Here is a 55368-nt window from a genome sequence, read left to right on the forward strand (position 1 = left end):
GGCATCCTGGCGGTCTATCTGGCGCAGATCGGCTTCAACTGGAACCCCCGACTGGACGGCAACGACGCTCTGGCGCTGGTGGTGTTCGCCTCGATCTGGAAACAGGTGTCCTATAACTTCCTGTTCTTCCTGGCCGGGCTGCAGTCCATTCCCCGCTCGTTGATCGAGGCCGCCGCCATCGACGGCGCGGGGCCTGTCCGGCGCTTCCGCACCATCGTCTTTCCGCTGCTCTCGCCCACGACGTTTTTCCTGCTGGTGATCAATTTCATCTATGCCTTCTTCGATACCTTCGCGGTCATCGACGTGGTCACGCAGGGCGGGCCGGGGCATGCCACCGACATCCTGGTCTACAAGGTCTACAACGCCGGCTTCAAGGGCCTGGACCTGGGCGCGTCTGCCGCCCAATCGGTGATCCTGATGCTGATCGTGATCGGCCTGACGGCCTTGCAGTTCCGCTACGTCGACCGCAAGGTGAACTACTGATGCCGACCGCTCCCCACCTTCCCGGAGACGCCCATGGTTGAACGCCGGCCGCTGCTGGACGTCGTCTCGCACCTGACCCTGATCCTGGGCGTGGCGGTGATCGCCTTCCCGCTGTACGTGGCCTTCGTCGCGTCCACCCAGACGGCCCAGGAAGTCGCCCGGGCGCCCATGTCCCTGATCCCCGGCGCTCATCTGCTGGAGAACTACTGGGCGGTGCTCAAGGGCGGCGCGATCAACACCCCGCCGGTGGGCCGCATGCTGTGGATCAGCACCTTCATGGCCCTGGCGATCGCCATCGGCAAGATCGCCATTTCCATGCTTTCGGCCTTTGCCGTGGTGTATTTCCGCTTTCCCCTGCGGATGCTGTGCTTCTGGATGATCTTCGTCACCCTGATGCTCCCGGTCGAAGTCCGCATCGCCCCGACCTACGCGGTCGTGGCCGACCTGGGCATGCTCAACAGCTACGCCGGCCTGACGCTGCCGCTGATCGCCTCGGCCACCGCCACCTTTCTGTTCCGGCAGTTTTTCCTGACCGTGCCCGACGAACTGGTCGAAGCCGCGCGCATCGACGGCGCCGGTCCCATGCGGTTCTTCAAGGACATTCTGCTGCCGCTGTCGCGCACCAGCATTGCCGCCCTGTTCGTGATCCAGTTCATCTACGGCTGGAACCAATACCTGTGGCCGCTCATCATCACCACGCACGAAGACATGTATCCCGTGGTGGTCGGCATCCGCCGCATGATCGCCGGGGGCGACAGCGTCACCGAATGGAACCTGGTCATGGCCACGGCCATGCTGGCCATGCTGCCGCCCGCCGCCGTCGTCATCCTGATGCAGAAATGGTTCGTCAAGGGCCTGGTCGACTCAGAAAAGTAGTTCATAAAAACAGGAAACCCCATCCCCCATGGCAACCCTCAGCTTTCGCGCCGTGCGCAAGACCTACCCCGGCGACGTGGCCGTCATCCATGGCATCGACATGGAAGTGCGCGACGGCGAATTCGTCGTCATCGTCGGTCCCTCGGGCTGCGGAAAATCGACGCTGATGCGCATGGTGGCGGGCCTGGAATCCGTCACCGGCGGCGAAATCGCCATCGGCGACCGGGTCGTCAATGACCTGGAGCCCGCCGAGCGCGACATCGCCATGGTGTTCCAGAACTACGCGCTCTATCCCCACATGAGCGTCTTCGACAATATGGCTTACGGCCTGAAGATCCGCCGCCTGAGCCGCGACGAAATTCGCCGCCGGGTCGAGGACGCCGCCCGCATCCTGGAGCTGGATCAGTTGCTGGAGCGCCGGCCGCGCCAGTTGTCCGGCGGCCAGCGCCAGCGCGTGGCCATGGGTCGGGCCATCGTGCGCGAACCGGCCGTGTTCCTGTTCGACGAGCCCCTGTCGAACCTGGACGCCAAGCTGCGCGTGCAGATGCGCCTGGAAATCCAGAAGCTGCACCAGCGCCTGGGCACCACCAGCCTGTACGTCACCCACGACCAGGTCGAGGCCATGACGCTGGCGCACCGCATGATCGTCATGAACAAAGGCGTGCCCGAGCAGATCGGCACGCCGTCCGAGGTCTTCGAACGTCCCGCCACCGTCTTCGTGGCCGGTTTCATCGGCTCGCCGCCCATGAACCTGCTGCGGGTGGACGCAGACGCGCAAGGCCGGGTCACCGGCCCCGATGGCAGCGCCCTGCCCCTGACGGCGCCCACGGGCGCCGCGCGGGCGCTGATCCTGGGGCTGCGCCCGGAACACCTGACGATCGGTGCGCCGGGCCTGCAGGCCCGGGTCGAGATGGTCGAAATCCTGGGCTCAGAACAACTGATCCACGCCCGCTGGGGCGAGCAGCCCCTGATCCTGCGCTGCGCCGTGCCCGAAACCGGCGACCGCCCCCCGGCCCCCGGCGACGCGATCACCCTGGGACCGGACGGCCGTCACCCGGCGCACTGGTTCGAGGCCGATACGGGAAAGCGCGTTCAGGAATGAGCGGACAAAACAAAACCGGCGCGCTCGTGAGAGTCGCGCCGGTTTTGTTTTGCCTAGGGACGCCGCAGAGCGTCCCGCAGCAGACTGGTTTACTTGAAGACGGTCTTGGAACCGTCGGCGTGCCAGGTGAAGACGTCGAACTTGAAGGACTTGAGGTCTCCCTGCTTGTTCCAGGAGATGTCGCCGATCGGGGTCTTGACCGAGTTGCTGTGCAGCCAGGCCGCGACCTTGGTCGGGTCGTCCTTGCCCACGCCCTTGATCCCGGCGGCGATGGCTTCGACGGCGGAATAAGCGGTGAGCTGGAAGGCGCCGCCCGCGTTGCGGTTCTTGTCCTTGAAGGCCTTGACCACGGAGGCGTTGGCCGGGTCGGAGGTGAAGTCGGCCGGCAGGGTCACCAGCATGCCTTCGACGGCCGGGCCGGCGATGGCGTTGATGTCCGGGTTGCCCACGCCTTCAGGACCCATGAACTTGGCCTGCAGGCCTTGTTCGGCGCCCTGGCGCAGCAGCAGGCCCATTTCGGGGTGGTAGCCGCCGTAGTAGACAAAGTCGGCGCCCGCGGACTTGAGCTTGGTGATCACGGCGGAGTAGTCGCTGTCGCCGGCGTTGATGCCTTCGAACAGCACGACCTTGATGCCGTCCTTTTCGAGATCGGCCTTGACGGCGGTGGCGATGCCCTGGCCGTACGACTGCTTGTCGTGCAGCACGGCCACGGCCTTGGGCTTGACCTTCTGGGCGATGAATTCCGCAGCGGCGGGACCTTGCTGGTCGTCACGACCGATAGTGCGGAAGATCATGTCGTAGTTCTTGCCGTCGGTCACCGCGGGCGAGGTGGCGGACGGGGTGACCATGACCACGCCTTCGTTGTTGTAGACAGGGGTTGCGGCAATGGTGGCGCCGGAACACACGTGACCCACGACGTAATGGATCTTTTCGTTGACGACGCGGTTGGCCACGACCGGACCTTGCTTGGGCTCGCAACCGTCATCGATGACGACTGCTTCCAGCTTGTTGCCCAGCACGCCGCCAGCGGCGTTGATGGTTTCGATCGCCGTGTCCACGCCTTCCTTGACCATATCGCCATACTGGGTCAAGGCCCCGGTGTAGGGCCCCGCAATCGCGATGCGGATGGTATCGGCATGCGCAACGGAAGAAAGCATCATGCCGGCGGCCAGGCCCAGTGCGGCTGCCATCGGCGTAAAGCGTACGTTCATAAAAACCTCCTGTGAAAGACCTTGAAAAGAATACACGAAACCCCTGCGAAACGGCCATTGCGCCGCACGGGGGTTTTCCCGATACAGCCGGCCTCAGTCCGCCTCGGCAGCCACCGGAACCGTGTCTTCGAGCATGGTCGCGCCCGGCATGCCGCAATGGCGCACGGCCCGGATCAGGGCCTCGATGGCGGCCTGGCGCGGAAAGCTCTTGCGCCAGACCAGCACCACGCGGCGGTCGGGCGCCGGCGGCTTGAACGGCACGAAGCGCAACAACCGGCTCTCGGCCCCCTGCATCCCCAGGGCGCTGGCCGGCAGAACCGTGATGCCGATGCCTGCGGCCACCATGTGGCGGATGGTTTCCAGGGAAGAGCCCTCGAAGGTGCGCTGGATGCCTTCGCTGGAAGCCGAGAAACGCGACAGTTCGGGACAGACTTCCAGGACCTGATCGCGGAAGCAGTGGCCGGCGCCCAGCAGCAGCATGTTTTCCTCTTTCAGGCGGCTGGAATCGATCTGCGTCTCTTGCGCCCAGGGATGGGTGTGCGGCAGCGCGACGTAAAAAGGCTCGTCGTACAGCGCGCATTGCGACAGGCCGGTGTCGGGCAGCGGCAGGGCGACGATGGCGCAATCGATCTCGCCCTGGCGCAGCAGTTCCAGCAGCCGCGCGGTGTAGTTTTCCTGCAGCAGCAGCGGCATCTGCGGCGTGCGGCGGATCTGCTCGGGCACCAGGTAGGGCAGCAGATACGGCCCCACGGTGTAGATCACGCCGACGCGCAGCGGGCCTTCCAGCGGATCGTGGCCCTGGCGGGCGATCTCGCGCAGATTGGCGCCCTCTTCCAGCACCTTCTGCGCCTGGGCGACGACACGCAAGCCGATCGGCGTGATGCCGACCTCGGCGCCGCCGCGCTCGAACAGCACCACGCCCAGTTCTTCTTCCAGTTTGCGGATGGCCACCGACAGCGTGGGCTGGCTGACGAAACAGGCTTCCGCAGCCCGCCCGAAATGGCGCTCCCGCGCCACGGCGACAATGTATTTCAGTTCGGTCAGCGTCATGAGGATTCCTCTCAAACCCGTTCGCACGATGCCAGGCGATCGTGCCGGTCGTCGTCAACTGCGTAGATATTGGTCGGCGCCCGCCATCCAGCGTTGCCGGTGAGCGCGGGCGTGTTCGGGAAAATCGGCCGACAGCCGGGCGGCCGCTTCGCGGGCCTGCTCCAGCAGGTCCTCGTCGGATTCCAGATCGGCGAAACGCAGCAGGGCCTGGCCCGACTGGCGTATCCCCAGCAACTCGCCCGGCCCGCGCTGGGCCAGGTCGCGCCGCGCGATCTCGAAGCCGTCGGTGGTCTCGTACATGGCGCGCAGGCGTTCGCGGGCGATGGCCGACAGCGGCGGCTGGTACAGCAGGACGCAGGTGGCTTCGCCGCCGCCCCGCCCCACCCGGCCGCGCAACTGATGCAACTGCGCCAGGCCGAAGCGCTCGGCATGTTCGATGACCATCAGGCCGGCATTGGGCACGTCCACGCCGACCTCGATGACGGTGGTGGCGACCAGCAGGTCGATCGCTCCGGCGCGAAAAGCGTCCATGACCTCGGATTTGTCGCGCGCCGGCAGGCGGCCATGCATCAGGCCGATGCGCAGGTCCGGCAGGGTCGAGCACAGCAATTCATAGGTATCGACGGCCGTCTGCAACTGCAGGGCTTCGCTTTCCTCGACCAGCGGGCAGACCCAGTACGCCTGGCGTCCGGCGCGCACGACCTCGCCCACGCGGGCCAGGACGTCGTCGCGGCGCCGGTCGTCGAACAGGCGCGTGCGCACCGGCACGCGGCCCGGCGGCAGTTCGTCGAGCACCGAGACGTCCATATCGGCGAAAAAAGCCATCGCCAGGGTGCGCGGGATGGGCGTGGCGCTCATGCTGAGCTGATGCGGGCGGTATTTGGCCTGATCGCCCTTGCGGTTCAGCGCCAGGCGCTGTCCCACGCCAAAGCGATGCTGCTCGTCGCTGATCACCAGGCCCAGCGATTCGAATTCCACCTTCTCCTGGATCAGGGCCTGGGTGCCGACCGCCAGCCGGGCCTCGCCGGAAGCCATGGCGCTGAGGGCCTTGCGGCGCTCGGCGGCCGGCAGGCCGCCCGTCAGCCAGACCGGCGCCACACCCAAGGGCGTCAGCCATTCGGACAGTTTGCGCCAGAGTTGTTCGGCCAGGATCTCCGTGGGCGCCATCACGGCGACCTGAGCGCCGGCCTCGATCGCCTGGGCCGCCGCCAGGGCCGCCACCAGGGTCTTGCCGCTGCCCACGTCGCCTTGCAGCAGGCGGTGCATGGGGTGCGTGCGCGCCAGATCCGCGCCGATCTGCGCCACGGCGCGCGATTGCGCGCCGGTGGGGGCGAACGGCAGGCCGGACAGCAGGCGGCCCGTCAGACGGCCGTCGCCCCGCAGGCTGTGCGCGGCCTGGGCGCGGCGCGCCGCGCGCGCGTCGGCCAGGGCCAGTTGCTGCGCCAGCAGTTCGTCGAATTTGATGCGCCGCCAGGCGGGGTGGCTATGCGCGGCCAGCGATTCCAGAGAAATGTCCGGTCCCGGGTGATGCAGCAGGCGCAGCGACGGCGCGAAATCGGCCAACTGATAGGTTTCGCGCACGGCGGCCGGCAGCGTGTCGTCCAGGACGGCCTCGTCCAGAGCGCGCGCGATGGCCTTGCGCAAAGCGGCCTGCGGCAGGCCCTGGGTCGTGGGGTAGACCGGCGTCAGGGTGTCGGGCAGCGGCGTGCCCGGCTCGGTCACCAATGGGTGCACGATCTCCAGGCCGTGGAAGCCCGCGCGGACTTCACCCCGCGCCCGGATCCGCCGTCCGGCGTGCAGGCGGGCCTGCTGGCCCGGATAGACGTGCAGCCAGCGCAGCCCCAAGCGTCCGGACTCGTCGGCCAGCGTGGCCTGCAGGGTCCGTCTGGGACCGAAGCGGATTTCACTGTCGACGATCTCGCCTTCGAACAAGGCGTGGACGCCGGGCTGTGCGTCGGCGATCGCCGTGATGCGGGTCTCGTCTTCGTAGCGCAGCGGCAGATGGGTGGCGAAGTCAGCAGGGGTGCGCAGCCCCAGCCGCTCGAACAAGCGAGCCTGGGACACCCCCGCCGTCTTGCGGGCGCCGGACGCCGCCCGGCGCGGCTTTTCAGCCGAATTCACGGCGCACGGTCCAGCAGGCGGCGGAAATCAGAGCGCCAGAATGGCTTCGACTTCGAACTGGGCGCCTTTGGGCAGGCTGGCGACGCCCAGGGTCGAACGCGCCGGATAGGGCTGGGGGATGATTTCCGCCATGATGGCGTTGGCGCTGGCGAACTTGCTGAGATCCGTCAGGAACAGGGTGAGCTTGACGACGTTGTCCAGCGTGCCGCCGGCCGCTTCGATGACGGCCTGCATATTGGCGAAGGACTGACGGACCTGGCCTTCGAAGTTTTCCGAGACCAGTTCGCCCGTGCCGGGCTCCAGCCCGATCTGGCCCGACAGAAAGACCAGCTTGCCGGCCGACGCGCTGACGGCCTGGGAATACGGGCCGACGGCGGCCGGGGCGGCATCGGTGTGGATGATTGCCTTGCTCATGGTGGAAGACTCGATGATGGTTAAAAGACTATCAGAGTGTACCGACCAATAGCAAAAAATAAAAGCTGCGGCGAACCGCCGCAGCCGCTATTTTTCAGCGAAGGCACGCTCGTAGACGTAATCGCCGGCCTCGCCCACCCCAGGCGACACGACGAAGCCACGCGCATCCAGCATGGCGCGGATGTCGGTCAGCATGGCCGGGCTGCCGCAGATCATGGCGCGATCGACGGCGGGATCCAGCGGCGGCAGGCCGATGTCGGTAAACAGTTGCCCGCTTTCGACCAGGCTCGTCAGCCGGCCCTGGTGCTCGTAAGGCTCGCGCGTCACCGTGGGGTAATAGATCAGCTTGTCGCGCACCATTTCGCCCAGGTATTCATCCTGGGGCAGTTCCTGGCGGATGTAGTCGGCGTAGGCCAGTTCGCTGACGAAGCGCACGCCGTGCATCAGGATGATCTTTTCGAAGCGGTCGTAGACCTCGGGGTCCTTGATGATGCTGAGAAACGGCGCCAACCCCGTGCCGGTGGCGAACAGGTACAGGTGGCGGCCCGGGCGCAGATCGTCGGCCACCAGGGTGCCGACCGGCTTGCGGCTGACCAGCACGGCATCACCCGGCTGCAAGTGCTGCAGGCGCGAGGTGAGCGGGCCGTTGGGGACCTTGATGCTGAAGAATTCCAGATTGTCTTCGTGGTTGGCGCTGGCGATGCTGTAGGCGCGCATCAGCGGCTTGCCCTCGACTTCCAGACCCAGCATCACGAAATGGCCGTTGTGAAAACGCAGGCCGGGATCGCGGGTGGTCTTGAAAGAAAACAGCGTGTCATTCCAGTGACGCACGCTGAGGACTTGCTCGGAATTGAAAGCGGCCATGACGAAGGACGAACTCCAGAATTCGGGGGGGATGTCTATGGATAGATGGTACGGCGCTGGCCGGGAAACGCAAGGCCAGACCCGGTGCGGTTCGAGGACTTTCTTGATTTCGCGCAAGATGACGCGCCAAATCGGGCGGATTTCCTGGATCGCGGGGCATTTTAGCGCGTTCAGCTTGCCTTAAGCTGAACGCGATGATAAATTCGCATTCCGTTTTGAGAATTGTTCTCATTTTTCATACGTTTATACGAGCCGCTGCCATGTCGATCCGCTTTCGTGCCCTGCCCTTCGCCCGACGTCTGTCCCTGCTGGCCGCGGCCCTGCCGCTGATGGCAGGCACCGCCCTGGCGGCGGAAGTCAATCTGTACACCACTCGCGAACCCAAGCTCATCGAGCCGCTGCTGGCCTCTTTCACCCAGGACACGGGCGTCAAGGTCAACACGGTCTTCGTCAAGGACGGCTTGCTGGAACGCGTGCGTGCCGAGGGCGCGCAATCGCCGGCCGACGTGCTGATGACCGTGGACATCGGCAATCTGCTGGATCTGGTGGACGGCGGCGTCGCCCAGCCGGTGGATTCCGCCGTGCTGAAGGCCGCCATTCCCGCCAATCTGCGTGCGGCTGACGGCCAGTGGTTCACCCTGTCGATGCGCGATCGGGTCGCCTACGTCGCCAAGGACCTGGACGTCCAGACCTTCCACTACGAAGACCTGGCCGACCCGCGCTGGAAGGGCAAGGTCTGCATCCGCTCAGGCCAGCACCCCTACAACACCGCGCTCATCGCCGCCCTGATCGCCCACAACGGCGTCGAGGCGACGGAACAGTGGCTGCGCGGCGTCAAGGCCAATCTGGGCCGCCCCGCCACCGGCGGCGACCGCGACGTGGCGCGTGACATTCTGGGCGGGATCTGCGACGTGGGCATCGCCAACGCCTACTATGCCGGCCGCATGAAGAATGCCGAAGCAGGCAGCGACGCGCGCCGCTGGGGCGACGCCATCCGCGTCATCCGGCCCACCTTCAAGAATGCCTCGGGCACGCACGTCAACATCTCCGGCGCCGCCGTGGCGCGCCACGCGCCGAACCGCGCCGAAGCCGTCCAGTTGCTGGAATACCTGGTGTCGGACAAGGCGCAAAGCCTCTACGCCCAGGCCAACTACGAATACCCGGTCAAGGCAGGCGTGACGCTGGATCCGACCGTGGCCAGCTTCGGCCCCCTGAACGTCGACACCCTGCCCCTGACCGAGATCGCCCGCCACCGCAAGCAGGCGAGCGAACTGGTCGACCGCGCCGGCCTGACCCAGTAAGCGAACACGATGGCGGCAAGCGGCCGTTTCCAGGCCTGGCCCTGGCATGCCGGGACCGCCCTGGCGGCGCTGGGAGTGCTGGCCCCGATCCTGGCCCTGATGATCCAGGCGGGCCAGGGCTCGGGCGGCCATTGGGGCCACCTGCTGCAATTCGTGCTGCCCGGCGTACTGACCCAGACTCTGGGCCTGCTCGCCGGCGTCGGCCTGCTGGCCGCCGCCCTGGGCGTGGGCGCCGCCTGGCTGGTGACGGCCTACGATTTTCCGGGCCGCCGAATCCTGTCCTGGGCGCTGCTGCTGCCGCTGGCCGTGCCCACCTACATCGTGGCCTACGCCTATCTGGACATCCTGCATCCCCTGGGCCCCGTCCAGGAAGCCGTCCGCGCCCTGCTGGGCTATTCCAGCCCGCGTGAATTCCGCCTGCCCGATCTGCGCAATCTGCCCGGCGCCATCGTGCTGCTGGCCTTTGTGCTGTACCCCTACGTCTACCTGACCACCCGCAGCATGTTCGCCAGCCAGGCGGCCCATCTGATGGAAGCCGCCCGGCTGCTGGGCCACGGCCCCTGGGGAGCCTTCCGGCGCGTGGCCCTGCCGCTGGCCCGGCCCGCCATCGCCGTCGGCCTGTGCCTGGTGCTGCTGGAAACCTTGAACGACATCGGCGCCTCCGAGTTTCTGGGCGTCCAGACGCTGACCGTTGCCATCTACACCACCTGGGTGACCCGTTCCGACCTGGCGGGCGCCGCCCAGATCGCCCTGGTCGCCCTGCTGCTGGTGACCATCCTGATCGCGATCGAACGCCACAGCCGCCGGCGCCTGCGCTACACCGGCACCCGCCGCGCCGCGCCGATCCGCCCGCACCGGCTGCACGGACCGGCCGGCTGGCTGGCGGCCCTGCTGGGCCTGACGCCCGTCCTGATCGGCTTCATCGCGCCGGCCGCCTATCTGCTGGCGCTGACCTGGGAACGCCTGGACGCGGGCCAGGGCCCCTCGCCCGCACTGCTGCGGGCCGCCGGACAGACGCTGATGGTCTCGGCCCTGGCCATGGGGATTGCCCTGGCCATCGGTCTGGTCGTGGCCTGGAGCCGCCGCATCCTGCCCCGGGCACGCGCCTGGGCGCGCGCCCTGCCCCGGCTGGCGACGCTGGGCTATGCCGTGCCCGGCACCGTGCTGGCCATCGGCCTGCTGTTCCCCTTGATGGCGGTCGAACGAGGTCTGTCGGCGCTGCGCGCGGCGACCGGAATGGACCCGGCGGGCCTGGTGCTGCTGGGCACGCCGGCCGCGCTGGCGCTGGCCTATGTGATCCGCTTCCTGACGATTCCTGTGGGCACGCTGGAAGCGGGCTTGGATCGGATTCCGCCATCCCTGGATCAGGCTGCGCGCCTGCTGGGCGAAAATGTCCATGGCATGCTGCGGCGCGTGCACCTGCCGCTGCTGCGCCCCGCCCTGGCCGCCTCGGCGCTGCTGGTGTTCGTGGATGCGATGAAGGAATTGCCCGCCACGCTGCTGCTGCGGCCCTTGAATTTTGACACCCTGGCGACCTGGCTGTACGCCGAGGCCGCGCGCGGCACCTACGAAGAAGGCGCCATCGCCGCCCTGGGCATCGTCGCTGCCGGCCTGCTGCCCGTGATCCTGCTGGCCCGCCTGATGGACCGCCCTGCCGCCTGAGACTCGATATGCTGGAACTGAACCGGATTTCCCTGAGCTACGCCGCCGACAAAGGCCGACGCGCCGTGCTGCGCGAGCTGAGCCTGAGCCTGGAAAGCGGCCAGATCGCCTGCCTGCTGGGGGCCTCCGGCTGCGGCAAGACCACCGTGCTGCGCGCCATCGCCGGTTTTGAACCGCTGGACGGCGGCTCGATCCGGCTGGACGGGCGGCTGCTGTCGGGCGACGGGGCCCGCGTCGAACCCGAACACCGGCGCGTGGGCATGATGTTCCAGGACTATGCGCTGTTTCCCCACCTGGACGTGGCGGCCAACGTCGGCTTCGGCCTGCGCCGCCTGGACGCCGCCGCACGCGGCAGGCGCGTGCGCGATCTGCTGGAGCTGGTGGGCCTGGCGGGCCAGGAAGCGCGCCGTCCCCATGAGTTGTCCGGCGGCCAGCAGCAACGCGTGGCGCTGGCCCGGGCGCTGGCGCCCGAACCCGACCTGCTGCTGCTCGACGAACCCTTTTCCAACCTGGACGTGGACGCCCGCGAACGGCTGGCCTTCGAACTGCGCGACCTGCTGAAAGCGGCGGGACGCACCGCGCTGCTGGTCACCCACAACCAGGCCGAGGCCTTTGCCGTGGCCGACCGGATCGGGATTTTGAAGGAAGGCCGGCTGGCTCAATGGGACACGCCCTACGGCATGCACCACCACCCGGCCACGCCGGAAATCGCGGCCTTCATCCACCGCGAGGCCCTGATGGCTCAACGCGCGCAGGCGGGGCTGCGCGGCGCGCCTTCAGCCGCGGCTTAAGGGGCCAGCCCTGAAGTTTCAGCCCTTGGGGAACTGATCCGTGTCCGGTTCCTGGATGGCCAATTCCTGGCATTTACGCGTCAAGGTGTTGCGGCCAATGCCCAGGCGCAGCGCGGCCTCGCCCCGGCGGCCGCCGGCCTGCTCCAGCCCGGCCCGCAACAACGTCCGCTCGAAATCCCGCAGCAATTCATCCATCACGCAGGGCTCGCGGCGCGCCAGGCGCGCCCGCGCTTCGACCGCCAACGCCGCGCGCCAGTCGGACCAGGGTTGAGATGCGGCTTCGTCCCGCACGATGGCCGGCTCGACCCCGCCCACGCTTCCAGCATCCAGGACTTCCGGCGGCAGATCTTCCACACCGACTTCCGCGCTGGGCGCCATGACCGTCAGCCACTGGCAGATGTTTTCCAGTTGGCGGATGTTGCCGGGATAGTCGAAGCGGCGCAGCGCCTGCAGCGCGGCGGCATCGGGCCGGCGCACCGGTACGCCCAGTTCGGCCGCGCTGCGCGCCAGGAAATGCCGCGCCAGGGATTCGATATCCTCGCGGCGCTCCCGCAGGGGCGGCAGGCGCAGGCGGATGACGTTCAGGCGGTGGAACAGATCGGCGCGGAACAGCCCCGCGCGCACGCGTTCTTCCAGCGGCTGGTGAGTCGCCGCCACGATGCGCACGTCCGCCTGGACGGGGCGCGCACCGCCCACCCGGTAGAAAGCGCCTTCGGCCAGCACCCGCAGCAAGCGGGTCTGCAGTTCGGCCGGCATGTCGCCGATCTCGTCCAGAAACAGCGTGCCGCCGTCGGCTTCCTCGAAACGCCCCCGGCGCGACTGGACTGCGCCGGTAAAGGCTCCGCGCTCGTGGCCGAACAGTTCCGCCTCCAGCAGGTCACGCGGAATCGCGGCCGCGTTGACCGCCACGAAGGGGCCGGCGGCGCGGCGGCTGTGCCGATGCAACGCGCGCGCCACCAGTTCCTTGCCGGTTCCGGACTCTCCGGTGATGAGCACGGTGGCGCCGGACTGGGACAGGCGGCCGATGGCGCGAAACACGTCCTGCATGGCCGGCGACTGCGAAGGCGCCATTTCCGCCTCGCCCAGCAAGGGCGCGGCTCCACCCTCGGCAGGCGCCGCCTGGGCCGGGTCGGCAACGGCGTGGGACGGCGCCGACTGGGCGGCGCGGCCGATCAGTTCGACGGCGGCCTGGATGTCGAAGGGCTTGGCCAGATAGTCGAAGGCGCCCTGCTCGAAGGCCGCCACGGTCGTGTCCAGGTCGGTGTAGGCCGTCATCATGATGACGGGCAGGCCCGGCAGGCGCGCGCGCACGGCCGCCAGCACGCTCAGGCCGTCGGGACCCGGCATGCGGATGTCGGACACCAGCACGGCCGGCCGGTTCGCATCCTCCGGCCCCGCCAGCGCGTCGAGCGCGGTCTTCAACGCCACGCCATCGGCAAAGCTGCGCACCGGCCAACCGGCCTTGTCCAGCGCCTTTTCCAGCACCCAGCGCATGCCGGGTTCGTCGTCCAGAATCCAGATCGTGTTCATGCGGCCTCCGGTGTCATGCCAGATCCAGCGGCAGCAGCAGGCGGAATTCGGTGCGCCCGGGCACGGAATCGAATTCCAGCAGGCCGCCCTGCCGCTGCAGACATTCCTGGGCCAGGCTCAGGCCCAGGCCGGTGCCCTGCGCCCGGCCGGTCACCAGGGGGTGGAACAGTTTGTCGCGCAGGGCCTCGGGCACGCCCGGCCCGTTATCGATGACCGTGATCCGCAAGCCCAGGCGGTGCTGCCCGTCCGCCAGCATGGGCTGATGCAGGATGCGGGTGTTCAGGTGCAGCGCGGGCGCGTCCAGGTCGGTCGCCTCGGCCAGCGCCTGGGCGCCATTGCGCACGACGTTCAGCAGCGCCTGCAGCACCTGATCGCGGTCGGCGCGCATGTCCGGCACCGAGGCGTCGTAGTCACGTTCCAGGCGGATGCGTTCGCCGAATTCCAGCCGGATCAGGGCCAGGACCCGCTCGCACAGCTCATGGACATTGAACACGCTGGGCACGGCGGCCGGCTGGCCGGACGAGGCCAGGCGGCTGACCAGCGCGGCCAGCCGATCGGCCTCGGCCACGATCACCTGGGTGTATTCGCGCAGATCGTCGCGCGGCAGTTCCATTTCCAGCAACTGGGCGGCGGCCCGCAGGCCGGCCAGGGGATTGCGGACCTCGTGCGCCAGATTGCGCAGGGTTTCGCGCTGCGCCGCCTGGCTGTCCCGGGCCTGCCGCAGATCGTCCAGGTGACCGCCTTGATGGACGGGGATTTCGATCAGCCAGACCCAGGGCTGGCCCCGCAGCGGCGTCTTCAGGACGCTGTCGCGGCCGTCCAGCCAGGGTTGTGCAGGCTGACCCGCCAGCTGGCGGCGGGACTGGCCCAGCAATTCTTCCGCCGCGCCGTTGGCGTGGCGGATCCGGTGGGACTCGTCCAGCAGCAGGACCGCCGTGCGCAGCAGGTCGAGGCCGGACGTGTCCACCGCGGCCCCCGGCTAGAGGGTGTAGTACATGTCGAATTCGACCGGGTGCGGGGTCACGCGCAGGCGGTCGAGTTCTTGGGCCTTCAGGTCCAGATAGGCGTCCAGCAGATCGTTGCTGAACACCCCGCCGCGTGTCAGGAAATCGCGGTCGCGGTCCAGCGCTTCCAGCGCCTGATCCAGCGACGAGCACACCGTCGGGATCTTGGCGTCTTCTTCCGGCGGCAGATCGTACAGGTTCTTGTCGGCCGGATCGCCTGGGTGGATCTTGTTCTGGACGCCGTCCAGGCCCGCCATCATCAGGGCCGAGAAGGCCAGGTACGGATTGGCCAGGGGATCCGGGAAGCGCGCTTCGACGCGACGCGCCTTGGGATTGCCGACGTAGGGGATGCGGATCGAAGCCGAGCGGTTGCGCGCCGAATACGCGAGCTTGACCGGAGCTTCGTAGTGCGGCACCAGGCGCTTGTAGGAGTTCGTGCCCGGATTGGTGATGGCGTTCAGGGCGCGGGCGTGATGGATGATGCCGCCGATGTAGTACAGGGCGAATTCCGACAGGCCGCCGTAGCCGTTGCCGGCGAACAGGTTCTGGCCGTCCTTCCAGATGGACTGGTGTACGTGCATGCCCGAACCGTTGTCGCCCACCACCGGCTTGGGCATGAAGGTCGCGGTCTTGCCATAGACGTGAGCCACGTTGCGGATCACGTATTTCATGGTCTGGGTCCAGTCGGCGCGCTCGACCAGCGTGCTGAAACGGGTGCCGATTTCCATCTGGCCGCAGTTGCCGACCTCGTGATGGTGGATTTCCACCGGCACGCCCATCTGTTCCATCAACAGGCACATTTCCGAACGCATGTCGGCGAAGGAGTCGACCGGCGGCACGGGCACGTAGCCGCCCTTGACGGCCGGGCGGTAGCCCAGGTTGTTGCCGTTGGAATCATGGGCGTTGGACCAGGCGGCCTCGTCGGACACGATCTTGACGAAGCTGCCGCTCATGTCCGCATTCCAGCTCACGCCGTCGAAGACGAAGAATTCGGGTTCCGGACCGAAATAGGCGGTGTCGCCCAGGCCGCTGGACTTCAGGTAGGCCTCGGCGCGGCGGGCCAGCGAGCGCGGGTCGCGGTCGTAGCCCTTCAGGTCGGACGGCTCGACCACGTCGCAGGTCAGGATGAGCGTGGTTTCCTCGCGGAAGGGGTCCAGGCGGGCCGTCCCGGCATCCGGGACCAGGATCATGTCGGAGGCCTCGATGCCCTTCCAGCCCGGCAGCGACGAGCCGTCGAAGGCGACGCCCGATTCCAGGCGATCCTCGTCCATCTGACTGGCGGGAACGGTCAGGTGGTGCTCCCGGCCCAAGGTGTCGGTAAAACGGCAATCCACGAACGCCACTTCGCGTTCGGCGATCATCTGCACAACGTTTTCAGGGGTGGACATAAAAGCTCCTGCGCCAAGTCATATCGTCAAAGGGTGAGGCTTGGAGCCTCGTGATGATCTATAAGCAATGATCGTGCCAGCTTTTTGGGCCGCGACCGTGGGCTGCGGCAGCCGAAATCACACTCAAAACGCACCATTCAAGTGCATATTTTAGTGCACTGCACGTGAATACGCACCGCTTTGGTGCGATCAGGATAAGAATTCCATCTGCAGTTCATTCAGGAATTGCCAGCCCCGGGGCGTGGCGCACACCCGGTCCAGTCCGGGCTCGAGCAGGCCGCGCTCGACGGCGCGGCGCATGGCCGGCAGGATGGACATCAGCGACAGGCCGGTGCGCTCGATGAACAGCCCGCCCTCGACGCCTTCGCGCAGACGCAGGGCATTGAGCATGAACTCGAAGCCCAGGTCCTCGTGGCTGAGTTCGCGGCGTTCGACCACGTGCCGGCCGGCGCCCTCGGTCGCGAGCCGCATCCAGGCGTCCGGCATCTTCGCCCGCGCCTGGCGCGTGATGCGGTCCTGAAAGGAAATCTTTGAATGCGCCCCGGGACCGATGCCCAGGTAGTCGCCAAAACGCCAGTAGTTCAGGTTGTGCTGGCACGCCTGGTGAGGCCGCGCATAGGCGGAGACCTCGTAGCGGTCGAAACCGGCCGTCTGGATCAATTCCGCCACCCGGTCCTGCATGGCCGCGCCCAGTTCGTCGTCCGGCACCTTGGGCGGATATTTGGCGAAGACCGTATTGGGTTCCAGCGTCAGGTGATACAGCGACAGGTGGCCCGTCTCGAAGGCCAGCGCCTCGCGCACGTCCCGCTCGCACTCGGCCAGAGTCTGCTCCGGCAACGCAAACATCACGTCCAGATTGACCCGATCCACGGCGCGCTGGGCCATTTCGATGGCCGCACGCGCCTGCGCGGCGTCGTGGATGCGGCCCAGGCGGCGCAGCTTGCCATCGTCAAAGCTCTGGATGCCCAGCGAGATCCGGTTCACCCCCGCCTGGGCATAGCCCTGGAAACGGGCGGCCTCGGCCGTGCCCGGATTGGCCTCCAGCGTGATCTCCACATCGGGAGGCAGGTTCAGATAGGCTCGGAACAGGCCGATGATCCGGTCGACCGCCTCGGCCGACAGCAGGCTGGGCGTGCCGCCGCCGAAGAACACCGTCGAAACCGGCCGCCCCCAGATGTCGGGCACCGCCTGCTCCAGATCGGCCTGCAACGCCTGCAGATAGGCTTCTTCGGGCAGTTCGCCGGACCGTTCATGCGAATTGAAGTCGCAGTACGGACATTTGTGCACGCACCAGGGCACGTGCACATACAGCGACAGCGGCGGCAGCGCCGCCAGGCCGGGTTTGCCGCGCACCCCCGGGCGGCCATCGCCCTCGCGCTCAGGCATTGGAACGGGAACCAGCCTCTTCATCGCATACCCCTATGCCTGGCCTCGATCCTGGCCAAATTCGCTGCGCAGCGCCTGCAACAGGCCGCGCAGGGCACGCGCACGATGACTGATCCGGTTTTTCTGTTCCATGGGCAGTTCTGCAGCCGTCATGCTCTGGTCAGGCAGGTAGAAATACGGGTCGTAGCCAAAGCCGTTGGTGCCCCGGGGAGCGTCCAGAACCTCGCCGTCCCAGGAACCCTCGACCACGATCGGGCGCGGGTCGTCGGCGCTGCGGACGTAGACCAGCACGGCCACATAGCTGCCGCGCCGGTCGGTGCGGTCCGTCATCTCGGCCACCAGCCGGGCGTTATTGGCCGCGTCCGAGCGCGTGCCGTCAGGCGCCTGGGCGTAGCGTGCCGATTGCACGCCCGGCGCGCCGGCCAGCGCAGGCACGCACAGGCCCGAATCATCCGCCAGCGCCGGAAGGCCCGTGGCGCGGCTGGCGTGACGCGCCTTGGCCAAGGCGTTTTCCACGAAGGTGTGGAAAGGCTCATCGGCCTCGGACACGCCCAGCGCGCTTTGCGGCACCATCTCGATGCCGGCCGCCGACAGGATGGCGGAAAACTCCCTCAGCTTGCCGGCGTTGCCGGATGCCAGGACGACCTTGATCATGCCGCCTCCAGCGTCGCCGCCTGGACGCGGATCAAGGCCTGGATGCCGCCGGTCGCCAGGTCCAGCAGACTGTTCAATTCGTCGCGGCGGAAGCTGCCGCCCTCGCCCGTGCCCTGGACCTCGACGAAGTCTCCGGCGCTGGTCATGACCACGTTCATGTCGGTATCGCAGGCAGAGTCTTCCGGGTAATCCAGGTCCAGCACCGGCCGGCCGTCCACGATGCCGACCGAAACGGCGGCCACCTGGCCGCGCAGCGGATCAGCCTTCAATTGGCCAGAGGCCATCAAGCCACGCACCGCCAGCGCCGCCGCCAGCCAGGCGCCGGTGATGCTGGCGCAGCGGGTGCCGCCGTCGGCCTGCAGCACGTCGCAGTCCAGGTGCAGGGTGCGCTCGCCCAGCGCCTCCAGATCGACCACCGCCCGCAGGCTGCGGCCGATCAGGCGCTGGATTTCCTGGGTGCGGCCGCTCTGCTTGCCCCGGGCCGCTTCGCGGTCGCCGCGGGTATGCGTGGCGCGCGGCAGCATGCCGTATTCCGCCGTCACCCAGCCCTGGCCCCGTCCTTTCAGAAAGGGCGGCACCTTGTCCAGCACGCTGGCGTTGCACAGCACGCGCGTGTCGCCCATGCAGGCCAGCACCGAGCCTTCGGCGTGGCGCGTGTAGCCGGTCAGCAGTTCGACGCGACGCAGTTCGTCCGGTCGACGGCCGGAGGGGCGTGACGAGGCGGAATGGGAATTCGAAGGGATGGTCATCAAGAAATTTCCTGCCATGCGGCCAGAGAGGGTCCGATGCGACCCAAGGGGGCCAGACTACAATAAGGCCACATTGTAAATAAACGCCGACGAGACCGCCCCATGATCCGCAGCATGACCGCCTTTGGCTCCGCCCGCCTGGACTCCGACGCCGGGTCGATCAGCGCCGAGATCCGCAGCGTCAACAACCGCTTCCTGGATCTCAGCCTGCGGATTCCCGAGGACCTGCGCTTCGCAGAATCCCGCGTGCGCGAGCTGGTCGGCCGCCAGGCCCTGCGCGGCAAGGTCGAACTCAAACTGTCCTACGCCGCCATCGACCGCGAGGCCCTGCGCCCCATCGACGCCGAGGCCATGCAGGCCCTGGCCGAACAACTGCAATGGGCGCGCCAGTTCATTCCCGACCTGCCCGCGCCGACCCTGGCCGAACTGCCGCGTGAAGGCACGGCCCGGGGCGGACTGGACGCCGACGTCTGGCTGCCGATGTGCGAACAGGCCTGCGCGCAAGCCCTGGAAGAATTCAGTGCGGCGCGTCAGCGTGAAGGCGCCCGCCTGGCGCAGGCCATGCTGGTCATGGCCGACGAGATCGACACCATCGTCGTGCGCGTGGACGCCGAACTGCCGGCCCTGGTGCAACAACATCAGGATCGCATCGCCCAGCGCCTGCGTGAGGCCCTGGAGGCCGCCAGCCCCGAAGGTTTCGCCGCCATCAGCGGCGCCGAACTGACCGCCCGCATCGCCCAGGAAGCCAGTCTGTTCGGCCTGCGCGTGGACGTGGCCGAAGAACTCACCCGGCTGCGCTCGCACTTGCAGGAATTGCGCGAAATCCTGTCCGGCAAGCACGCCTCGTCCGCGCGCGGCGGCAGCGGCAAGCGCCTGGATTTCCTGTTCCAGGAAATGAACCGCGAGGCCAACACCCTGGGCTCCAAAGCCGCCGCCCTGTCCGTCACCCAGGCCGCCATCGACCTGAAGCTGCTGATCGAGCAGATGCGGGAACAGGCGCAGAACATCGAGTGATCGATCAGGAGTGCCTTTCACAAGACGCGTCGACGCGCCAGGGGTAAATCCCCATTTCGACACCAACTTGATGCAAATTAAGGCGCAGAACCAAAAAATCGGAACCATCAGGCATGGCAACGCGGATTTCGTTCCGAGCCTTTGAAATCAATCAATTGAAGTAAATTATTAGAAATATCAAGCAATTTATTGATTAAAAACAAGAAATAAAAATACATAATTTCTTCACCTGGCCCTGCCAGCCATTCTTTCTTTCGCATCGCAACAAACAAAACCATCGTTTGATGCATCACTGACCAATTCCGCACCAGCCATATCCCTCATCAGGGATGATGGCTTCCGGCCCCTCGCCCGCCTCCGCTCCTAGACTGACCTTGCCATCCACAACCCGGAGGGAGGCAATCATGGCGCAACGCATCATCGATGGGGTGCTGTCGGCCCTGGCGGGCCTGGTCAGCGTGCTGCTGTCCTGGCCCTACTGGCGGGATTTCGAATATTGGCCGGAATCCCATGCCATGTGGTGGGTGTACATCGCCGTGGGCTACGTCCTGGCGGTCTACGTGTTCTACATCTTCCTGGGGTGCCTGCGCACCCTGTTCCTGCATGATGAACAGGCACGCCCGGCCACCGGGCGCGACGGCCTGGCGCGGGAGGAACGGCCATGAGCTGCCTGAACGGAACCGACTGCCACGAACCGGCCAAGCGCCGCGCCGCCCTGGCCGTGCTGGCGCTGATGCTGGCGATCTTCCTGCTGCTGTCCGCCTGGTCCTTCCTGCCTTCGCGCGTGCAGGCCGTCCCCGATGCGATCCAGTATGGCGGCGCCGACGCGGTAGAAGGCAAGCGGGTCTTCCAGGCCTACAACTGCATGGGCTGTCACACCATCGTCGGCAACGGCGCCTATTTCGGCCCCGACTTGACACGCATCCACGCCGATGCCGGAGCCGCCTGGCTGGCCGCCTTCCTGCCTTCGGCGGGCGGCTGGCCCACGTCTGCCGCCGTGCGGGTGCAGTTGCAAAACCCGGCCGCCCGGGAGGACGCAGGCACCGCCGACCTGCAGGCCTACCTGCAGCGCCACCCCGGCGCGGCCGAGCGCCTGGAACGACGCGGCGGGCAACATACCCTGATGCCCAACCTGCCGTTGGACGCCCGCGAAGTCACGGCGCTGATCGCCTTCCTGAAATACACCTCGGCCCTGCACACCGAGGGCTGGCCGCCCAAGCCGCGCGAGGACCGGCGGATTCCCGCCGGCCTGGCCGGACAGGCGCCGGTGGCCGGGGGCGGCGCGGCGGCAGGCCAGGCCGCCGTCGCAACCGCCACGGCAGCCCCGGCCACGACCGCCGCGCAGGTCCAGGATCCCGTGGCGCGCGGCCGGCAACTGGTCGCCGACCTGGGCTGCGTAGCCTGCCACGCGACCGACCAGAAGCGCACGGTGGGCCCGGGCTGGGGCGGCGTGTCCGGCCACGAGGTCCAACTGGCCGACGGCACCACCGTCACGGCGGACGAGGCCTACCTGGTCCGCTCGATCCGCCAGCCCGACGCCCAGATCGTCGCGGGTTACCCGCCGCACGTCATGCCGTCCTACGACGCGCTGATCGACGAAGCCGACATGCAGGCCATCGTGGCCTACCTGCGCAGCCTGTGAAAAGGAAGCCATCATGTTCCAGATCGACTACCGCACGCAGCGCCTGAGCCTGCGCTTCTTCTTGCTGATGCTGGTCCTGTTCGGATTCCAGGTGCTGTTCGGCCTGTTGATCGCCGTGCAACATGTGGACCCGCGCCTGCTTTCGGGCATTCTCAACTTCAACGTCCTGCGCGCCGAGCACACCAACCTCGGCATCCTCTGGATCCTGTCGGGGTTCATCGGCACCATCCTGTTCATCGGCCCCCTGCTGTCGCGCCGTGAACTGGCCGCCCCCTGGCTGATCCGCTTCCTGTTCTGGGCCTTGCTGGTCGTCACGCTGTGGAACGTCGTCACCCAGTCCCTGGCGGCGCAGGGCACCGCCGGCTGGTGGCTAGGGCAGCCCTGGCTGCAGGAAGGCCTCGAATACCTGGAAGCCGGCCGCGCCGCCGACATCGTCATTTTCATCGGTTTCGCCATCCTGGCCTGGGTGGTGCTGCGCACGTTTCCGCCTCGCCGGGAGTGGAACGAGATCCACTGGGGGCTGGCGATCGGGGTCTCCGCCCTGACCTTCGTCTGGCTGTTCGGGGTGTTCTTCGTCGAACGTCTGGATCTGCAGGAATATTTCCGCTGGTACGTGGTGCACTACTGGGTCGAAGGCGTCTGGGAGGTCATCCACATCAGCCTGGTGGGCTTCCTGCTGGTGCTGATGTTCAAGGCCGACGTCAAGGCGGTGGGCTACGCCGTGTTCTGGGGCGTTGCGATGGTCTGGCTATCGGGCCTGATCGGCAACGCGCACCACTATTTCTGGATCGGCACGCCGGAATTCTGGCAGTTCTGGGGCTCGCTGTTCAGCGCCCTGGAGCCGCTGCCCCTGGTGTTCTGCTTCTGGCACATCTACCTGGACGCCCACCAGGACCGCCGCCCGCTGGAAAACGCGCCGGCCTTCTATTTCATCCTGGGTTCGGTGGTGCTGGAACAGGTCGGGGCGGGCATCCTGGGATTCACCATGACCTTCGCGCTGACCAACGTCTGGTCGCACGGCACCTGGGTCACGCCCAGCCACGCCCACCTGGCGCTGTTCGGCACTTTCGGCATGCTGGGCATCGCGTCGGCCTATTACTCGATTCCCCTGCTGCGCGGCATCAAGGACTTCGACCAGCGGCTGGGCCGGATCGCCTTCTGGCTGGTCTTCACCGGCATGCTGGGCATCGCCTTCGCCTTCGCGATCGGCGGCACGGTGCAGGTCTTCCTGTACCGCGCCATGGGGCTGGACTGGTTCGGCGGCCAGGTCTTTCCCGCCATGCAGTTCTACAAAGTCCTGGTGCCGGTGTTCGGCCTGGTGTTCCTGGCGGGTGCGGGCCTGCTGATCTATGACCTGCTGACCTTGGGGTTTCGCGCCCGCAGCGCGCCCCGGCCCCAGGCGGTCTTCCAGACGGCCGATCCGGGCCGCTGGCGCCGCACGCTGCATGGCACGGAGGCCGGCCTGTGGCTGGCGGGCATGTGGATCTTCGGCGCCTTCATCACCCTGGGGCTGCTCAGCTTCAATCTGGATGCCGTGGCCCTGGGCGACCCGACCATCCCCTACGTCCTGGCCGGGCTGGGCTACCCGGGCCTGCTGCTGATCACGCTGCTGTTCGTCTGGCGCTTCCTCGCCTCGCTGGAAGCCCGGCCGGCGCCCGCGGGCTTCGGCCCAGCCGCCGATCAGGCTGCCCGGGTCTGAGGCGAACGGCGCAGGGCGACGCCCCTGACGGCCCAGGTCGCCAGCAGAAACGGCGCGGTCAGCGACGGCAGCGCCAGCAGTTGAAAGCCTCGCATCAATAACAGGCTGAGCAGCGCACCCAGGCAGGGCCAGGCCCAGGCGCCCAGGCGGCCCGGGCGGACCGTTCGCAGAGCCTCGGCGGCCAGCACGGCATTGAAACCGTACAAGCCCAGCGCGGCGGCATCAGCGGGCAGCCCCGCGCACGAGGCCGCCAGCAGGCACAGACCCGAAGCCAGGCCGGCGGACAGCGCCGCCCAGGGCGTGCCCAGCGCCAACCCCAGCAGGCACAAGGCGCCGGCACGGGGGTCATCCAGGAACATCACCTGGCCGACTCCGCGCAGCAGGCCCTGGGCCGTGTCCCCCCAACCGGGATCAGCAGCCGCCATCACGGCGGCGCGCGGCAGCTCCAGGCCGGCAGCGGCCGCCATCAGCAGCCAGGTGATCAGCACGAACGGCGCAGTATAAGGCGGCACGCTGCTTCGACGGCGCCAGGCGTGCGCCGCCCAGCTCGCCAGCCAGGCCAGCGGCGCCACCAGGGACCAGGCGAGCGGCCCGGCCGGCAGCACGACCATGACGCCCAATCCGGTCAGCGCCCCGTTGTAGCCATCCAGGCCCACGCGACTGCCGGCCGCATCGCCGGCGGCCATTCCCCACACAGTCCCGGTCAAGGCCCCCAGCAAGCAGGCCCCCGCCATCGCCCAGGACTGCCAGGCCGCGGCAGCCAGCAGCAGCGCGCCGGCCCAGGCGCTGGGCAGCAGATAGATCTGGCCGATGCCGCGCAGCAAGATGCGGCCGAACGCGGCGCCGAACGAATCACGAACCTGCAGGGACATGGTGGCGGTTTGAAAGAATGGCTTGGAAGAGCGGCTTGAACCCAAGCCGCGATCGTACAGCGGGAACGGGGGCGGCGTACAATCTCAGCGATGAAAGATACGCTTGCCACGGCGCTGCCCGCCTCCGAGCCCGGTGTCGCCTTCCCCGTCCTGGGGGCCATCAGCCTGACCCACCTGCTCAACGACATGATGCAGTCGGTGCTGCTGGCCATCTACCCGGTGCTGCAGGGCCGCTTCGACCTCAGCTTCGCCCAGGTCGGCGTCATCACCCTGGCCTTTCAGTTTTCGTCCTCGCTGCTGCAACCCGTGGTGGGCCGGCTCACCGACCGCCGCCCGATGCCCTATTCCCTGCCGATCGGCATGGGCTTTACCTTCTGCGGCCTGCTGCTGCTGTCCCAGGCCTGGAGCTTTCCCCTGGTGGTGCTGGCCGCAACGCTGGTGGGGGCCGGGTCCTCGGTGTTTCATCCGGAATCCTCGCGAGTGGCGCGCATGGCCTCGGCCGGCCGGCACGGCCTGGCCCAGTCGATCTTCCAGGTGGGCGGCAACATCGGTTCCTCGATCGGTCCCCTGCTGGCCGCGCTGCTGATCGTGCCTCACGGCCAGAACAGCGTCGCCTGGGTATCGCTGGCGGCGCTGGCCGGCATCATCATCCTGCTCGGCGTCAGCCGCTGGTATGCCGCCAACCTGTCGGGCGTGCGCGGACGCGCATCCCTGAGCCAGACCGACAACGGCCTGTCGGCACGCCAGGTGCACGGTGCCGTATTCATCCTGATGCTGCTCATTTTCAGCAAATATTTCTATCTGGCGGGCCTGACCAGCTATTTCACCTTTTACCTGATCGACCGTTTCGGCCTGGACATCCAGCAAGCGCAATATGCGCTGTTCGTGTTCCTGGCCGGCGTGGCCACCGGCACCCTGGTGGGCGGGCCGGTAGGCGACCGGATCGGCCGCAAGCGCGTCATCTGGGGGTCGATCCTGGGCGCCGCACCGTTTTCCCTGGCCCTGCCCTACGCCAACCTGCACTGGACCCTGATCCTGGCGTTCTGCGCCGGGGCCATGATCGCCTCGGCCTTCCCGGCGATCATCGTCTACGCCCAGGAACTGATGCCCGGCAAGACCGGTACAGTCTCGGGGCTGTTCTTCGGCCTGGCCTTCGGCATGGGCGGGATCGGCGCCGCCGCGCTGGGCAAACTGGCCGACGCCACCAGCATCACCTTCGTCTACCACGTGTGCGCCTTCCTGCCCCTGCTGGGCCTGGCGGCCTTCTTCCTGCCCGACACCCGGCGCCGCGCGGCATGAAGCCGCCCCCTACACCGCGGCTCGCCGCCTGGCTGATGGCGGCCAGCCTGCTGCTGCTGGCCACCAATCTACGCCCTCTATTCGCCAGTACGGCCATCCTGCTGCCCGAGCTGACCCAGGCCCTGGGGCTCTCCGGCGCCCAGGCCGGCTACCTGACCACCCTGCCCGTGCTGTGCCTGGGCCTGTTCGCCCCGCTCGCGCCCCGCCTGGCGCAACGCTCCGGCATCGAGCGCACCCTGCTGCTGGTGCTGGTGATGATCATCGCCGGCTCGGCCTTGCGCGGCGTCCTGGGCGTCACGGGCCTGTTCCTGGGCACCGGCCTGGCCGGCGCGGGCATCGCGCTGGGCAACGTGCTGCTGCCCAGTCTGGTGAAACGGGACTTTCCCGACCGGGCGGCGCTGCTGACCGGCCTGTACACCATGAGCCTCGTGGGCGGTGCAGCCCTGGCGGCCGCCGTCACGCTGCCGCTCACCCAGGCCCTGGGCGGCCGCTGGGAACTGGGTCTGGCCCTGTGGGCCGTCCCGGGCATCGTGGCGCTGGCGGCCTGGGCGCCGATCGCACTGCGCACGTCAGGCCGTTCGGCAAACGGCCGCCACATTCTGCCGGTCGAGGGCTTGCGGCGCGATGGCCTGGCCTGGGCCGTCACCTTGTTCATGGGCCTGCAATCGGCGCTGGCCTATTGCGTACTGGGCTGGATGGCGCCGATGCTGCGGGATCGCGGACTGGACGGCACCGAGGCCGGTCTGGTGACCTCCCTGTCGATTCTGCTGCAGGTCGCCGCCTGCCTGCTGACGCCCATGGTGGCCTCGCGCTTCCGGGATCAGCGCGGCCTGGCGGTCTTCCTGGCCGCCTCAGCCACCCTGGCCCTGATCGGCATGATCCTGGGGCCGCGCTGGAGCATCTGGCCCCTGGCCGTACTCCAGGGCATCGGCCAAGGCGGGCTGTTCGCCCTGGCCGTGATGCTGATCGTGCTGCGCTCCGGCGATGCCCACGTGGCCGCCCACCTGTCCAGCATGTCCCAGACGACGGGTTATATCCTGGCGGCGTGCGGCCCCCTGCTGATCGGCGTGCTGCACGACTGGACGGGCGATTTCCAGGCCACGACCGGACTGCTGGCCGCACTCGGGATCGGCACGGCGCTGGCCGGCTGGCTGGCGGGCCGCAACGCGCTGGTGCGCGCCGCCGTCGTGCAGGACCCCTCCCGGATCGCCGCCCAGGCATCCTGAGCCGGAAAACGACACGGCCCGCCGCGCGAGGAAGCACGACGGGCCGTTTTGATTGCAGACCCTCGCCGGAGAGCAGACGTCCGATCGCGCCGGCCTAGAGACCCGCGCGCGAGAACACCAGCGTAGCGTTGGTGCCGCCAAAGCCGAAGCTGTTGGACAGCGCGGTTTCGATGCGGGTCTGCGGCAGGGTTTCACGCAGGATGTTCATGCCCTCGGCGGCCGGGTCCAGGGTGTCGATATTGGCCGAAGCCGCAACGAAACCGTGCTGCATCATCAGCAGCGTGTAGACGGCCTCGTTCACCCCCGCTGCGCCCAGGGCGTGGCCGGACAGGGACTTGGTGGAAGCGATCCAGGGCTGCTTTTCGCCGAAGACCTCGCGGATGGCCTCGAGTTCCTTGACGTCGCCCACCGGCGTGCTGGTGCCGTGGGTATTGATGTAATCCACGGGGGTCTTCACGTCGATCAGCGCCTGGCGCATGCAACGCGCCGCGCCTTCGCCGGACGGCGCCACCATGTCGTAGCCGTCGGAGGTCGCCCCGTAGCCGACGATTTCGGCCAGGATGCGGGCGCCGCGCGCCTTGGCGTGTTCGTATTCCTCGACCACCAGAATACCGCCGCCGCCGGAAATGACGAAACCGTCGCGGTCGGCATCATACGTACGCGAGGCGCGGTCGGGCGCATCGTTGTAGCGCGTGGACAGGGCCCCCATGGCGTCGAACATGAAGGACAGGGACCAGTGTTCTTCTTCGGCGCCGCCGGCGAAGACGATGTCCTGTTTGCCCAACTGGATCTGTTCCACCGCGTTGCCGATGCAATGCGCGCTGGTGGAGCAGGCCGAGCTGATGGAGTAGTTCACGCCCTTGATCTGAGCGCCAGTGGCCAGGCAGGCGGACACGCCGCTGGCCATGGCCTTGGTGACCATGTAGGGACCGACGCGGCGCACACCCTTGTCATGCAGGGTCTGGATGCCGTCATTGATCGCGGAATGCGAGGCGCCGCCGGCACCGACGATCAGGCCGGTACGCGGATTGGAGACCAGTTCGGGAGGCAGTCCGGCATCCTGGATGGCTTCCTGCATGGCCAGCCAGGCATAGGCATGGCCGTTGGCCATGAAGCGGCCCAGCTTGCGGTCGATCAGGTCGAGCGCGTTCAGGCGCACCGAGCCGGCCACGTGCGAGCGCAGGCCCTGTTCAGCGTATTCCGGCTGGAACGTGATGCCGGAACGCCCCTGACGCAGGCTGTCCAGAACTTCGGACTGGTTGTTGCCCAGGCTGGACACGATGCCCATGCCGGTAACGACGACACGACGCATAATCGGGCCTCCTAGAAATTATCCGTGCGGGTGAACAGACCCACGCGCAGATCATGAGCGACGTAGATCTCGTGGCCGTCGATTTCCATGCGGGCGTCGGCAATGCCCATCACCAGCTTGCGCATCATGACGCGCTTCATGTCGATGGTGTAGCGGACCAGTTTGCCGGTCGGCAGCACCTGGCCGGTGAATTTGACTTCACCCACGCCCAGGGCGCGACCCCGGCCCTGGCCGCCACAGCAGCCCAGGAAAAAGCCCACCAGTTGCCACATGGCGTCCAGCCCCAGGCAGCCCGGCATGACCGGATCGCCCTGGAAATGGCAGTCGAAAAACCACAGGTCGGGACGGATGTCGAGCTCGGCCACGATCTGGCCCTTGTCGTGCGCGCCGCCCTTGTCGTCGATGTGCGTGATCCGGTCGAGCATCAACATGGGCGGCAGCGGCAGCTGGGCATTGCCGGGACCAAAGAGTTCCCCGCGCCCGCAGGCCAGCAGTTCGTCGTAGCTATAGCTGTTCTTTTGCATGATGTTCCGTCTGAGATCCCCGGCTCGGCGGCCATAGCGGGCGCACAGCGCCCTATATAGGTAAGCTGGCTAGTATAACCCGATATATTTTCAGTCATTCACCGCTGAACCACACCGTGACCGTCCCTCGAACGAACAGAGGCGGGTGATCATTGCCCCAGCCTTCGACCCGGTGCACCAGCAGCAGCGGCCCGCGCGCCGCACGGCCGTCAAAGGCCCGGGTTTCGATGGAACGGCCCTGCAGCGGCACGCACGGCCCCTGCTCCGAACCCCAGCACAGCCGGGTGGAGACGCGGGCGGTGCTGTCGTAATCCCGCGAGGCATACACCCCGGTAATGCGGGCGGTGGGCGCCATCACCGGACTCCGGGGGCCCGGTTCATACCGCACCGACACCGCCCGGCCCTGCGCCTGCAGGCCCTGGCTGACCTGGTCCCGCGTCCAGGCCTGGTCGCCGGCCTGCGCCGCGCCGGCGGCCAGCACCCACATCAACAATACGGCCCCGGCCCACGCTGCGCGGCGCGTCGCCCGCCCGGGCTCCCGACCTGCATCTCTCATCAAATCATCTCTGCGGCAAGGCGGGCGTACCCGGCCCGCTCAATTGGAAAACCCCGACCGCGCGGTTCAGGCCGTTCATCTGGTCGTTCAGGGACTGGGCCGCCGTGCCCGCCTCGACCACCAGCGCGGCATTCTGCTGCGTCACCTGGTCCATCTGGCCGATGGCCAGATTGATCTGCTCGATGCCGGAAGCCTGCTCACGGCTGGCCAAGGTGATTTCCGACATGATATCGGCCACCCGCTGGACGCTGGAGACGACATCGGTCATGGTCTGGCCCGCGCCGTCGGCGAGTTCAGCACCGGCCTGGATCTTCTGCACGGTGGAATCGATGAGGCCGCGGATTTCCTTGGCGGCGTTCGAGGACCGCTGCGCCAGCGCGCGGACCTCGGAGGCCACCACCGCGAAGCCCTTGCCCTGCTCGCCGGCGCGGGCGGCCTCGACCGCCGCGTTCAAGGCCAGGATATTCGTCTGAAAAGCAATGCTGTCGATCACGCCGACGATCTCGGACATCTGGCGCGTCGACGCATTGACCTCGCTCATGGTCTCGACCACCCGGGACACGGTCTGGCCGCCCCGCGAGGCGATTTCGGACGCCGTGGCCGCCAGCGTGTTGGCCTGCTGGGCGTTGGCCGCGTTGTGGCCCACCGTGCTGGTGATCTGCTCCATGCTGGCGGCGGTTTCCTGCAGCGAGGCGGCCTGCTGCTCGGTACGCGCCGACAGGTCCAGGTTGCCGTGGACGATCTGGCCGACGGATTGGCCGATCCACTCGGAGCCCTGGCGGACCTGAGCCACAGCCTGGGCGATGCCGTCACGCATGAGCCGCATGGCATGCATCAAACTGTTCTGATCCCCTGGGCGCAGCGGAATCTCCACGCGCAGATCGCCTTGCGACATGCGATCGGCGATCTGGATGACGGCATCGGGCTCGCCGCCCAACTGGCGCACCAGCCGGCGCGACAGAATCATGCCCAGCACCAGCAGAATGAGCGCCAGGATGGCCGCCGCCAATGCAAAGCCGCCGGCCTGCCGCCAGACCACCGCGTCGACCGTGTCCAGGTACACGCCCGAACCCAGTATCCAGCCCCAGGGCGCGAATTCCTTGACGTAGGAGACTTTCTCCACAGGCTGATCGACACCGGGCTTGGGCCACATGTAGAACACATAACCGTCGCGCGTCGGACTGGCCTTGACGGTGTCCACGAAGGCCACGAACAGCTTCAGGCCGGTCGGGTCCTGCATGCCCGACAAGTCCTTGCCTTCGAGCTCGGGCTTGATCGGGTGCATCACCATGCGCGGCGCCATGTCGTTGATCCAGAAATACTCCTGGCCGCTGTAGCGCATGCCGCGAATGGCGGCCATGGCCTGGGTCTTGGCTTGATCCTGGGTCAACGCGCCGGTTTCCGCCTGATGATGGTAATAAGTGATCACCCCGTAGGCCGTTTCGGTCGCCTGGCGCGCACCGATCTGGCGTTCCTGCAGCAGCGCGCCGCGTTCCATCCACAGCAAGGATGCCGTCAACACGACAATTCCGACAATCGCCACCAGAGTGAATAACGCGAATTTGAACGCAGTCGTGCGCGTCCAGGCCTGCAATGACCGTGACATGATGTCTTCCTCTTCTTCTTGTCCGCAATCCAGATACGCCCATACCGCCACCCGGCACGGCCGCCGGCGGATCACAGCGCGGTCGTGAAATCAGTATACGATTGAAGGATTTCGTCAAGCCGCTGAAAAAAGGCCATATCCCGGGATTTTCCATACAGGTCGATCCCGCCGGCCCCACACCCCATGTGCATCGCCTACCTGTCCCTGGGGGCCCCCGACTGGCCCCTGCTGATCGCCGCCAACCGCGACGAATTCCACGCCCGACCGACCCGGGCGGCGGGTCCCTGGCCTACCGTCCCGCATCTGATCGCCGGCCAGGATCTGCAAGGCGGCGGCACCTGGCTGGGCGCGACCGCCGCCGGCCGCCATGCCCTCCTGACCAATTACCGCGAACCCGGGCATCCCGTGCCGCCCGGCGCCCCGTCGCGCGGCCTGCTGGTACGTGATTTTCTATGCGGCGAAGAGGATCCCGCCGCCTGGATCACCGCGATCGCAGCCCGGGCGGACGACTGGGCGGGCTTCAATCTGATCGTGGGCGACACGCGCCAGACCTGGTATCTGGGCAACCGGGACCCCGCCCGCGCGCCCCGCATGCTGGCGCCCGGCCGCTACGTACTGTCCAACCACCTGCTCGACACCCCCTGGCCCAAAGCCGCACGGCTGCGCGCCTCGCTGGACGCCCTGCCGCCCGCGACCTGGGCATCGGCGCCTGAACAAGTGCTCGAACGGCTGCGCGACACCACACCCGCCGAGGACGCGCGGCTGCCGGCCACCGGCCTGAGCCTGGAATTCGAACGCCTGCTGAGCAGCCCCTTCATCATCAGTCCGGACTACGGCACCCGCTGTTCGACCGTGCTGGCCCGGGCCGCCGACGGCCGGACCTTTTTCTGCGAACAGGGCTACGACGCTGCGGGACGGCCGCACGAACGCCACGACTGGTGGATATGAGCGCCCCGCAGGGACGGACGCCCCGGGGTGCGCGCTAAAATGCTGCTTTTCACACCCCACAGGAAATCCTCATGAGCACCGGGCTCGCCAGCCAGATATCCGACGCCGTCAAGACCGCCATGCGCGCGCACGACAGCCTCCGCCTGGGCACCCTGCGGCTGCTGCAAGCCGCCATCAAGCAGAAAGCCGTGGACGAGCGCGTCGAACCCGATGACGCCGCAATCCTGGCCATCATCGAAAAACAGGTCAAACAGCGCCGCGAGTCCATCGCCGCCTTCGAATCCGCCGGCCGCACCGACAGCGCCAATCAGGAACGCGCCGAAATGGACATCCTGAAAGAATTTCTGCCCCAGGGCGCCTCGCCCGAGGAAATCGCAGCCGCCATCGAGGCCGCTTTCGCCCAGGCCGCCAGCCAGGGCCAGCAAGGCGGCGCCGCCATGGGCGCCATCATGGCGCAGTTGAAAAAGGCGCTGGCCGGCCGCGCCGACATGGCGGCGGTTTCGGCGCAGGTCCGTACAAAGCTAAACGGTTGATGCAGCGGCCGACATCAGGGCCTGCCCGGCCCTGATGCGCTGCACCAGGTCGGGATTGCGCACGAACGCCCGGCCGAAGGCAACCGCCTCGCCCCGCCCCGCCTGAACGGCGCGCAGCGCAGAATCCGGATCGTAGCCCTCGTTCAGCACCAGCGCGCCGCTGAAGGCGTCGCGGATCACCGGAGCCAGCGCATCCGCGCCTTCGTGTTCGCGCACGCAGATGAATGCGGTGCGCCGCTGGCCCAGTTCGCGGGCCACATGGCGGTACAGCGCCGCCGGGTCCGAATCCCGCATATCGTGGCGGTCGCCGCGCGGCGACAGATGCACGCCGACGCGCCCCGCCCCCCAGATACCAGCGCAGGCATCGACGATTTCCAGCAGAAAGCGGCTGCGCTTGCACACCGTGCCGCCGTAATCGTCCTGACGGCCGTTGGAGCCGTCGTGCAGAAACTGGTCGATCAGATAGCCGTCGCCGGCGTGCACTTCGACCCCGTCGAATTCCGCCAGCCAGGCATGGCGGGCCGCCTGCTCGAAATCCGCAATCACGCGCCGGATCTCATCGAGCCGCAAACTGCGCGGCACGACAAAGCCCCCGGCCTGCGGGCACGGGCCCCGGCCGCAGGCGATGGCGCTGGGCGCCACGGGCATTTCGCCCAACAGGTATTCAGGATCCGACACCCGGCCGGCATGCCACAACTGCAGGACGATGCGCCCGCCGCGCCGATGCACGGCGTCCGTCACCGCCCGCCAGCCCTGGGCCTGGGTCGAGTTCCAGATGCCCGGCATGTCCGGGTGCCCGACACCCAGCGGCGACACCGAGGCCGCCCCGGCCAGGATCAGGCCCGCGTCGGCGCGCTGGGCGTAAAACGCGCGCATGCCGTCATCGGGCACGCGGCATTGCGCAGGCCACGCCCCCACCGACGGCGCCATGACGATGCGGTTAGGCAGTTCGATGTCCCCCAGCCTGACCGGATCGAACAAACTTGTCATATCATGCGGGAAAAAGCAGGGCTGATTCAGCGCACTTCCTGTCATAATTTGCTGCAATGCACCATCCAGATATCAGATTCGTGTAAAAATCCATCAGGGTTTTTACCAGATTTTCCAGTCCTTGACCATCGCGAAAACGCCATTCGGGACATGCATAAAGGAGCATCATGGGACAATTCGCCGTCATCGGCCTGGGCCGCTTCGGCAGCGCAACCTCGCTGGAACTGATGCGGCTGGGCCATTCGGTCCTGGGCGTGGACGCCGACGGCCGCGTCGTCGACCAGATGGCCGACAAGCTGACCCGCGCCGCCATCGCCGACGTCACCGACCGCGACACCCTGGCCGAACTGGGCCTGACCGAATACGACGTAGTGCTGGTCGCCATCGGCGAAGACCTGCAGGCCAGCCTGGTCTGCACCGTGCACCTGAAGGCGCTGGGCGTCAAAGTGCTGTGGGTCAAGGCATCCTCGCGCGCGCACCACCTGATCCTGGCCAAGCTGGGCGCCAGCCGCATCATCCACCCGGAAGATGAAATGGGCATCCGCATCGCCCAGGTGCTCAGCTACCCCATGGTCAACGATTACATTTCCCTGGGCAATGGCGATTTCGTGGTCGAGATCGAAGCCAGCGCGCAACTGGACGGCCACACCCTGGGCGACGCCCTGACCACCGAACCGCCGGGCGCGATCCATGCCCTGGCCGTCAAGCGCAAGGGCGAGACCACCGTGCATCCCACCGACCAGTTCGTGGTGCGCGCCAAGGACACCTTGATCCTGTTCGGCCCGCTGCACTACCTGAAAACCGCCGCGCCCAAACTGAGCTGACGCGCCCCGTCGCCATTCCCCTGCCCGCACCCGCATGACCCCGACCCTCGATCGCCCCGACTGCGCATGGCCCGCCTGACCATCCATCCGCTGCAGGCCTACCGCCAGGCACGCCATACCGGCCAACTGCAAGCCAGCCCGCCCGCCGTCCTGGCCGGCAGCTTCATCATCCTGATCCTGACCGGGACCGTGCTGCTGTCCCTGCCGATCGCGCAACGCCACCCGTTCGGCGTGTTCGAGGCGCTGTTCACCGCCACGTCCGCCGTCACCGTCACCGGCCTGATGCTGATCGACCCGGCCCAGGACCTGAGTTTTTTCGGCCAGGCCGTGCTGCTGGCCCTGGTGCAGATCGGCGGCATCGGCTTCGTCACCTTTGCCATCGTCGCCACCTTGACCCTGGGCAAGCGCGTCAGCCTGAAATACCAGGCCCTGGCGCTGGAAGCCTTCAACCAGACCAGCGTATCCCGCATCCGCCAGACGGCGTTGACGGTGCTGAAATTTTCCCTGGCGATCGAAGGCGCCGCCATCCTGATCCTGACCCTCTGGTGGTGGCGCCACGACAACCTGGGGCATGCCTTCCTGCTGGCCGGCTTCCATGCCGTCTCCGCCTTCAACAACGCCGGCCTGTCCCTGTTTCCCGACAGTCTGGCCGCCTTCGTCGGCGACCCGGTCACCACCTTCGTCATGACCGGCTGCGTCATCCTGGGCGGACTGGGCTTCAGCGTGCTGGCGGACATCAACCAGAAACGCGCATGGGCGACGCTGGCCTACTACACGCGGCTGATGCTGATCGGCACGCTGGTCCTGAACCTGATCGGCTTCGCGCTGTTCTGGCTGATCGAGGCGCGCAATCCCCACACCCTGGGCGCGCTGCCGGCCGCCAGCCAGGGCCTCGCGGCCTGGACCCAGGTCGTCGCCTCCCGCACGGCCGGCTTCGCCAGCGTGGACGTCGATCAGCTGTACGACAGTTCGCGCTTTTTGCTGACCGGCCTGATGTTCATCGGCGGCGGCTCGCTGTCCACCGCCAGCGGCATCAAGCTCGTCACCTTCATCATCCTGCTGGCCGTGGTGCGGGCCTACGTCCTGCAACGCAAGGAAGTCGTGCTGATGCACCGCACCATCGCCCCCGAGAGCATCCAGAAGGCTCTGGCCCTGATGATGGTATCCGGCCTGCTGGTCTGCCTGGGCATCTTCCTGGTCAGCCTGTTCGAGGACCTGCCCTTCATCGCCGTGGTCATGGAAGTCATGGCCGCCTTCAGCACCACCGGCGTCAGCCCCGACCTGACCCGCACCCTGAGCCTGCCCAGCCAGATCATCCTGATGCTGCTGATGTTCATCGGCCGCCTGGGCCCCCTGACCCTGGTCTACAACCTGGGCACGCAGCGCCACAGCCGGGTGCGATATCCGGAAACGGTGGTGCAGATCGGGTGAATATCGTCACGATGTACTACTATTGCTCTTTCCCCAGTCCCAACCTTTCATTAGGATTCCGTCCATGGTGATTTCCATTGCACGTCAGGCGGCGCTGTGCGCCGCCCTGGGCCTTGCCGGCCTGGCCACCACGGCTTCGGCCGCCACGCTGAAAATCGGCACCGAGGGCGGCTATCCGCCCTGGAGCATGGTTGACGCCAACGGCAAGGTCACCGGCTTTGACGCCGACGTCGGCAATGCCCTGTGCAAGAAGCTCGACATGAAGTGCCGCTTCGTGGTCCAGGCTTTCGACAGCCTGATCCCCGCCCTGCAGGCCGAACGCTTCGACCTGGTGATCTCCGGCATGTCCGTCACCGCCGAGCGCGCCAAAGTCATCTCCTTCAGCCTGCCCTACGCGACGGAAGACTCCGCCTTCGTGCTGCCCCAGGGCGACGCCCTGCTGAAGGCCGCCGATTCCAAGGCCCTGATGGCCGGCCTAGCGGGCAAGACCGTCGGCGTGCAAAGCGGCACCACCCAAGGCGCCTTCCTGCAGAAATACGCCCCGGACATGAAGCTCAAGACCTACGAGACCCAGGACCAGATGCAGATGGACCTGTCGGCCGGCCGCCTGGACGCGACCTTCTCCGAAGTCACCCCGCAGAGCCAGTTCCTGGACACCACCGGCAAGGGCAAGTTCGCCCTGGCCGACGCGGTCATCAAGAGCAGCGCCGATCCGGACATCCTGGGTCTGGGCATCGGGGCCGGCATCAACCAGAAAAACACTGAACTGAAAGCCAAGGTGGACAAGGCCCTGTGCGAACTGATCGCCGACGGCACCATCAAGTCCTCCAGCACCAAGTGGTTCGGCGTCGATCTGTCCAACTACGCCGCCTGCAAGTAATCTTTCGCAAGGACACGGCCGGCCTCCCCGAAGGCCGGCTTTTCAATTCATTTCATGATTCAGTCCCTGCACGACATCCTGAGCGCCGGCTGGGGCAATATGCTGCTGCGCGGCGCGGCCATGACCGTGTTCATCAGCGTGTGCGGCATCTGCCTGGGCATGCTCATCGGCATCGCCGGCGCGGCCGCCAAGACCGGCGCCGGCCGCCCGGTACGCGCCCTCGTCGCCCTGTACACCCTGATCGTGCGCAGCGTCCCGGAACTGCTCATCATCTATCTGCTGTTCTTCGGCGCGGTCCAGCCCGCCGCCGACCTGGCCGACTGGCTGGAGTGGGACGATCTGATGAGCACCGTCTTCCCCATGCTGATCGGCATCCTCGCCATCGCCCTGATCTCGGGGTCCTACAGCGTGGAAGTCTTTCGCGGCGCCTTCAAGGCCATCGATCCCGGCCAGCTCGAAGCCGCCCGCGCGATCGGCCTGAACCGCCGCCAGTGCCTGCGGCGCATCACCCTGCCGCAACTGTTCTGGTACGCCCTGCCCGGCGCCAACAACGTCTGGCAGGCCGCCCTGAAAGACACCGCCCTGATCTCTCTGGTGGGTCTGGTCGAACTGATGCGCGCCGCCGTTCTGGGTTCGGCCGCCACGCGCGAACCCCTGATCCTGTACCTGATGGCCGGCATCCTGTATTTCCTGATCGGCGCCTGTAGCCAGGGCCTGTTCGTCTGGGCCGAGCGCCACTTCGGGCGCGGCATGCGGGGGGCCGGGTCATGATCGAACTGTTCGAAAAAGCCGTCCCCGTCCTGATCGAGGGCTTCTGGATCACCCTGCGCATCGGCCTGTTTTCCATCCTGTTCGCCTCGCTGCTGGGCCTGGGCGCCGCGCTGATGCGCACCACCCCGAACCGGCTGGTGTCCGGCGCCGCCTTCGCCTACAGCACCGTCTTTCGCGGCACGCCGCTGCTGATCCAGTTGTTCCTGCTGTACTACGGCATCGGCACCCTGGAATTCGTGCGCGAGCAGCCCGTTCTGTGGTGGCTGTTTTCCGACGGCGCGCGCTGCGCCATCCTGGCCATCGCCCTGAACAGCGGCGCCTACATGAGCGAAGCCATCCGCGGCGGCCTGCAATCCGTGCCCAGCGGCCAACTGGACGCCGCCGCGTCCTGCGGCATGAGCCGCCTGCAGATCTTCCGCCGCATCCGCTTCCCCCTGGCCATCCGCCAGGCCTTCCCGGCCTACAGCAACGAACTGGTGCTGGCGATCAAAGGCACCAGCCTGGCCTCGACCATCGCGGTGATGGAACTGACCGGCTTCGCCCGCCGCCTGATGAGCCAAAGCTACCTGATCGTCGAGACCTTCATCATCGCCGGTGTCCTGTATCTGGCCATCAACGTGACCCTGCTGGGCTGCGCGTGGCTGGTGGAGCGGAGTCTGGGGATCCGGTCGGGGGATTGAGGTTTCCCCCTACGGACCATTCCGCGCACCGCCCTTTTCACCCATGAAGCGCACGCCCCGGATTTCGCCCCCCTGCCCCTGCGGCCTCCCGGCCGCCTACGCCGACTGCTGCGGCCGCTGGCATCATGGTCCGCTTCATTTGCAAGCGCCCGACGCCCAGTCCTTGATGCGTTCACGCTACAGCGCCTACGTACTGGATGAGCTGGATTATTTATTGCAGACCTGGCATCCCGACACCCGGCCGCCGACGCTGGCTCCCAACGAGCCCGGCACCCGCTGGCTGGGGCTGGACGTACGCCGCCATGCCCGCCTGGACGCTGATCATGAGATCGTGGAATTCGTCGCACGGGTCCGAGTCAACGGCCGCGCCAGCCGGATTCATGAAACCAGCCGGTTCACGCGGTTGGCGGGGGTGTGGGTGTACGTGGATGGAGAGATCAAAACGGCTTGATCGCGATCTTCAGCACTCCGTCGCGCTGGTGGGCGAACAGATCATAAGCCGCGACGATATCATCCAGCGGATAGTGGTGGGTGACGAGCGCGCCGAGATCCAGGCGTTCGGCCGCGATCACGTTCATCAAGCGGCGCATGCGCTCTTTACCGCCGGGACACAGGGCCGTGTTGATGCGATGGTCGCCCAGGCCGGCGGCGAAAGCGTCGAGCGGGATCTTCAGATCCTGCGAATACACCCCCAGGCTGGACAACGTGCCGCCGGGTTTCAGACAGCGCAGGGCCTGCTCGAACGTGGCCTGCGTGCCCAGCGCCTCAATGGCCGAATCGGCGCCGCGGCCGCCGGTCAGCCTCATCACCTCGTCGACCACGTCGCATGAGCGGAAATCGAGGGTGACGTCGGCGCCCAGCCGCCGCGAGATGCCCAGGCGATGCTCATTGCCGTCCACCGCAATGATCGTGGTCGCCCCCAGCAGGCGCGCGCCGGCGGTCGCGCACAAGCCGATGGGTCCCTGAGCAAAGACAACCACCGTGTCGCCCAGGCGGATGTTCGCGTTTTCCGCCCCCTTGAAGCCGGTGGACATGATATCCGGGCACATCAGCACCTGCTCGTCGGTCAAACCGTCCGGAATCGGCGCAAGATTGGCCTGCGCATCCGGCACCAGCACGTATTCGGCCTGGGTGCCGTCAATCAGATTGCCGAAACGCCAGCCGGCGGTGGCCTTGTAGCCGTGGCAGCCGCAGCGCCCGGAGGCCGTCAGGTAACTGCCGTCCTGCGACGGGACGCCGTCCTGAGCTGCGTAAGAGCCGAAATTCGGGCAGATCGCGCCGGCGATGACGCGCTGCCCCTCCTGGTAGCCCGTGACCGCGCTGCCGAGCTTCTCGATGATGCCCACCGGTTCGTGCCCCACCGTCAGACCCTTGGCGACCGGGTACTCACCCTTGAGAATGTGGACGTCGGTGCCGCAGATCGTGGTGGTGGTGATGCGGATCAACGCATCATTGGGGCCGACGTCGGGGATGGGCTTTTCGGTCAGTTCGATCCGGCCGGGTTCGACGAAGACAGCGGCTTTCATTGTGGCGGCCATGGCGCTCTCCTTTACAAGGTCGGCGGGTACAGGCCCCGCCTGCAGATGATGACACCATCATCGTATCGGTTCGCCCCGGTCCGCTGTTTGCGTCAGATCATGAAAACCCTATTCGGTATGGGGATATCCACTCAGGAGCCAGGCCGAGCCAACGGAATAGCCAACACGTGTTTGGCCAGCGATTGCCAGACAGAAAACAGCTTCTTGCCACACGCATCCGCGAAATCGGGGTAAAGATCACAGTAGTCGTCGAGGTCTTCGAGGGTATCCCGGGTCGCTCCGTGCACTTCTTCAAACACGGACCGGACTTGCTTGCGGCTCAAGCCGCACACCACACGGCCGAAATCCATCAAATGGTCGGCGGAAGGGAAAAGGCGTTTCCCCCCCATGCTCAACGCCATCTGATCCTGCGCAATATACGGCAGCGTGCTGCAAATATCGTAGGCCGGCGCGAACTTCACCGTGTCATCGGGATCGCCATACAGCATCCCGAAATTTTTCAGATGAGCGTCCCCATCACCCAGCGCGCAAGACAGCACGATCCGCTTGAACAGCGCGCTGCGCAGGGCCGGGCGACCTGCAGATTCCACCATCAACAGGAAGTTGCGCACGAGGATCTCATAACTGCCTTCGTATTTCTGCCTGGCCGTCCTGGCGCACAAAGTGGCGCCATCCTCAAACCCCAGCGGGGTTCCGTCATCCTGCCGGTCAAAACGCTCGATGATCAGCATCTGCCCGCTTTCAGTCAGGTGGACACGCGCGCTGGGAAGCCCACTACGGACACTCACCGACATGCACAAATATTCGTTGATCGAGAGCCATGGGAAATCGTCCCCAGGCGTCTTGAGAATATATTCGCCGGTCGTCAAAGTCGCCCGTGCGGGCTCGTTCCGATGTTCCGACGGACGATAGAGCACTTTGGGATGCGCGCCGCTGACCCCGCTACGTCGAGCCGATATCCCCATCAGTTCCTCCATGAGCGCCAGGCTGTCAGGATCCCGGACAATACGCTCAAGGGAAACGGTGGGGCCCGCATCCAGATTGGGGGCTTCCCCATGCGACGTGACCAACACCCGACCGATAAACGTGGAGCCCGTGAGGGCGGCCAGATCAAAATCCCCGATATTCTCGACGACCTTGGCATATTGGCGCATCAGATAGTCCCTGAGCGCCCCTTCAGGCAGACTCTGATCGAAGATGGGCGGCAGATTGCCCACGAGTCCCGCAACCTCCGGCTCGTAAGGCGCCCGACGCACCGGCATGGTGATCGAAACAGCATCCCGGTCGGACAAACCATCGTCGTAGTAAAACGCCGTGCGGACCTGCCAAGCAAAACCTGGTTCACTGTAGCGTTCCAGCGTGCCGACCTTGCGCAATCCATGCAGGTCCCTGACCCACACGTCCAGCAGGTCTTCAGGAGCGGAAGCGTGACTTTTTGGCATGGCTCTGCTCGTATTCCTGCCGGTTCAGCGCCATCAGTTCGTCCAAAGTCGGCCGCCCCTGATGCGCCTGGACAGCACGCATCTCGAGCCCGACCGACTCGCAAATCCGCTGCAGCTTCACAAAGCCGATCTCCGCCAGGGAGCCGGCCTCCAGGCCCGCAATGGTGGCGCGCGAAATCCCGGTTTGAGACGCCAACTGCGCTTGCGTCAAACGGACCTCTCGTCGCCGTTCCCTGACCAGGGAGCCTACCTCTTTGATGTGCATCACCGGCAATGTGAATGTATTAAATACTAGACATTACGCCCATACAATGAAAAATTGTCAAGTATTTTAGATAAAAATCACATCTGAATCACCGAGCGAGCCGTGCGATCAACAGAACGCCTTCCGTATAGCTGTAACCGTAGCCGTAGCTGTACCCAGTATCCCCGGAGACTGCCTCTGTGTCTCGGACCATACGGGCCGAGCTGGAGATTTTGCCAACCTTGTATTCATACCGGTAGCTGCCTGACTCGATCGCGGTCGTGCTGATGACTTCGTAGCCGTCGGAATTGAGCGCCGTCACCGCATGGGCTACGTCCCGGGCCAAGCGCGCACCATCAATCTTGGTGTCCGACCAACCCACCTGCTGCACTTGCGTTTCTTTCCGAACCAGTTCCTTTTCACCGCCAAAAAATCCTCGTTTGGTTTCTCCTGTGGGCACTTTGACCGCAACCTCTTTGAACAGCGGTTTGAAGTGCGCTTCTACAAAAACAACCTTATTCATTTCGACCTCAGTGATGGACCAACAAGCATGATCGGTCATTTTATTCAGACGGCGACAGGTCGGGCCGCGACATGTTTATCCGTTCGTAGATGTCCGTCTATCGGGACGGCACGGGCTTGATCAGAATGGGGGCCTTTCAACCAAAAAGCCTGCCATGTCTGCCCGGAAAACCTCTGCGCCTGACGCCGCCTCGGATGACCATGACAGCCCGTGGAAAAACGGCCTCGAATGGTTCTTTCCCCAGGCCATCGCGTTTTTGGCCCCGCGTCTACATGCCAAAATCGACTGGTCGGAACCTGCCCAATTCCTGGATAAGGAACTGCAGGCCATTGTCTTTCCCAGCAAGAAGGGGCGGCGCTTTGTGGACAAGCTGGTGCAGGTGCGCCTGCGCAGCGGCGCGGACGCCTGGCTGCTGATCCACGTCGAGGTCGAAGGCCGATTGTCGGGCCGCAAGGCGCTGCGCCGTTTCGCCTGGCGTATGTACGAATACCGCCATCGCACCCAGGCGCGCATCATGCAACAACGCAGCCTGGATCTGCCGCCGCCGGTCTACAGCCTGGGCGTCTTGCTGGAAAATCGGGGCGTTGGTGATCATCTGGTCTACACCGATGAACATCTGGGCCAGGGCATCCGATTCACCTTTCCTGTCGTAGAATTGGAAGGCTGGCGAACGCGCTGGGATGAACTGGAATCCTTGGCCTCAAGCAATCCGTTTGCGGTGCTGATCATGGCGCAGTTACACGCCAATCACCATCCCGACAAACGCACCCGGCTGACGCCGAAGTTTGAACTGGTTCGTGGGCTACGCCGCTATGGCTATGATCCGGACGTCGCAGGGCAAGTTCACCATCTGGTCGACTGGATGATCGCACTGCCCATCGATCTGGAGTCGGAATATGTGCGGGCAGTCACCGCGCTGACAGAGGAAAACAACATGGCATACGTCACATCGATTGAACGTGTGGTTCGTCAGGAAGCACTTGCCGAGGGCCGCGCTGAAGGTCAAGCTGATCTGCTGCTACACCAGATCGAGCGTCGCTTTGGTCCGATCGACGACGACATCAAGCAACGCATCTGCTCAGCTCGGACGCAAGAACTCAGTGTGTGGTCGCTGAATATCCTGGACGCTGAAGTTCTGGAAGACGTGTTCCGCGACTGACTGCAGACCGATCAACCCTTGAACACTGCATGCAGGGTCGTGATATCCACGAGGTTCAGGAGCACTTTTTGGACTGACGCGTCAGCATGGCGGCGGCCCTGAGCGGACGTGCCGGCCCGCAGATCTATCGTGATTGTCCTTGAACTCAAGAGAGCGATTGCGGACGGGCATGGCGGACATCCGGATTCGCGAAGGTCGAGCCTCTTCCCTCGACAAAAAAGCCACCGGCTTGCGCCAGTGGCTTTTCCACATGCTGGAGCGGCCGAGGCCGCCCCGAGTCACCGTGCGAATTAACGCAGCAGGGACAGCATGGTTTGCGGGACCTGGTTGGCCTGGGCCAGCACGGCGGTACCAGCCTGTTGCAGGATCTGGGCACGCGTCATGTTGGACACTTCCACCGCGTAGTCGGCGTCTTCGATGCGCGAACGCGAAGCCGACAGGTTGGTGATGGTGTTGTTCAGGTTGGCGATCGTGGATTCCAGACGGTTCTGGTAGGTACCCAGCGAGCTGCGAGCCGTGTCCACGCTCTTCAGGGCGGCGTCGACTTGGTCGATCAGCGTCTGAGCGGCAGCGTGACCCGAAACGACAGCCGTGCCGAGACCTTGCGCAGCGGACAGCCCGAGGCCGGAAACCGTCGCATCGACGGTGCTGATCGCGATCACGTCGTTACCCGTGGTGTTCGCGCCCACTTGCAGCGTGATGCTGGTGCCCGAGGAATTCAGCAGTTGGGTTTCGTTGAACTTGGCGCCGCCGGCGATCCGGTCGATTTCTTTCAGGCGGGACTCGATTTCTTCGCCGATGGACGTGCGGTCCGAAGCGCCGTTCGGGTCATTGGCGGCCTGCACGGCCAGTTCACGAATACGTTGCAGGTTGTTATTGATTTCGTTCAGGTTGCCTTCGGCGGTCTGAGCCAGCGAGATGCCGTCGTTGGCGTTGCGGGCAGCCTGGGTCATGCCGCGGATCTGGGCGGTCATGCGGTTGGCGATGGCCTGGCCAGCGGCGTCATCCTTGGCGCTGTTGATGCGCAGGCCCGAGGACAGGCGCTGGATCGCGGAACCCAGGGCAGATTGGGACTTGTTCAGATTGTTCTGGGAAACCAGAGCAAGGTAGTTGGTGTTGATAACAGCCATGAGAGACTCCTAAGAGATTTGGCGAAGGATTCGCCCTTTTTGCCCAGGATGACAAACCGAGTGACCTCCTGTTCTGTCCCGTTAACGGAGGGGGGTCGGGGAACTTTAGGGCGGTTTAGAAGTTTTTTTGAGCGAAGATCACTTATTCCCGTTCGATCACACCCAGCATCCGCGTCCGGCGCACCGACAAGGGGCCGAAAGCCTCTGAAAGCTGGGCATAGCGTCCCCCGGCAGCCAGAGCATCCAGGATGTCGGCCCAGTCCTGCATGAGCAGGGTGCGGGAACCGACGAATCGGGCATGATCGTAGGGGGCTCGAGACGTGTCGCGTCGGCGGTGGGCGAGCTGCAAATCCACCAGCTTGTCGGGATAGCCGAGCAAACCGAGCAAGGTCGTCGCGGTCGCCCTGAATCCATGGGCGGAAAATCGCCCGCCATAACCCAGGCGTGCGATGGCGTGGTTGAAGCTGCTCGCGGCCAGGACGCGGCTCAGGTCCCGGTGATTGGGAAACAGCATGGGGCTGTCGCTGGATAGGACGCGCAGCGAGCGCAGCAACGTCAAGGCTTGACGGGACAGCGGCACCATGTGCGGCCGGCGCATCTTCATGCGTTCTTTAGGCACGGTCCAGACCGCATTATCAAAATCAAACTCCTGCCAGCGGGCCAGCCGCAGCTCCGAAGGCCGCACGAACATCAGGGCCAGCAGGCGCAAGCCGATGGCGATGTCGGCATGACCCAGCCAAGCGTCCAGGCGCTGGAAGAACGCGGGAATATCCGACCAACTCAGCGGCGGATGATGGCGCACCGCTGGACGCCGGACCAAGCCCTTGAGCAGGCTGGCAGGATTATCCCCGCAAAGCCCCTGAACAATGGCGTGGGAGAAAACCTGGGAGACCCACTGCTGCACGAGCAGCGCCGCGCAGCGGGCGCCTCGGCCCGCGACCGACTCGATCAGTGTCCGGATATCCGCAGGCGTCAGGTCGGCGATCGCCACGTCACCGATCGCGGGGAGGACATCTTTCTCGAAGTAGCGGCCGATCTGGCGGGCATAGTCCGGGCTCCATTGAGAATTGGCGGCCAGCCATGCCTGTGCGGCCGCCTTGAAGGTGGACGGAGTGGACGTCCCGGCATCGGTGACGGCATCCCGTAGGGGGTGGATGCCCTGCCGGATCAGATCCCGCAGACGATCCCGTTCTTGACGGGCCTGGGCCAAGGTCACATCTGGATAGCGGCCGATGGCGTATACCTGGGCCTTGCCACTCAGGCGGTAACGGTAGCGCCAGAGCTTGCTTCCGCTGGGTTGCACCGACAGGAACAGACTGCCCCCGTCCCGCAGTTGATAGGGCTTGCCCGCCGCTTTGGCGGAGTTGACTGTCCGGGCCGATAGAAGATTCTGAGCCACGCGCCGCTTTCCTCGTTACGCAAGAATACACAGACATGTACACATCGTCTTTTGTCCGGATCGGGGAAAGTGCGCAAAATGCATTGATTATCAATGGATTGCGGAGACACGACGGTATACACATTTATATACATGCGGGTGCCTCTCCAAAGGACTGACGCCACGCATTCTCTCAATAGCCTACTGAGGCAGCGCGACAAAATGTGTCGGCCGGTAGCGATTGGTTGTTGTGAATTTGAAAGACGCGGTTATCAACACTAACTACCTTGCTCTGGTTTCCCAGAACAATCTGAACAAGTCCCAATCTGCCCTGGGTTCCGCGATCCAGCGCCTGTCTTCGGGCCTGCGCATCAACAGCGCCAAGGATGACGCCGCCGGCCAAGCCATCGCCAACCGCTTCACTGCCAACATCAAGGGCCTGACCCAGGCGGCCCGCAACGCCAACGACGGCATCTCGATTGCGCAAACGACGGAAGGCTCCCTGAACGAAATCAACAACAACCTGCAGCGCATCCGTGAACTGTCGGTACAGGCCGCCAACGGCACGAACTCCGAATCAGACCTCGAGTCCATCCAGGCTGAAATCACCCAGCGTCTGGACGAGATCAATCGCGTTTCCGATCAGACGCAGTTCAACAGCGTCAAGGTGCTGGCCAGCGACCAAAAGCTGACCATCCAAGTTGGCGCCAACGACGACGAAACCATCGAGATCGATCTGAAGAAGATCACTGCCAGCACATTGAATCTGAGCAGCTTTAATGTAACTGGACCGAAGGTGGATGGTGGTGGTGCTCCTACGGCCGCCGCTGCTGCTGATTTCCAAAAAGCTTATGGTCCTACGTCGAGTGTGACTGGGGCGACCGTTGATGAAGCAACTGCCGACAAACTGGCTGAGCGCCTCGGGGTGGCAGCTGGCAGCGTTGTGGTGGACGCTACCAACGTCTATGTGGATGACAATGGCAAGTTCTTCGCCAAAGTCACTGTGACGCCGGCTGATGCAACTGAAGTGGGCAATCTGGAATCGCGCGGCTTTACGGGCGAAGCAGGGACTGGCAAGGACTATTACATTGCGGTCGAACCTTCAACTGCGGATGTGACGACAACTGCAGGTACTGCGGCATTCACCATCGACACGGGTTCAATGTCCCTGAAATCCCTGTCTACGGGTGCTACGGCTAATCCGCTCGATGCCCTGGACAAGGCTATTGCTCAAGTCGACGATCTGCGCAGTGACCTGGGCGCGATTCAGAACCGTTTCGAGTCCACGATCGCCAACCTCAGCAACACCGTCACCAACCTGTCGGCTGCGCGTTCGCGCATCGAAGACGCCGACTACGCGGTGGAAGTGTCCAACATGACGCGTGCCCAGATCCTGCAACAGGCCGGTACCGCCGTGCTGGCCCAGGCCAACCAAGTGCCGCAAACCATGCTGTCCCTGCTGCGTTAAGTCCTCGCGGCAGCCCGGGGCGGCTCAGCCGTCCCGACGCATGAAAAAACCGCTGGTCCGACAGGATCAGCGGTTTTTTCGTCTTCCGGCGCCCACCGGGCCGCCCGCGGCGCTTTCGATCTCGATGCGCCTCAGGCGTCGTCCGGCGCCACTCCCCAGCCCCTGGCCCACTGATCCAGAAACGCCTCCTCCAGCATCCAGTCTCTCAGCACGGCTTCACGCAGTGCGTCGCCCTGGCGGGCGGAGGCATCCGGATCGGCCAGATGCGCACGGATCGCTTGCATCCAGTCCTGATGGCGGTTGCGCACCCGCGTCACCGGCAGGTCGCTTTGGTAAGGATCGATGTCCGTGCAGATGACCGGCACCCCGCAGGCCCCCAGCTCCAGCAGCCTCAGGTTGCTCTTGCAGCGATTGAACTGATTGATCTCCAGCGGCACGACCGCCAGATCGAGGTTCAAAGCGGCCAGCCTGGCCGGATATTGGTCGATCGGCACCCCCGGATGGAATTCACATGCCACGCCATCCGGCTGCATTCCCATGAAGACCCACTCGACCTCGTCCTGCAGATCCTTGACCACGGAGCGGATCTCGGCCAGATCGCCGGTGTGGCTGATGCCGCCCGCCCAGCCCACGCGCATCTTCTTGCCCGAGCGGCGGCGCCCTTCCAGCCCGCCCCACCAGGCCGGCAGCAGGCCATTGAGCGCCACCCGGATATCACCATGGAAATCTGCATATTCCTGCGCCAGGACGGGCGTGGACACCACCAGCCAGTCCACCTGCTCGATCGCGCGGCGCATGTTCTTGATCCAGCTCTGCTGGAACTTTCCACGGTAGACGCTGCGGGCCGGGATATTGGGCAGATAATCGTCAAACTCCAGAACCACCCTGGCGCCGGTGATCTCCCGATAGCGCCGGATCTGCGTCAGTATGCCCTCGTTGAGCCACGTGCCTTGCAGCACGATGACGTCGGGCTGAATGCGGGCCACGTCGGTGAAATGGAAATCATGGTGCTTGACGCCGCCTTCGGTCCGCAGCTCTCCCGCCATCGCCTGGAAGGGTTGCAGAATCCGGTAATGACCGCAGCCATGCCAATCCGAATGCGAGGCCAGCACCACCGGCAACGGACGCCCGGGCAGCGGCTCGTGGATACGCGACGCATCCTGGCTCAGGTTGAACCCGGGCGACAGTTTGCCGAAAGCGGGATGGTAATAAGGATCGCGCGCCAGTTGCGGCAGCCAGCGGGCGTACAGCCGGTCGCGCTGCTCGTCGTCGGGGCGGGCCGCCAGGCCGAACCTTTCCGTCAACAGGCGGGTCGCCCCGCCCATATGCAACAGGCCGGTATCGGGTTCGAGGGCCAGCAGGTAGCCGGCCTGCGCCGCCTTCAGGGACAGGTCCGTATCCGCATAGTAGACAGGGAAAGATTGCGCATCGAAACCGCCCAGTTCCTGGAACACGGCCCGTCGCACCATCAGACATGACGCACTCAGGGCGCTGGCGTTCTGCTGGACGGCCAGGCGATACATATACCCCTGCTGGCCGGACGGCTCGCCCCGAAAAGCCAATCCCACGCTGTTATCCAGCCCAAGCACCTGGCCGTATTGATCGATCCGGCCGCCGGGCAGATCCAGGCGTGCGCCCGCCAGGCCGACCTCCGGACGCAAGGCGAGCCGCAGCAGGCGCTCCAGCCAATCGGCGCGTGTTTGCGGCGAAAACTGGATATCGTTGTTCAGGAACAGCAGCACCTCGCCCCGCGCCTGTTCCGCCGCAAAATTGTTCATGGCGGCGAAATCAAAGGCCTGCGGCCAGCGCAGGATACGCACCTGATCCAGCGCCATGCCTTCGAGTTTCGCCAGAAACTCGACAGCGCCCTGCTCCACACTGCCGTTGTCCACGATCAGCAATTCGTAGTTCGGGTAGGCCGTGCGTTCCATCAAGCCTTCGACGCAATCGCGCAGGATGGAGAACTGGTCGCGGGTCGGCACGATGATGGATACCAGCGGCCGTTGCGGCAAAGGGTATTCGACGCGGAACAGCCCCAGGGCCGGTCCCGGCTGGACCTGGGCGTCCAGCCCCATCCGCACGAAATGAGCCTGCGTCACGGCAGGCGACCAGGTCAGGGTCCCCGCATCGCAGACCCAGTCCATCAGGCCGCGCGCGCCATGCAGCAGAACTTCCGGCACATGCCCGACCACGGATGGTCCCGCCTGCTCCACCATGCGCCAGACCAGATCGATCGGCGCCAGATCGACCACCCGCGCGTCGAGCCCGCCCACCGCCTGGATGGCAGCCGTGCTGAGCACCAGGTTGCGACCGACATAGGGGTAGCTGCGCAGCAGATCAATGTTGAAATCCGGTTTCAACATGGGGTTGGCCGTGACGCCATCCAGCAAAACGGCGTCGTCCGCATACCAGACCAGGGGGTCGGGCCGGCGCAAGCGATATTCACCCAGGGTCAATGTGGCGTGCGGCAACAGCCGATCACCGGCGTGCAGCACCCACAGGAAATCGGGCAGGCCTCCTTGTTCGATTCGCTGGGACAGCAACTGAGGCCAGGGCTCAGCGCCGGGAACATGCTCGATGTTCTGCGCGGCATCGTCGGGGACGACGCCATCGCCGATCAGCCAGACGCCATCCACGGGCCGGTGCTGCGCGCTCAGGCTGGCCAGCGTTTCAGCCGCCGCCCGAGGGTCCGCACCATCCGGCACGATGACGGCCACGCCCAACGTCCCCACGTCCGGATTCGCCTGCAGCAGGGTCTGGATCGCCAGGATGCGGGCGGCGGATGGGGCTCGGTCGGCCATCCAATCCGGTACGCCCCAGGAGGGGGCTTCCGCCGCTTTTTTCTCCAGCGCCTTGATGCGTTCCCGAATACGCTCGGCGAGCGGGAACGGAGCGAAATCCTTGCCTGGGTCGCTCAGGGGTTTGACGCGGACCAGATGGTTGTCTTTGGCGCGATACCAGCCCAGTTCGCGGATCATGCGCTTGAAATTGCTGTGGCCTTTTTCACCGACCCCGGGCTGGTCGCGGCCCTGCTGGCTGAATTGGTCTTTGGAGACACGGAAAGCGGAATATGGCTGATGCAACAGCGCCAAGTGGCCTCGGCGCAGCAACTTGACCAGCATCGTCAGGTCGCCGACCCATTCAATATATTGTCCGCCCAGCTTGAATAAACCCTGGTGCTCCAAGACGATGGGGGCATAATCGTCCCGGCGGAACATGATGGCGGACGGCTCACCGATGAAATTCAGTGTGATGTCGCCCAGAAACGAGACCACATCCTTTCCGTGGATGACGACATCCTCGTCGCACAGAGAGGCTGTTGCGATATTGTCAGGCAGTGTTTCGCCCTGCTCACCCACCAGCGCACGGCGGGATCCGACGACAGCGATATCTTCATCCAGAGACAAAATCCGGACGAAGCTGGACAGTACGCCCGGCAGCAGGACGTCGTCATCGAACAAGGGCTTGATGTACTTGCCACGAGCTTTCTGGATACAGGCGGACAGATTTCCGCCGCCCGTCATTCGAGTCTCGTTTCTGTAATACCTGAAATTCCCTATTTTTCTTTCATCGGTCAATTGCCTGAGCAAATCGTATACGTCATCCGTGGGGCAATCGTCCCCCACCACAATCTCGTAATCCGAAAAATCCTGCGCCAGCAAGCTATCGAGCGCGGCCTGAAGATACTTTGCCCTGAATGCCGGAATCACCACTGACACCAGAGGCGGGCGTTCGCTTTGAACCGTTTCAAAATCCATTGACATCAATCCATCCCCGGTGCGTGCCGACTCAAATCTTCTGGATCAGATAGCTGTTCTCGAACCCGCGCACGGCCCCCAGCACATTGAACCCGTTGAAATACCCTCCGGCCCTGAGCAGATCGACGGCCGGCCCGACTTCCGGACTATAGCGGACGTCCATATAGTCATCGAATACGATGAATCCCCCGGAAACCACGCTCGGGGAATACAGCAGGAAATCCAGCAGGACGTTCCGGCCCTCATGCCCGCCATCGATGTGCAGCAGCGCCACACTGGGAGAAAGCGCGTGGAAACGCTCGGCGCACAACTCGGAAAATCCTCTCAGGACGACTGCGTTCGGAAACAGCAGGTCCTTGTAATGGCTGAATTCCTCGAACTGCTTCGGCAGCGCGAAAGGATCGATCCCGACGACTCTTCTTTCGTGGTTGCACACCTCGTTCATCAAGGACAGGGACTTTCCCTTCCAGACACCGATCTCGACGATGTCGCCGGGCAGATCCCCGATCATCGCGCACAGATAGGCCAGCAGCCGGATCTGATCGTGAAACGAAAGCTCCTTGCGTTCCATCGCCTGGTCCGGCGGCAGGAGCGCCTGGGCATGCTCGAAGCCTTTCCCGAGCAACTCCCAGACCGAGGCGACCATTTCATTCAACTGCGGATTTTCCAGGAACTCGTACAGTTGCTTGCGGGTAATCATTGGTGTCCTTGAATGGCCGAAATGGCGCCTATCCCCATAGGATATCCAACCCATCCCACGTCCCCTGATGACGTATGATCAGGATGATTTCCCATAGTGTTTATGCAGCCCCTCGGGGCGCAGGACGACATGATCTCACAGCGCCCCGTTTTCGTCACAGAGCCGCACCTGCCCCCGCTGCAGGAATTCATCCCCTACCTGGAAAAGCTCTGGGCCAGTAAACGCCTGACCAACGGCGGCCCATTCCACGAGCAATTGGAAAAGGAACTGGCTGCGTATCTGGGCGTCCAGCACCTCAGCCTGTTTTCCAACGGCACCATCGCGCTGGTCACCGCGCTGCAGGCGCTGCGCATCAGCGGCGAGGTCATCACCACACCTTACACCTTCGTCGCCACGGCCCATTCACTGATCTGGAACAATATCAAGCCGGTTTTCGTCGATGTCGATCCAGGCACCTGCAATCTGGACCCGGCCCGGATCGAGGAAGCCATCACGCCTGCCACCACGGCCATCCTGCCCGTGCATTGCTACGGCCTGCCCTGCGACGTGGATCGCATCCAGCGGATCGCAGACACCTACGGCCTGAAAGTCATTTACGACGCGGCGCACGCTTTTGGCGTCAAGCAAGACGGCGCCAGCATCCTGAATCACGGCGATCTGTCCGTCCTGAGCTTCCACGCCACCAAGGTGTTCAATACCTTCGAAGGCGGCGCCATCATCTGCCCCGACGCCAAGATCAAACAGCGCATCGACTACCTGAAAAATTTCGGCTTTGCCGACGAAGTCACCGTCGTCGCGCCCGGCATCAACGGCAAGATGAACGAGGTCTCTGCAGCCATGGGCCTGCTGCAGCTCCAGCACGTCGATCAGGCGCTGGACACCCGGGCGGCCATCCACAGGCGCTACCAGGACGCTTTCGCGGATGTCCCCAGTCTGCGCCTGCTGCAAGCGCCGGCAGGGCTGGAATGGAACCACGCCTACTGCCCTCTGTTCGTCGGCCCGGATCATCCCGTCAGCCGCGACGCGCTGTATGCCCTGCTGAAAAAGCACGGCATCCACGCCCGCCGTTATTTCTACCCCCTGGTCAGTTCATTCCCCATGTACCGGGGCCTGCCTAGCGCCGCGCCGGAACATTTGCCCCACGCCCAGGCGCTGGCGGATCAAGTGATCTGCCTGCCCATCTACCCCACCCTGCGGGCCGAGGACCAGGAACGGCTGATCGGCATCATCTTGCAGACCGCCCGATGAGCAAGCGCATCCTGGTCTTCCCCTGCGGTTCGGAAATCGGCCTGGAAATCCACCGCGCCCTGCGCTATTCCACGCATTTCGATCTGGTGGGGGCCTCCAGCGTGGACGATCACGGCCGCTTTGTCTATGAAGACTACGTCGGTGGCCTGCCTTATCACAACGCCCCCGATTTCGCCTCGCGTTTGGCTGAAATCATCAAGACGCACCGCATCGACGTGGTTTATCCGACGATGGACGCGGTGGCTGAAACCCTCCAGGATCTGGCTGAAAGCCTGGGGGTCTGTGTCATTGGCAGCCGCCCCGAAACCACGCGTATCTGCGCATCCAAGACCCTGACCTATGATGCGCTGGATGGGCTGGTCGCCACCCCGCTACGCTACCGCGATCTGGCCGAGGTCCCCTCCTACCCTGTCTTCATCAAGCCCGACCGGGGCTACGGATCGCGCCACGCCGCTCGCGCCGACCATGCGCAACAGGCCGCAACCCTGCTGGCCCGGCATCAGGATCGGGACATGCTGATCCTGGAATACCTGCCGGGCCGGGAATGGACCATCGACTGTTTCTCGGACCGCCACGGATCGTTGCTGTTCCACGCAGCCCGAGGGCGCGACCGGGTCAGCAACGGCATCAGCGTCAACACCTCGCCCAGCACCGAATTCATCGAGTTGTTCGCGGACTGGGCCGGCGCCATCAACCAGCGGCTGCGGCCACGCGGCGCCTGGTTCTTCCAGGCGAAACTGGACCATGCCGGCCAGCCCAGACTGCTGGAAGTCGCCGCCCGGTTCGCCGGTTCATCGGCCCTGCAGCGCGGCCTGGGGGTGAACCTGCCGCTGCTGAGCGCATTCGACGCCCTCGACTGGCCGGTTTCGATCGCCGCCAATGACTATCCGATCGAACTGGACCGCGCCCTGGACAACCGGTTCCGGATCCGGCTCGACTACCGGCACGTCTATGTCGATCTGGATGACTGCCTGCTCATCAAGGGACGGATCAATACCGCGCTGCTGGCCTTCCTGTACAAAGCCATCGATGATGGCTGCACGATCACGCTGCTGACGCGCCATGAGGAAAACCTGAACGAGACCCTGCGCCGCACCCGCCTGGAGTCCGTCTTTGACCGCATTGTCCACATCACCGACGGCGGGCCGAAAGCGGACCACATCGACCGGCTGCCGGCCATTTTCATCGACGACTCCTTCCGCGAAAGAGAAGCCGTGGCACGGCAGCGAGGCATTCCTGTTTTCTCCCCGGACATGGTCGAAGCCTTGTCCTGAAAAGCCACCGACCCGCCATGAAAACCATCCTGACCTACGGCACTTTTGATCTTTTTCACATCGGCCACCTGCGCTTGCTGCAACGGCTTCGCGCACTGGGCGATCGCCTGATCGTCGGGGTTTCCACAGATGAATTCAACCACCTCAAAGGCAAGAAAACGGTGGTTCCGTTCGAGGACCGGATTGAAATCATCCGCGCCCTGGACTGCGTCGATCTGGCCATCCCCGAAGCCGCCTGGGAACAGAAGGCCGGTGACATCCAGCAGCACGCCGTGTCGATCTTCGGCATGGGCAGTGACTGGACAGGCCGGTTCGACGAATTGAAAGCGCACTGCGAGGTGGTCTACCTGCCGCGCACCGAAGGCATTTCCAGCACGCACATCCGGAGAACGCTGAAAATACTCGACCAGACCCATGTGGGGGAACTCAAGCAGGCGCTTGACCTTATTTCCTCCATCATCGATCGCTTCGACTGAACCGGGGATTCGGGCACATGGCGCGGTTCATTTTTCTTCTGCTGCATCCCTTATGGCAGTTCATCGACCGGATGACGCCCAAGCGGGCCGACTGCTGGGCCTTCTCGACCCATCACCTGCATACCGGCCGCTTCATCGAAAACCAACGGGCGATGTTCGAGCTGGTCAAGCGGGACCCCGGCATACACAAGATCGTTTTTTATCGCGGCGAGCCCCCGGACCTGCGGATTGAAGACGCCATCCGATACAGGGTGCTCAGGCACGGCACGCTGCGCGGCCTGCTGTGGCTCGCCCGCTGCAAAGTCGTTTTCTTGACGCACTCGGTCTCCATGGACTATTCGCTGCGCTGGGGCAGCAAGCGGTTCAGCATCCTGAAACTTGCCATGCGCCACAGAGTCGTGGTCAATCTCTGGCATGGCATCCCCCTGAAACGCCTGCTGTACGCGGCCAACGACGCGGCATCCCGCCACACCGACCGCGTCAAATACCGCACCCGGGAAAGACGGGAATATACAGGCCTCATCGCCTCTTCGGATATCGACAGCTATGCCATGGCTGCCATGTTCTATCCCCTGAACTACCATCAGGTCTGGAGTACCGGCCTGCCGCGCAACGATTTCCTGACACAGGCAGAGGAACGGCTGCCCTCGTATATCCAGGATTCGCTGCGCCTGATCCGGGCAAAGCGCCAGGGAAAGAAACTGGTGGTCTATGCCCCGACCTACCGCCAGACGGCGATCAGCGACGGCGCCCATTATTACCAGTTCTCAGCCGGGGAGATCGAGCGGCTGAAATCCGTCCTGCGTTCGCACGACGCCGTCCTGGGCTATCGCCCGCACTACTTCAAGAACAGCGCGAATTATTTCAACATGGACGAATATGTGGACGACGTATCCATATTCGACATGTCACAGGATGCCGTCCCGGAGTTCTCGGCCCTCGCAAGGGAGTGCGACCTGCTTGTCACGGACTACTCCAGCGTCTATATCGAAGCGCTCTATCTCGACAAACCCATCATCTGCTTTGGCTATGACATCGAGCACTACAAGGCTCACGAAGACGGGCTGCTCTACGATATGGAACTGGCCTTCCCCGGACCCATCGCGCAGGACTTCGGCACCTTGATCGAGCATATCGACGAGGCATTGCGCCATGACGGCGGGTCCGCCCATCAGCAGCGGGCCACTGCCAGAAAGATCTTCTTCAAATACAACGACTCGATGAACTCGGAGCGGGTCAGGCGGGAAATCGTGCGGCGCCTACGATAGCTCTTTGGCAAGGGTCCGCATTTTACCAATCATCTGCTGGTAAAAATCGTCTGCGTAGTGAAAGGGCGCCGGCCCCCATTTATGGAAGTCCCCTCCCTTGATTTCATCATATGTAAAAAACTGATCTCTCTTCAAATCCTTTTCAACAAAAGAGTACATTTTATTCAAAGTATTGTTCGCAAATTCAATAGCCTCATCAGGAACGATCTCCTCTGAAAGGTACTTCTTGTACCTTCCACCACTGGCCGTCCGTGCCGCCCATAAAACCTTATTAAGCCTCAGTTTGTGAAGCTTGTCATTTTTTCTAAGAAAATCGACAAGATTGTTCCAGCCGTTTCCCCAACGTCTGAAAAAATCATCAGAACCTGA

The 55368-nt window shown here is 65.1% G+C and carries 53 protein-coding genes and 1 pseudogene (2 of these 54 cut by a window edge); 26 read left to right on the forward strand and 28 right to left on the reverse strand.

The features are described 5' to 3' along the window. The 3 genes in view from ugpA to ACFO0J_RS11105 are tightly spaced (at most 33 nt apart) and all read left to right on the forward strand, a layout consistent with a single transcriptional unit that may run on beyond the window. Window positions 1–483, forward strand: partial view of a sn-glycerol-3-phosphate ABC transporter permease UgpA gene (gene ugpA, locus ACFO0J_RS11095; RefSeq protein ID WP_376813145.1) — the 3' portion only. Its footprint begins 399 nt before the window's first position; only the last 483 of its 882 coding nucleotides appear in the window; its start codon lies off the left edge, out of view; it ends in the stop codon at window positions 481–483. A 33-nt stretch (window positions 484–516) separates the two neighbouring features. Beyond that, window positions 517–1359 carry a sn-glycerol-3-phosphate ABC transporter permease UgpE gene (gene ugpE / locus ACFO0J_RS11100; RefSeq protein WP_376813146.1) on the forward strand — a complete coding sequence of 281 codons (843 nt, stop codon included), beginning with the start codon at window positions 517–519 and terminating at the stop codon, window positions 1357–1359. Window positions 1360–1387: 28 nt separating this feature from the next. After that, window positions 1388–2461 (forward strand): sn-glycerol-3-phosphate import ATP-binding protein UgpC, encoded by a 1074-nt coding sequence (locus ACFO0J_RS11105; protein ID WP_376813147.1) that lies wholly within the window; start codon window positions 1388–1390, stop codon window positions 2459–2461. An 89-nt stretch (window positions 2462–2550) separates the two neighbouring features. Here the strand turns inward: ACFO0J_RS11105 and ACFO0J_RS11110 are convergent, their stop codons facing one another. From ACFO0J_RS11110 to ACFO0J_RS11130, 5 genes are all read right to left on the reverse strand, one after another. After that, entirely contained in the window at window positions 2551–3672 is a 1122-nt protein-coding gene (locus tag ACFO0J_RS11110; protein WP_376813148.1) for a branched-chain amino acid ABC transporter substrate-binding protein, read from the reverse strand. A 93-nt stretch (window positions 3673–3765) separates the two neighbouring features. Then, a complete protein-coding gene (locus ACFO0J_RS11115) occupies window positions 3766–4722 on the reverse strand; it encodes a LysR substrate-binding domain-containing protein (protein ID WP_376813149.1) in 957 nt (318 codons plus the stop codon). Window positions 4723–4776: 54 nt separating this feature from the next. Then, a complete protein-coding gene (recG, locus tag ACFO0J_RS11120; protein ID WP_376813242.1) occupies window positions 4777–6786 on the reverse strand; it encodes an ATP-dependent DNA helicase RecG in 2010 nt (669 codons plus the stop codon). 84 nt (window positions 6787–6870) lie between these two features. Next, window positions 6871–7257 carry a Rid family detoxifying hydrolase gene (locus tag ACFO0J_RS11125; protein WP_376813150.1) on the reverse strand — a complete coding sequence of 129 codons (387 nt, stop codon included), beginning with the start codon at window positions 7255–7257 and terminating at the stop codon, window positions 6871–6873. A gap of 87 nt (window positions 7258–7344) precedes the next feature. Next, window positions 7345–8121, reverse strand: coding sequence for a ferredoxin--NADP reductase (locus ACFO0J_RS11130; protein WP_376813151.1), 777 nt, complete (start codon window positions 8119–8121; stop codon window positions 7345–7347). 260 nt (window positions 8122–8381) lie between these two features. Between ACFO0J_RS11130 and ACFO0J_RS11135 the strand changes: the two genes are divergently transcribed. From ACFO0J_RS11135 to ACFO0J_RS11145, 3 genes are read left to right on the forward strand one after another with little or no spacing between them, the layout of a single operon-like run. After that, entirely contained in the window at window positions 8382–9422 is a 1041-nt protein-coding gene (locus ACFO0J_RS11135; protein WP_376813152.1) for a Fe(3+) ABC transporter substrate-binding protein, read from the forward strand. Between the two features lie 9 nt (window positions 9423–9431). Beyond that, window positions 9432–11084 carry an ABC transporter permease gene (locus ACFO0J_RS11140; RefSeq protein WP_376813153.1) on the forward strand — a complete coding sequence of 551 codons (1653 nt, stop codon included), beginning with the start codon at window positions 9432–9434 and terminating at the stop codon, window positions 11082–11084. A gap of 8 nt (window positions 11085–11092) precedes the next feature. After that, a complete protein-coding gene (locus tag ACFO0J_RS11145; protein WP_376813154.1) occupies window positions 11093–11875 on the forward strand; it encodes an ABC transporter ATP-binding protein in 783 nt (260 codons plus the stop codon). 18 nt (window positions 11876–11893) lie between these two features. Here ACFO0J_RS11145 and ntrC read toward each other — a convergent pair whose 3' ends face one another. The 6 genes from ntrC to rph all read right to left on the reverse strand — a co-directional run bounded on the left by ntrC (window position 11894) and on the right by rph (window position 18580). Further along, complete coding sequence (gene ntrC, locus ACFO0J_RS11150; RefSeq protein ID WP_376813155.1) at window positions 11894–13405, reverse strand: nitrogen regulation protein NR(I); 1512 nt, start codon at window positions 13403–13405, stop codon at window positions 11894–11896. Window positions 13406–13418: 13 nt separating this feature from the next. Continuing rightward, entirely contained in the window at window positions 13419–14372 is a 954-nt protein-coding gene (gene glnL / locus ACFO0J_RS11155; RefSeq protein WP_376813156.1) for a nitrogen regulation protein NR(II), read from the reverse strand. A 12-nt stretch (window positions 14373–14384) separates the two neighbouring features. After that, on the reverse strand, window positions 14385–15797 hold the full coding sequence (gene glnA / locus ACFO0J_RS11160; RefSeq protein ID WP_376813157.1) for a type I glutamate--ammonia ligase: 1413 nt from the start codon (window positions 15795–15797) through the stop codon (window positions 14385–14387). A gap of 189 nt (window positions 15798–15986) precedes the next feature. Further along, window positions 15987–17183, reverse strand: a complete 1197-nt coding sequence (hemW, locus tag ACFO0J_RS11165; RefSeq protein WP_376813158.1) for a radical SAM family heme chaperone HemW — start codon at window positions 17181–17183, stop codon at window positions 15987–15989. Window positions 17184–17216: 33 nt separating this feature from the next. Further along, on the reverse strand, window positions 17217–17837 hold the full coding sequence (rdgB, locus tag ACFO0J_RS11170; protein WP_376813159.1) for an RdgB/HAM1 family non-canonical purine NTP pyrophosphatase: 621 nt from the start codon (window positions 17835–17837) through the stop codon (window positions 17217–17219). After that, complete coding sequence (gene rph / locus ACFO0J_RS11175; protein WP_376813243.1) at window positions 17834–18580, reverse strand: ribonuclease PH; 747 nt, start codon at window positions 18578–18580, stop codon at window positions 17834–17836. The genes rdgB and rph overlap by 4 nt, the downstream gene beginning before the upstream one ends. A gap of 108 nt (window positions 18581–18688) precedes the next feature. Here rph and ACFO0J_RS11180 point away from each other — a divergent pair, with 108 nt between their 5' ends. Beyond that, the gene (locus tag ACFO0J_RS11180) at window positions 18689–19600 is read left to right on the forward strand and encodes a YicC/YloC family endoribonuclease (protein WP_376813160.1); all 912 of its coding nucleotides are present in this window, start codon (window positions 18689–18691) and stop codon (window positions 19598–19600) included. A gap of 107 nt (window positions 19601–19707) precedes the next feature. On the opposite strand, the gene ACFO0J_RS11185 is transcribed toward ACFO0J_RS11180, so the two are convergent. Beyond that, window positions 19708–19890, reverse strand: a complete 183-nt coding sequence (locus tag ACFO0J_RS11185; protein ID WP_376813161.1) for a hypothetical protein — start codon at window positions 19888–19890, stop codon at window positions 19708–19710. Between the two features lie 114 nt (window positions 19891–20004). Here ACFO0J_RS11185 and ACFO0J_RS11190 point away from each other — a divergent pair, with 114 nt between their 5' ends. The 3 genes from ACFO0J_RS11190 to ACFO0J_RS11200 are packed head-to-tail and all read left to right on the forward strand — an operon-like array spanning window position 20005 to window position 22941. Then, window positions 20005–20265 carry a hypothetical protein gene (locus tag ACFO0J_RS11190; protein WP_376813162.1) on the forward strand — a complete coding sequence of 87 codons (261 nt, stop codon included), beginning with the start codon at window positions 20005–20007 and terminating at the stop codon, window positions 20263–20265. Then, on the forward strand, window positions 20262–21242 hold the full coding sequence (locus ACFO0J_RS11195) for a c-type cytochrome (protein WP_376813163.1): 981 nt from the start codon (window positions 20262–20264) through the stop codon (window positions 21240–21242). The genes ACFO0J_RS11190 and ACFO0J_RS11195 overlap by 4 nt, the downstream gene beginning before the upstream one ends. Window positions 21243–21255: 13 nt before the next feature. Next, window positions 21256–22941, forward strand: coding sequence for a cbb3-type cytochrome c oxidase subunit I (locus ACFO0J_RS11200; protein WP_376813164.1), 1686 nt, complete (start codon window positions 21256–21258; stop codon window positions 22939–22941). On the opposite strand, the gene ACFO0J_RS11205 is transcribed toward ACFO0J_RS11200, so the two are convergent. Beyond that, complete coding sequence (locus tag ACFO0J_RS11205; protein ID WP_376813165.1) at window positions 22923–23813, reverse strand: urea transporter; 891 nt, start codon at window positions 23811–23813, stop codon at window positions 22923–22925. The two genes, ACFO0J_RS11200 and ACFO0J_RS11205, sit on opposite strands and share 19 nt — an antisense overlap. 90 nt (window positions 23814–23903) lie before the next feature. On the opposite strand from ACFO0J_RS11205, the gene ACFO0J_RS11210 reads away from it, so the two are divergent. Next, the gene (locus ACFO0J_RS11210) at window positions 23904–25112 is read left to right on the forward strand and encodes an MFS transporter (protein ID WP_376813166.1); all 1209 of its coding nucleotides are present in this window, start codon (window positions 23904–23906) and stop codon (window positions 25110–25112) included. After that, window positions 25109–26338 (forward strand): CynX/NimT family MFS transporter, encoded by a 1230-nt coding sequence (locus tag ACFO0J_RS11215; protein WP_376813167.1) that lies wholly within the window; start codon window positions 25109–25111, stop codon window positions 26336–26338. Before ACFO0J_RS11210 ends, ACFO0J_RS11215 begins: the two co-directional genes overlap by 4 nt. A gap of 94 nt (window positions 26339–26432) precedes the next feature. On the opposite strand, the gene fabB is transcribed toward ACFO0J_RS11215, so the two are convergent. From fabB to ACFO0J_RS11235, 4 genes are all read right to left on the reverse strand, one after another. Continuing rightward, a complete protein-coding gene (fabB, locus tag ACFO0J_RS11220; protein ID WP_376813168.1) occupies window positions 26433–27650 on the reverse strand; it encodes a beta-ketoacyl-ACP synthase I in 1218 nt (405 codons plus the stop codon). A gap of 11 nt (window positions 27651–27661) precedes the next feature. Next, complete coding sequence (gene fabA / locus ACFO0J_RS11225; RefSeq protein WP_465251285.1) at window positions 27662–28174, reverse strand: 3-hydroxyacyl-[acyl-carrier-protein] dehydratase FabA; 513 nt, start codon at window positions 28172–28174, stop codon at window positions 27662–27664. A gap of 94 nt (window positions 28175–28268) precedes the next feature. Continuing rightward, complete coding sequence (locus ACFO0J_RS11230) at window positions 28269–28730, reverse strand: flagellar protein FlhE (protein WP_376813169.1); 462 nt, start codon at window positions 28728–28730, stop codon at window positions 28269–28271. 4 nt (window positions 28731–28734) lie between these two features. Beyond that, window positions 28735–30336 carry a methyl-accepting chemotaxis protein gene (locus tag ACFO0J_RS11235; RefSeq protein WP_376813170.1) on the reverse strand — a complete coding sequence of 534 codons (1602 nt, stop codon included), beginning with the start codon at window positions 30334–30336 and terminating at the stop codon, window positions 28735–28737. Window positions 30337–30519: 183 nt separating this feature from the next. On the opposite strand from ACFO0J_RS11235, the gene ACFO0J_RS11240 reads away from it, so the two are divergent. Together ACFO0J_RS11240 and ACFO0J_RS11245 are read left to right on the forward strand one after the other, a co-directional pair. After that, a complete protein-coding gene (locus ACFO0J_RS11240) occupies window positions 30520–31284 on the forward strand; it encodes an NRDE family protein (protein ID WP_376813171.1) in 765 nt (254 codons plus the stop codon). A gap of 71 nt (window positions 31285–31355) precedes the next feature. Continuing rightward, window positions 31356–31817, forward strand: a complete 462-nt coding sequence (locus ACFO0J_RS11245; RefSeq protein WP_376813172.1) for a GatB/YqeY domain-containing protein — start codon at window positions 31356–31358, stop codon at window positions 31815–31817. Here the strand turns inward: ACFO0J_RS11245 and ACFO0J_RS11250 are convergent. After that, the gene (locus ACFO0J_RS11250) at window positions 31806–32807 is read right to left on the reverse strand and encodes an alkene reductase (protein ID WP_376813173.1); all 1002 of its coding nucleotides are present in this window, start codon (window positions 32805–32807) and stop codon (window positions 31806–31808) included. The two genes, ACFO0J_RS11245 and ACFO0J_RS11250, sit on opposite strands and share 12 nt — an antisense overlap. A gap of 167 nt (window positions 32808–32974) precedes the next feature. On the opposite strand from ACFO0J_RS11250, the gene ACFO0J_RS11255 reads away from it, so the two are divergent. The 6 genes from ACFO0J_RS11255 to ACFO0J_RS11280 all read left to right on the forward strand — a co-directional run bounded on the left by ACFO0J_RS11255 (window position 32975) and on the right by ACFO0J_RS11280 (window position 37844). After that, a complete protein-coding gene (locus ACFO0J_RS11255) occupies window positions 32975–33631 on the forward strand; it encodes a potassium channel family protein (protein ID WP_376813174.1) in 657 nt (218 codons plus the stop codon). A gap of 66 nt (window positions 33632–33697) precedes the next feature. After that, a complete protein-coding gene (locus ACFO0J_RS11260) occupies window positions 33698–35062 on the forward strand; it encodes a TrkH family potassium uptake protein (RefSeq protein ID WP_376813175.1) in 1365 nt (454 codons plus the stop codon). Window positions 35063–35126: 64 nt separating this feature from the next. Next, complete coding sequence (locus ACFO0J_RS11265) at window positions 35127–35942, forward strand: transporter substrate-binding domain-containing protein (RefSeq protein WP_376813176.1); 816 nt, start codon at window positions 35127–35129, stop codon at window positions 35940–35942. A 54-nt stretch (window positions 35943–35996) separates the two neighbouring features. Beyond that, entirely contained in the window at window positions 35997–36713 is a 717-nt protein-coding gene (locus tag ACFO0J_RS11270; RefSeq protein WP_376813177.1) for an ABC transporter permease, read from the forward strand. Then, the gene (locus tag ACFO0J_RS11275; protein ID WP_376813178.1) at window positions 36710–37393 is read left to right on the forward strand and encodes an ABC transporter permease; all 684 of its coding nucleotides are present in this window, start codon (window positions 36710–36712) and stop codon (window positions 37391–37393) included. Before ACFO0J_RS11270 ends, ACFO0J_RS11275 begins: the two co-directional genes overlap by 4 nt. 43 nt (window positions 37394–37436) lie before the next feature. After that, entirely contained in the window at window positions 37437–37844 is a 408-nt protein-coding gene (locus ACFO0J_RS11280) for a YchJ family protein (RefSeq protein ID WP_376813179.1), read from the forward strand. On the opposite strand, the gene ACFO0J_RS11285 is transcribed toward ACFO0J_RS11280, so the two are convergent. The 4 genes from ACFO0J_RS11285 to ACFO0J_RS11300 all read right to left on the reverse strand — a co-directional run bounded on the left by ACFO0J_RS11285 (window position 37831) and on the right by ACFO0J_RS11300 (window position 41179). Continuing rightward, window positions 37831–38931: an NAD(P)-dependent alcohol dehydrogenase gene (locus ACFO0J_RS11285; protein ID WP_376813180.1), complete on the reverse strand. Its 1101-nt coding sequence runs from the start codon at window positions 38929–38931 to the stop codon at window positions 37831–37833. The two genes, ACFO0J_RS11280 and ACFO0J_RS11285, sit on opposite strands and share 14 nt — an antisense overlap. Before the next feature lie 131 nt (window positions 38932–39062). Further along, window positions 39063–40373, reverse strand: a complete 1311-nt coding sequence (locus ACFO0J_RS11290; RefSeq protein ID WP_376813181.1) for a type II toxin-antitoxin system HipA family toxin — start codon at window positions 40371–40373, stop codon at window positions 39063–39065. Next, the gene (locus ACFO0J_RS11295) at window positions 40345–40638 is read right to left on the reverse strand and encodes a helix-turn-helix domain-containing protein (protein WP_376813182.1); all 294 of its coding nucleotides are present in this window, start codon (window positions 40636–40638) and stop codon (window positions 40345–40347) included. Before ACFO0J_RS11295 ends, ACFO0J_RS11290 begins: the two co-directional genes overlap by 29 nt. 88 nt (window positions 40639–40726) lie before the next feature. Then, window positions 40727–41179, reverse strand: coding sequence for a hypothetical protein (locus ACFO0J_RS11300; RefSeq protein ID WP_376813183.1), 453 nt, complete (start codon window positions 41177–41179; stop codon window positions 40727–40729). Window positions 41180–41294: 115 nt separating this feature from the next. Between ACFO0J_RS11300 and ACFO0J_RS11305 the strand changes: the two genes are divergently transcribed. After that, window positions 41295–42299 carry a DUF4351 domain-containing protein gene (locus tag ACFO0J_RS11305; protein ID WP_376813184.1) on the forward strand — a complete coding sequence of 335 codons (1005 nt, stop codon included), beginning with the start codon at window positions 41295–41297 and terminating at the stop codon, window positions 42297–42299. 290 nt (window positions 42300–42589) lie between these two features. Here ACFO0J_RS11305 and ACFO0J_RS11310 read toward each other — a convergent pair whose 3' ends face one another. Together ACFO0J_RS11310 and ACFO0J_RS11315 are read right to left on the reverse strand one after the other, a co-directional pair. Then, on the reverse strand, window positions 42590–43429 hold the full coding sequence (locus tag ACFO0J_RS11310) for a flagellin N-terminal helical domain-containing protein (protein ID WP_376813185.1): 840 nt from the start codon (window positions 43427–43429) through the stop codon (window positions 42590–42592). A gap of 142 nt (window positions 43430–43571) precedes the next feature. After that, window positions 43572–44828, reverse strand: a complete 1257-nt coding sequence (locus ACFO0J_RS11315; protein WP_376813186.1) for a tyrosine-type recombinase/integrase — start codon at window positions 44826–44828, stop codon at window positions 43572–43574. Between the two features lie 229 nt (window positions 44829–45057). Here ACFO0J_RS11315 and ACFO0J_RS11320 point away from each other — a divergent pair, with 229 nt between their 5' ends. Further along, entirely contained in the window at window positions 45058–46275 is a 1218-nt protein-coding gene (locus ACFO0J_RS11320) for a FliC/FljB family flagellin (protein ID WP_376813187.1), read from the forward strand. Window positions 46276–46406: 131 nt separating this feature from the next. Here the strand turns inward: ACFO0J_RS11320 and ACFO0J_RS11325 are convergent, their stop codons facing one another. The 3 genes and pseudogenes from ACFO0J_RS11325 to ACFO0J_RS11335 all read right to left on the reverse strand — a co-directional run bounded on the left by ACFO0J_RS11325 (window position 46407) and on the right by ACFO0J_RS11335 (window position 50733). Then, the gene (locus tag ACFO0J_RS11325; RefSeq protein WP_376813245.1) at window positions 46407–49550 is read right to left on the reverse strand and encodes a glycosyltransferase; all 3144 of its coding nucleotides are present in this window, start codon (window positions 49548–49550) and stop codon (window positions 46407–46409) included. Between the two features lie 126 nt (window positions 49551–49676). Beyond that, a pseudogene (locus tag ACFO0J_RS11330) lies at window positions 49677–50039 on the reverse strand (glycosyltransferase family 2 protein); the annotation flags it as partial. Window positions 50040–50064: 25 nt separating this feature from the next. Continuing rightward, window positions 50065–50733: a class I SAM-dependent methyltransferase gene (locus ACFO0J_RS11335; RefSeq protein ID WP_376813188.1), complete on the reverse strand. Its 669-nt coding sequence runs from the start codon at window positions 50731–50733 to the stop codon at window positions 50065–50067. Window positions 50734–50835: 102 nt separating this feature from the next. Here ACFO0J_RS11335 and ACFO0J_RS11340 point away from each other — a divergent pair, with 102 nt between their 5' ends. Genes ACFO0J_RS11340 through ACFO0J_RS11355 form a run of 4 tightly spaced genes read left to right on the forward strand, consistent with a single transcriptional unit; the run spans window position 50836 to window position 54999 of the window. Then, entirely contained in the window at window positions 50836–51981 is a 1146-nt protein-coding gene (locus ACFO0J_RS11340) for a DegT/DnrJ/EryC1/StrS family aminotransferase (RefSeq protein ID WP_376813246.1), read from the forward strand. Continuing rightward, window positions 51978–53255, forward strand: coding sequence for an ATP-grasp domain-containing protein (locus ACFO0J_RS11345; protein WP_376813189.1), 1278 nt, complete (start codon window positions 51978–51980; stop codon window positions 53253–53255). Before ACFO0J_RS11340 ends, ACFO0J_RS11345 begins: the two co-directional genes overlap by 4 nt. 17 nt (window positions 53256–53272) lie before the next feature. After that, complete coding sequence (locus tag ACFO0J_RS11350; protein WP_376813190.1) at window positions 53273–53731, forward strand: adenylyltransferase/cytidyltransferase family protein; 459 nt, start codon at window positions 53273–53275, stop codon at window positions 53729–53731. 17 nt (window positions 53732–53748) lie between these two features. Beyond that, complete coding sequence (locus tag ACFO0J_RS11355; RefSeq protein ID WP_376813191.1) at window positions 53749–54999, forward strand: CDP-glycerol glycerophosphotransferase family protein; 1251 nt, start codon at window positions 53749–53751, stop codon at window positions 54997–54999. On the opposite strand, the gene ACFO0J_RS11360 is transcribed toward ACFO0J_RS11355, so the two are convergent. Continuing rightward, window positions 54991–55368 carry the 3' portion of a DUF6270 domain-containing protein gene (locus ACFO0J_RS11360; protein ID WP_376813192.1) on the reverse strand. Its footprint extends 366 nt past the window's final position, so 378 of the gene's 744 nt are visible here — the last part of the coding sequence; the start codon falls outside the window, past its right edge; the stop codon is at window positions 54991–54993. The genes ACFO0J_RS11355 and ACFO0J_RS11360 overlap by 9 nt on opposite strands.

This window comes from Castellaniella hirudinis, assembly GCF_042651965.1.
GTDB classification, from domain to species: Bacteria; Pseudomonadota; Gammaproteobacteria; order Burkholderiales; family Burkholderiaceae_B; genus Castellaniella; species Castellaniella hirudinis.

What these genes read in the sequence shown, in the direction of transcription:
- ACFO0J_RS11350 (WP_376813190.1), top strand. Translation starts at nt 53,273, where the DNA reads ATGAAAACCATCCTGACCTACGGCACTTTTGATCTTTTTCACATCGGC.
- ACFO0J_RS11335 (WP_376813188.1), bottom strand. Translation starts at nt 50,733, where the DNA reads ATGATTACCCGCAAGCAACTGTACGAGTTCCTGGAAAATCCGCAGTTG.
- ACFO0J_RS11235 (WP_376813170.1), bottom strand. Translation starts at nt 30,336, where the DNA reads ATGTCACGGTCATTGCAGGCCTGGACGCGCACGACTGCGTTCAAATTC.
- ACFO0J_RS11145 (WP_376813154.1), top strand. Translation starts at nt 11,093, where the DNA reads ATGCTGGAACTGAACCGGATTTCCCTGAGCTACGCCGCCGACAAAGGC.
- ACFO0J_RS11295 (WP_376813182.1), bottom strand. Translation starts at nt 40,638, where the DNA reads ATGCACATCAAAGAGGTAGGCTCCCTGGTCAGGGAACGGCGACGAGAG.
- ACFO0J_RS11285 (WP_376813180.1), bottom strand. Translation starts at nt 38,931, where the DNA reads ATGGCCGCCACAATGAAAGCCGCTGTCTTCGTCGAACCCGGCCGGATC.
- ACFO0J_RS11245 (WP_376813172.1), top strand. Translation starts at nt 31,356, where the DNA reads ATGAGCACCGGGCTCGCCAGCCAGATATCCGACGCCGTCAAGACCGCC.
- ACFO0J_RS11190 (WP_376813162.1), top strand. Translation starts at nt 20,005, where the DNA reads ATGGCGCAACGCATCATCGATGGGGTGCTGTCGGCCCTGGCGGGCCTG.
- ACFO0J_RS11265 (WP_376813176.1), top strand. Translation starts at nt 35,127, where the DNA reads ATGGTGATTTCCATTGCACGTCAGGCGGCGCTGTGCGCCGCCCTGGGC.
- ugpE (WP_376813146.1), top strand. Translation starts at nt 517, where the DNA reads ATGGTTGAACGCCGGCCGCTGCTGGACGTCGTCTCGCACCTGACCCTG.
- ACFO0J_RS11205 (WP_376813165.1), bottom strand. Translation starts at nt 23,813, where the DNA reads ATGTCCCTGCAGGTTCGTGATTCGTTCGGCGCCGCGTTCGGCCGCATC.
- ACFO0J_RS11110 (WP_376813148.1), bottom strand. Translation starts at nt 3,672, where the DNA reads ATGAACGTACGCTTTACGCCGATGGCAGCCGCACTGGGCCTGGCCGCC.
- ACFO0J_RS11115 (WP_376813149.1), bottom strand. Translation starts at nt 4,722, where the DNA reads ATGACGCTGACCGAACTGAAATACATTGTCGCCGTGGCGCGGGAGCGC.
- ACFO0J_RS11130 (WP_376813151.1), bottom strand. Translation starts at nt 8,121, where the DNA reads ATGGCCGCTTTCAATTCCGAGCAAGTCCTCAGCGTGCGTCACTGGAAT.
- fabA (WP_465251285.1), bottom strand. Translation starts at nt 28,174, where the DNA reads ATGCAAAAGAACAGCTATAGCTACGACGAACTGCTGGCCTGCGGGCGC.
- ACFO0J_RS11210 (WP_376813166.1), top strand. Translation starts at nt 23,904, where the DNA reads ATGAAAGATACGCTTGCCACGGCGCTGCCCGCCTCCGAGCCCGGTGTC.
- ACFO0J_RS11180 (WP_376813160.1), top strand. Translation starts at nt 18,689, where the DNA reads ATGATCCGCAGCATGACCGCCTTTGGCTCCGCCCGCCTGGACTCCGAC.
- glnA (WP_376813157.1), bottom strand. Translation starts at nt 15,797, where the DNA reads ATGTCCACCCCTGAAAACGTTGTGCAGATGATCGCCGAACGCGAAGTG.
- ntrC (WP_376813155.1), bottom strand. Translation starts at nt 13,405, where the DNA reads ATGAACACGATCTGGATTCTGGACGACGAACCCGGCATGCGCTGGGTG.
- ACFO0J_RS11300 (WP_376813183.1), bottom strand. Translation starts at nt 41,179, where the DNA reads ATGACCGATCATGCTTGTTGGTCCATCACTGAGGTCGAAATGAATAAG.
- ACFO0J_RS11255 (WP_376813174.1), top strand. Translation starts at nt 32,975, where the DNA reads ATGGGACAATTCGCCGTCATCGGCCTGGGCCGCTTCGGCAGCGCAACC.
- fabB (WP_376813168.1), bottom strand. Translation starts at nt 27,650, where the DNA reads ATGCGTCGTGTCGTCGTTACCGGCATGGGCATCGTGTCCAGCCTGGGC.
- ACFO0J_RS11125 (WP_376813150.1), bottom strand. Translation starts at nt 7,257, where the DNA reads ATGAGCAAGGCAATCATCCACACCGATGCCGCCCCGGCCGCCGTCGGC.
- ACFO0J_RS11340 (WP_376813246.1), top strand. Translation starts at nt 50,836, where the DNA reads ATGCAGCCCCTCGGGGCGCAGGACGACATGATCTCACAGCGCCCCGTT.
- ACFO0J_RS11140 (WP_376813153.1), top strand. Translation starts at nt 9,432, where the DNA reads ATGGCGGCAAGCGGCCGTTTCCAGGCCTGGCCCTGGCATGCCGGGACC.
- ACFO0J_RS11310 (WP_376813185.1), bottom strand. Translation starts at nt 43,429, where the DNA reads ATGGCTGTTATCAACACCAACTACCTTGCTCTGGTTTCCCAGAACAAT.
- ACFO0J_RS11345 (WP_376813189.1), top strand. Translation starts at nt 51,978, where the DNA reads ATGAGCAAGCGCATCCTGGTCTTCCCCTGCGGTTCGGAAATCGGCCTG.
- hemW (WP_376813158.1), bottom strand. Translation starts at nt 17,183, where the DNA reads ATGCCTGAGCGCGAGGGCGATGGCCGCCCGGGGGTGCGCGGCAAACCC.
- ACFO0J_RS11215 (WP_376813167.1), top strand. Translation starts at nt 25,109, where the DNA reads ATGAAGCCGCCCCCTACACCGCGGCTCGCCGCCTGGCTGATGGCGGCC.
- ACFO0J_RS11195 (WP_376813163.1), top strand. Translation starts at nt 20,262, where the DNA reads ATGAGCTGCCTGAACGGAACCGACTGCCACGAACCGGCCAAGCGCCGC.
- ACFO0J_RS11230 (WP_376813169.1), bottom strand. Translation starts at nt 28,730, where the DNA reads ATGAGAGATGCAGGTCGGGAGCCCGGGCGGGCGACGCGCCGCGCAGCG.
- ACFO0J_RS11275 (WP_376813178.1), top strand. Translation starts at nt 36,710, where the DNA reads ATGATCGAACTGTTCGAAAAAGCCGTCCCCGTCCTGATCGAGGGCTTC.
- ACFO0J_RS11200 (WP_376813164.1), top strand. Translation starts at nt 21,256, where the DNA reads ATGTTCCAGATCGACTACCGCACGCAGCGCCTGAGCCTGCGCTTCTTC.
- ACFO0J_RS11260 (WP_376813175.1), top strand. Translation starts at nt 33,698, where the DNA reads ATGGCCCGCCTGACCATCCATCCGCTGCAGGCCTACCGCCAGGCACGC.
- ACFO0J_RS11135 (WP_376813152.1), top strand. Translation starts at nt 8,382, where the DNA reads ATGTCGATCCGCTTTCGTGCCCTGCCCTTCGCCCGACGTCTGTCCCTG.
- ACFO0J_RS11270 (WP_376813177.1), top strand. Translation starts at nt 35,997, where the DNA reads ATGATTCAGTCCCTGCACGACATCCTGAGCGCCGGCTGGGGCAATATG.
- ACFO0J_RS11355 (WP_376813191.1), top strand. Translation starts at nt 53,749, where the DNA reads ATGGCGCGGTTCATTTTTCTTCTGCTGCATCCCTTATGGCAGTTCATC.
- ACFO0J_RS11240 (WP_376813171.1), top strand. Translation starts at nt 30,520, where the DNA reads ATGTGCATCGCCTACCTGTCCCTGGGGGCCCCCGACTGGCCCCTGCTG.
- ACFO0J_RS11250 (WP_376813173.1), bottom strand. Translation starts at nt 32,807, where the DNA reads ATGACAAGTTTGTTCGATCCGGTCAGGCTGGGGGACATCGAACTGCCT.
- ACFO0J_RS11280 (WP_376813179.1), top strand. Translation starts at nt 37,437, where the DNA reads ATGAAGCGCACGCCCCGGATTTCGCCCCCCTGCCCCTGCGGCCTCCCG.
- ACFO0J_RS11185 (WP_376813161.1), bottom strand. Translation starts at nt 19,890, where the DNA reads ATGCATCAAACGATGGTTTTGTTTGTTGCGATGCGAAAGAAAGAATGG.
- ACFO0J_RS11105 (WP_376813147.1), top strand. Translation starts at nt 1,388, where the DNA reads ATGGCAACCCTCAGCTTTCGCGCCGTGCGCAAGACCTACCCCGGCGAC.
- ACFO0J_RS11305 (WP_376813184.1), top strand. Translation starts at nt 41,295, where the DNA reads ATGTCTGCCCGGAAAACCTCTGCGCCTGACGCCGCCTCGGATGACCAT.
- ACFO0J_RS11290 (WP_376813181.1), bottom strand. Translation starts at nt 40,373, where the DNA reads ATGCCAAAAAGTCACGCTTCCGCTCCTGAAGACCTGCTGGACGTGTGG.
- rdgB (WP_376813159.1), bottom strand. Translation starts at nt 17,837, where the DNA reads ATGATCAAGGTCGTCCTGGCATCCGGCAACGCCGGCAAGCTGAGGGAG.